The sequence below is a fragment of the Dyadobacter frigoris genome, from assembly GCF_005280585.1.
GTDB classification, from domain to species: Bacteria; Bacteroidota; Bacteroidia; order Cytophagales; family Spirosomataceae; genus Dyadobacter; species Dyadobacter frigoris.
Genome location: NZ_SZVO01000013.1, coordinates 115,344 through 173,014, shown reverse-complemented (window position 1 = coordinate 173,014; position 57,671 = coordinate 115,344). Strand labels below are relative to the sequence as shown.

55 protein-coding genes and 5 tRNA genes (1 of these 60 only partly in view) are annotated in these 57,671 nt (G+C 40.4%); 21 read left to right on the top strand and 39 right to left on the bottom strand.

All coding sequences use genetic code 11. The features are described 5' to 3' along the window. Window positions 1-46 precede the first annotated feature (46 nt). Entirely contained in the window at window positions 47-814 is a 768-nt protein-coding gene (locus tag FDK13_RS25250) for a TssN family type VI secretion system protein (protein WP_137342792.1), read from the top strand. A gap of 7 nt (window positions 815-821) precedes the next feature. Here FDK13_RS25250 and FDK13_RS25245 read toward each other — a convergent pair whose 3' ends face one another. The 22 genes from FDK13_RS25245 to FDK13_RS25140 form a co-directional block, all read right to left on the bottom strand. Next, window positions 822-1,349 (bottom strand): T6SS effector amidase Tae4 family protein, encoded by a 528-nt coding sequence (locus tag FDK13_RS25245; protein WP_137342791.1) that lies wholly within the window; start codon window positions 1,347-1,349, stop codon window positions 822-824. 111 nt (window positions 1,350-1,460) lie between these two features. Beyond that, window positions 1,461-1,877 carry a type VI secretion system tube protein TssD gene (gene tssD / locus FDK13_RS25240; RefSeq protein WP_137342790.1) on the bottom strand — a complete coding sequence of 139 codons (417 nt, stop codon included), beginning with the start codon at window positions 1,875-1,877 and terminating at the stop codon, window positions 1,461-1,463. Window positions 1,878-1,925: 48 nt separating this feature from the next. Continuing rightward, window positions 1,926-3,767: a type VI secretion system Vgr family protein gene (locus FDK13_RS25235; protein WP_137342789.1), complete on the bottom strand. Its 1,842-nt coding sequence runs from the start codon at window positions 3,765-3,767 to the stop codon at window positions 1,926-1,928. After that, a complete protein-coding gene (tssD, locus tag FDK13_RS25230) occupies window positions 3,767-4,267 on the bottom strand; it encodes a type VI secretion system tube protein TssD (protein ID WP_137342788.1) in 501 nt (166 codons plus the stop codon). The genes FDK13_RS25235 and tssD (FDK13_RS25230) overlap by 1 nt, the downstream gene beginning before the upstream one ends. Window positions 4,268-4,270: 3 nt before the next feature. After that, window positions 4,271-4,678 carry a type VI secretion system tube protein TssD gene (tssD, locus tag FDK13_RS25225; RefSeq protein ID WP_137342787.1) on the bottom strand — a complete coding sequence of 136 codons (408 nt, stop codon included), beginning with the start codon at window positions 4,676-4,678 and terminating at the stop codon, window positions 4,271-4,273. 34 nt (window positions 4,679-4,712) lie between these two features. After that, on the bottom strand, window positions 4,713-6,083 hold the full coding sequence (locus FDK13_RS25220) for a DUF5458 family protein (RefSeq protein WP_170982914.1): 1,371 nt from the start codon (window positions 6,081-6,083) through the stop codon (window positions 4,713-4,715). Between the two features lie 61 nt (window positions 6,084-6,144). Beyond that, window positions 6,145-6,594, bottom strand: a complete 450-nt coding sequence (locus tag FDK13_RS25215) for a hypothetical protein (RefSeq protein WP_137342786.1) — start codon at window positions 6,592-6,594, stop codon at window positions 6,145-6,147. Window positions 6,595-6,630: 36 nt separating this feature from the next. Next, on the bottom strand, window positions 6,631-6,933 hold the full coding sequence (locus FDK13_RS25210; RefSeq protein ID WP_137342785.1) for a PAAR domain-containing contractile injection system baseplate protein: 303 nt from the start codon (window positions 6,931-6,933) through the stop codon (window positions 6,631-6,633). 63 nt (window positions 6,934-6,996) lie between these two features. Continuing rightward, window positions 6,997-8,025: a hypothetical protein gene (locus FDK13_RS25205; protein ID WP_137342784.1), complete on the bottom strand. Its 1,029-nt coding sequence runs from the start codon at window positions 8,023-8,025 to the stop codon at window positions 6,997-6,999. Window positions 8,026-8,029: 4 nt separating this feature from the next. Then, window positions 8,030-9,319 carry an OmpA family protein gene (locus tag FDK13_RS25200; RefSeq protein ID WP_229216207.1) on the bottom strand — a complete coding sequence of 430 codons (1,290 nt, stop codon included), beginning with the start codon at window positions 9,317-9,319 and terminating at the stop codon, window positions 8,030-8,032. 22 nt (window positions 9,320-9,341) lie between these two features. After that, a complete protein-coding gene (locus tag FDK13_RS25195; protein WP_137342783.1) occupies window positions 9,342-10,457 on the bottom strand; it encodes a hypothetical protein in 1,116 nt (371 codons plus the stop codon). Between the two features lie 81 nt (window positions 10,458-10,538). Next, window positions 10,539-11,684, bottom strand: coding sequence for a hypothetical protein (locus FDK13_RS25190; protein WP_137342782.1), 1,146 nt, complete (start codon window positions 11,682-11,684; stop codon window positions 10,539-10,541). A gap of 48 nt (window positions 11,685-11,732) precedes the next feature. Continuing rightward, window positions 11,733-12,578, bottom strand: a complete 846-nt coding sequence (locus tag FDK13_RS25185; RefSeq protein WP_137342781.1) for a zinc metalloprotease — start codon at window positions 12,576-12,578, stop codon at window positions 11,733-11,735. A 57-nt stretch (window positions 12,579-12,635) separates the two neighbouring features. Further along, the gene (locus FDK13_RS25180) at window positions 12,636-13,613 is read right to left on the bottom strand and encodes a hypothetical protein (RefSeq protein WP_137342780.1); all 978 of its coding nucleotides are present in this window, start codon (window positions 13,611-13,613) and stop codon (window positions 12,636-12,638) included. Window positions 13,614-13,624: 11 nt separating this feature from the next. Further along, the gene (locus FDK13_RS25175) at window positions 13,625-16,111 is read right to left on the bottom strand and encodes an ATP-dependent Clp protease ATP-binding subunit (protein ID WP_137342779.1); all 2,487 of its coding nucleotides are present in this window, start codon (window positions 16,109-16,111) and stop codon (window positions 13,625-13,627) included. Window positions 16,112-16,145: 34 nt separating this feature from the next. Then, a complete protein-coding gene (locus tag FDK13_RS25170) occupies window positions 16,146-17,090 on the bottom strand; it encodes a hypothetical protein (protein ID WP_137342778.1) in 945 nt (314 codons plus the stop codon). Window positions 17,091-17,166: 76 nt separating this feature from the next. Continuing rightward, on the bottom strand, window positions 17,167-18,330 hold the full coding sequence (locus FDK13_RS25165; RefSeq protein WP_137342777.1) for a hypothetical protein: 1,164 nt from the start codon (window positions 18,328-18,330) through the stop codon (window positions 17,167-17,169). Window positions 18,331-18,349: 19 nt separating this feature from the next. After that, entirely contained in the window at window positions 18,350-18,565 is a 216-nt protein-coding gene (locus FDK13_RS25160; RefSeq protein WP_262711829.1) for a LuxR C-terminal-related transcriptional regulator, read from the bottom strand. A 118-nt stretch (window positions 18,566-18,683) separates the two neighbouring features. After that, window positions 18,684-19,334, bottom strand: a complete 651-nt coding sequence (locus FDK13_RS25155; RefSeq protein ID WP_137342775.1) for a response regulator transcription factor — start codon at window positions 19,332-19,334, stop codon at window positions 18,684-18,686. A 623-nt stretch (window positions 19,335-19,957) separates the two neighbouring features. Continuing rightward, entirely contained in the window at window positions 19,958-20,833 is an 876-nt protein-coding gene (locus FDK13_RS25150; protein WP_170982913.1) for an AraC family transcriptional regulator, read from the bottom strand. Window positions 20,834-20,843: 10 nt separating this feature from the next. After that, window positions 20,844-21,542 (bottom strand): ferredoxin reductase domain-containing protein, encoded by a 699-nt coding sequence (locus FDK13_RS25145; protein WP_137342773.1) that lies wholly within the window; start codon window positions 21,540-21,542, stop codon window positions 20,844-20,846. A 41-nt stretch (window positions 21,543-21,583) separates the two neighbouring features. Next, window positions 21,584-21,874, bottom strand: a complete 291-nt coding sequence (locus tag FDK13_RS25140; RefSeq protein WP_220417421.1) for a hypothetical protein — start codon at window positions 21,872-21,874, stop codon at window positions 21,584-21,586. 595 nt (window positions 21,875-22,469) lie between these two features. Between FDK13_RS25140 and FDK13_RS25135 the strand changes: the two genes are divergently transcribed. Both FDK13_RS25135 and FDK13_RS25130 read left to right on the top strand, forming a co-directional pair. Continuing rightward, window positions 22,470-23,753, top strand: coding sequence for a protease-associated domain-containing protein (locus tag FDK13_RS25135; protein WP_137342772.1), 1,284 nt, complete (start codon window positions 22,470-22,472; stop codon window positions 23,751-23,753). 47 nt (window positions 23,754-23,800) lie between these two features. Continuing rightward, a complete protein-coding gene (locus FDK13_RS25130; protein ID WP_137342771.1) occupies window positions 23,801-25,189 on the top strand; it encodes a sulfatase-like hydrolase/transferase in 1,389 nt (462 codons plus the stop codon). 18 nt (window positions 25,190-25,207) lie between these two features. Here the strand turns inward: FDK13_RS25130 and FDK13_RS25125 are convergent, their stop codons facing one another. Then, the gene (locus FDK13_RS25125) at window positions 25,208-25,576 is read right to left on the bottom strand and encodes a DoxX family protein (RefSeq protein WP_137342770.1); all 369 of its coding nucleotides are present in this window, start codon (window positions 25,574-25,576) and stop codon (window positions 25,208-25,210) included. Window positions 25,577-25,681: 105 nt separating this feature from the next. On the opposite strand from FDK13_RS25125, the gene FDK13_RS25120 reads away from it, so the two are divergent. Next, window positions 25,682-26,032 carry a winged helix-turn-helix transcriptional regulator gene (locus tag FDK13_RS25120; RefSeq protein ID WP_137342769.1) on the top strand — a complete coding sequence of 117 codons (351 nt, stop codon included), beginning with the start codon at window positions 25,682-25,684 and terminating at the stop codon, window positions 26,030-26,032. Window positions 26,033-26,071: 39 nt separating this feature from the next. Here the strand turns inward: FDK13_RS25120 and FDK13_RS25115 are convergent, their stop codons facing one another. The 5 genes from FDK13_RS25115 to FDK13_RS25095 form a co-directional block, all read right to left on the bottom strand. Further along, the gene (locus tag FDK13_RS25115; RefSeq protein WP_137342768.1) at window positions 26,072-26,989 is read right to left on the bottom strand and encodes a helix-turn-helix domain-containing protein; all 918 of its coding nucleotides are present in this window, start codon (window positions 26,987-26,989) and stop codon (window positions 26,072-26,074) included. A gap of 59 nt (window positions 26,990-27,048) precedes the next feature. After that, complete coding sequence (locus FDK13_RS25110; RefSeq protein ID WP_229216206.1) at window positions 27,049-27,843, bottom strand: SDR family NAD(P)-dependent oxidoreductase; 795 nt, start codon at window positions 27,841-27,843, stop codon at window positions 27,049-27,051. Window positions 27,844-28,148: 305 nt separating this feature from the next. Continuing rightward, window positions 28,149-28,221: transfer RNA gene (locus FDK13_RS25105), tRNA-Lys, on the bottom strand. A gap of 51 nt (window positions 28,222-28,272) precedes the next feature. Continuing rightward, window positions 28,273-28,356: transfer RNA gene (locus tag FDK13_RS25100), tRNA-Leu, on the bottom strand. Window positions 28,357-28,430: 74 nt separating this feature from the next. Continuing rightward, window positions 28,431-28,503 (bottom strand) — tRNA-Lys (locus FDK13_RS25095). Between the two features lie 74 nt (window positions 28,504-28,577). Here FDK13_RS25095 and FDK13_RS25090 point away from each other — a divergent pair. Both FDK13_RS25090 and FDK13_RS25085 read left to right on the top strand, forming a co-directional pair. Next, on the top strand, window positions 28,578-29,312 hold the full coding sequence (locus FDK13_RS25090) for an SH3 domain-containing protein (RefSeq protein WP_137342767.1): 735 nt from the start codon (window positions 28,578-28,580) through the stop codon (window positions 29,310-29,312). An 81-nt stretch (window positions 29,313-29,393) separates the two neighbouring features. Then, window positions 29,394-29,861: a CHRD domain-containing protein gene (locus FDK13_RS25085; RefSeq protein ID WP_137342766.1), complete on the top strand. Its 468-nt coding sequence runs from the start codon at window positions 29,394-29,396 to the stop codon at window positions 29,859-29,861. A gap of 76 nt (window positions 29,862-29,937) precedes the next feature. Here FDK13_RS25085 and FDK13_RS25080 read toward each other — a convergent pair whose 3' ends face one another. From FDK13_RS25080 to FDK13_RS25065, 4 genes are all read right to left on the bottom strand, one after another. Continuing rightward, on the bottom strand, window positions 29,938-31,173 hold the full coding sequence (locus FDK13_RS25080) for a DEAD/DEAH box helicase (RefSeq protein WP_137342765.1): 1,236 nt from the start codon (window positions 31,171-31,173) through the stop codon (window positions 29,938-29,940). 314 nt (window positions 31,174-31,487) lie between these two features. Beyond that, window positions 31,488-31,787, bottom strand: coding sequence for a chaperone modulator CbpM (locus FDK13_RS25075; protein WP_137342764.1), 300 nt, complete (start codon window positions 31,785-31,787; stop codon window positions 31,488-31,490). 14 nt (window positions 31,788-31,801) lie between these two features. Next, complete coding sequence (locus tag FDK13_RS25070) at window positions 31,802-32,695, bottom strand: DnaJ C-terminal domain-containing protein (protein ID WP_137342763.1); 894 nt, start codon at window positions 32,693-32,695, stop codon at window positions 31,802-31,804. Window positions 32,696-32,791: 96 nt separating this feature from the next. Continuing rightward, window positions 32,792-33,013, bottom strand: coding sequence for a VF530 family protein (locus FDK13_RS25065; RefSeq protein WP_137342762.1), 222 nt, complete (start codon window positions 33,011-33,013; stop codon window positions 32,792-32,794). A 98-nt stretch (window positions 33,014-33,111) separates the two neighbouring features. On the opposite strand from FDK13_RS25065, the gene FDK13_RS25060 reads away from it, so the two are divergent. After that, complete coding sequence (locus FDK13_RS25060) at window positions 33,112-34,107, top strand: Gfo/Idh/MocA family protein (RefSeq protein ID WP_137342761.1); 996 nt, start codon at window positions 33,112-33,114, stop codon at window positions 34,105-34,107. A gap of 290 nt (window positions 34,108-34,397) precedes the next feature. Here the strand turns inward: FDK13_RS25060 and FDK13_RS25055 are convergent, their stop codons facing one another. Then, a complete protein-coding gene (locus FDK13_RS25055) occupies window positions 34,398-35,042 on the bottom strand; it encodes a cysteine hydrolase family protein (protein ID WP_137342760.1) in 645 nt (214 codons plus the stop codon). Window positions 35,043-35,202: 160 nt separating this feature from the next. Between FDK13_RS25055 and FDK13_RS25050 the strand changes: the two genes are divergently transcribed. From FDK13_RS25050 to FDK13_RS25030, 5 genes are all read left to right on the top strand, one after another. After that, window positions 35,203-36,057 carry a methylated-DNA--[protein]-cysteine S-methyltransferase gene (locus tag FDK13_RS25050; RefSeq protein ID WP_137342759.1) on the top strand — a complete coding sequence of 285 codons (855 nt, stop codon included), beginning with the start codon at window positions 35,203-35,205 and terminating at the stop codon, window positions 36,055-36,057. Between the two features lie 69 nt (window positions 36,058-36,126). Beyond that, the gene (locus FDK13_RS25045) at window positions 36,127-37,011 is read left to right on the top strand and encodes a hypothetical protein (protein ID WP_137342758.1); all 885 of its coding nucleotides are present in this window, start codon (window positions 36,127-36,129) and stop codon (window positions 37,009-37,011) included. Window positions 37,012-37,047: 36 nt separating this feature from the next. Further along, the gene (gene miaA / locus FDK13_RS25040; protein ID WP_137342757.1) at window positions 37,048-37,992 is read left to right on the top strand and encodes a tRNA (adenosine(37)-N6)-dimethylallyltransferase MiaA; all 945 of its coding nucleotides are present in this window, start codon (window positions 37,048-37,050) and stop codon (window positions 37,990-37,992) included. Between the two features lie 36 nt (window positions 37,993-38,028). Beyond that, window positions 38,029-38,484, top strand: coding sequence for a hypothetical protein (locus FDK13_RS25035; RefSeq protein WP_137342756.1), 456 nt, complete (start codon window positions 38,029-38,031; stop codon window positions 38,482-38,484). A gap of 328 nt (window positions 38,485-38,812) precedes the next feature. Beyond that, complete coding sequence (locus tag FDK13_RS25030; RefSeq protein ID WP_137342755.1) at window positions 38,813-40,096, top strand: citrate synthase; 1,284 nt, start codon at window positions 38,813-38,815, stop codon at window positions 40,094-40,096. Between the two features lie 172 nt (window positions 40,097-40,268). Here the strand turns inward: FDK13_RS25030 and pdxH are convergent, their stop codons facing one another. After that, the gene (gene pdxH, locus FDK13_RS25025; protein WP_137342754.1) at window positions 40,269-40,907 is read right to left on the bottom strand and encodes a pyridoxamine 5'-phosphate oxidase; all 639 of its coding nucleotides are present in this window, start codon (window positions 40,905-40,907) and stop codon (window positions 40,269-40,271) included. A gap of 106 nt (window positions 40,908-41,013) precedes the next feature. On the opposite strand from pdxH, the gene FDK13_RS25020 reads away from it, so the two are divergent. The 3 genes from FDK13_RS25020 to FDK13_RS25010 all read left to right on the top strand — a co-directional run bounded on the left by FDK13_RS25020 (window position 41,014) and on the right by FDK13_RS25010 (window position 43,642). Beyond that, window positions 41,014-42,918 carry a DUF349 domain-containing protein gene (locus FDK13_RS25020; protein WP_137342753.1) on the top strand — a complete coding sequence of 635 codons (1,905 nt, stop codon included), beginning with the start codon at window positions 41,014-41,016 and terminating at the stop codon, window positions 42,916-42,918. Window positions 42,919-43,030: 112 nt separating this feature from the next. Continuing rightward, window positions 43,031-43,103: transfer RNA gene (locus FDK13_RS25015), tRNA-Thr, on the top strand. Window positions 43,104-43,569: 466 nt separating this feature from the next. Continuing rightward, window positions 43,570-43,642: transfer RNA gene (locus FDK13_RS25010), tRNA-Thr, on the top strand. A 301-nt stretch (window positions 43,643-43,943) separates the two neighbouring features. Here FDK13_RS25010 and FDK13_RS25005 read toward each other — a convergent pair. The 5 genes from FDK13_RS25005 to FDK13_RS24985 form a co-directional block, all read right to left on the bottom strand. Then, window positions 43,944-45,029 carry a hypothetical protein gene (locus tag FDK13_RS25005; RefSeq protein ID WP_137342752.1) on the bottom strand — a complete coding sequence of 362 codons (1,086 nt, stop codon included), beginning with the start codon at window positions 45,027-45,029 and terminating at the stop codon, window positions 43,944-43,946. Between the two features lie 141 nt (window positions 45,030-45,170). Then, window positions 45,171-45,692: a hypothetical protein gene (locus FDK13_RS25000; protein ID WP_137342751.1), complete on the bottom strand. Its 522-nt coding sequence runs from the start codon at window positions 45,690-45,692 to the stop codon at window positions 45,171-45,173. Between the two features lie 395 nt (window positions 45,693-46,087). Beyond that, complete coding sequence (locus FDK13_RS24995) at window positions 46,088-46,507, bottom strand: globin domain-containing protein (protein WP_137342750.1); 420 nt, start codon at window positions 46,505-46,507, stop codon at window positions 46,088-46,090. 41 nt (window positions 46,508-46,548) lie between these two features. After that, window positions 46,549-46,968 carry a globin domain-containing protein gene (locus FDK13_RS24990; RefSeq protein ID WP_137342749.1) on the bottom strand — a complete coding sequence of 140 codons (420 nt, stop codon included), beginning with the start codon at window positions 46,966-46,968 and terminating at the stop codon, window positions 46,549-46,551. A gap of 371 nt (window positions 46,969-47,339) precedes the next feature. Continuing rightward, the gene (locus FDK13_RS24985; RefSeq protein ID WP_137342748.1) at window positions 47,340-49,115 is read right to left on the bottom strand and encodes a tetratricopeptide repeat protein; all 1,776 of its coding nucleotides are present in this window, start codon (window positions 49,113-49,115) and stop codon (window positions 47,340-47,342) included. Window positions 49,116-49,314: 199 nt separating this feature from the next. On the opposite strand from FDK13_RS24985, the gene FDK13_RS24980 reads away from it, so the two are divergent. The 6 genes from FDK13_RS24980 to FDK13_RS24955 form a co-directional block, all read left to right on the top strand. Beyond that, a complete protein-coding gene (locus FDK13_RS24980) occupies window positions 49,315-49,953 on the top strand; it encodes a TetR/AcrR family transcriptional regulator (RefSeq protein ID WP_137342747.1) in 639 nt (212 codons plus the stop codon). A 234-nt stretch (window positions 49,954-50,187) separates the two neighbouring features. Continuing rightward, window positions 50,188-51,552: a TolC family protein gene (locus tag FDK13_RS24975; RefSeq protein ID WP_137342746.1), complete on the top strand. Its 1,365-nt coding sequence runs from the start codon at window positions 50,188-50,190 to the stop codon at window positions 51,550-51,552. 8 nt (window positions 51,553-51,560) lie between these two features. Further along, a complete protein-coding gene (locus tag FDK13_RS24970; protein ID WP_137342745.1) occupies window positions 51,561-52,604 on the top strand; it encodes an efflux RND transporter periplasmic adaptor subunit in 1,044 nt (347 codons plus the stop codon). Window positions 52,605-52,622: 18 nt separating this feature from the next. Beyond that, window positions 52,623-55,712 (top strand): efflux RND transporter permease subunit, encoded by a 3,090-nt coding sequence (locus tag FDK13_RS24965; protein WP_137342744.1) that lies wholly within the window; start codon window positions 52,623-52,625, stop codon window positions 55,710-55,712. Between the two features lie 664 nt (window positions 55,713-56,376). After that, window positions 56,377-57,444 carry a sterol desaturase family protein gene (locus FDK13_RS24960; protein WP_137342743.1) on the top strand — a complete coding sequence of 356 codons (1,068 nt, stop codon included), beginning with the start codon at window positions 56,377-56,379 and terminating at the stop codon, window positions 57,442-57,444. A 105-nt stretch (window positions 57,445-57,549) separates the two neighbouring features. Then, window positions 57,550-57,671, top strand: partial view of an arylsulfatase gene (locus FDK13_RS24955; protein WP_220417420.1) — the beginning only. The gene runs 1,522 nt beyond the window's last position; only the first 122 of its 1,644 coding nucleotides appear in the window; its start codon is at window positions 57,550-57,552; its stop codon lies off the right edge, out of view.

Sequence of the window (57,671 nt, the reverse complement as noted above, 5' to 3'; positions counted from 1 at the left end):
TGAAAGTCTCTCTTATTTTTGTTAAACAGATCAACCCGCGTTACTTATGAAATTGCCTTTGCCCAAAACTTCCTCGCAACGTCTTCAACTTTTGTATGCCTTTATCGCGATTTTGCTGCTGGTATGTGTAGGTTCATTTGCTTTTTGGATAACGGATTATCATGTCGCCTATCCGGGGGCTATGTTTACTTTTCTGGTATTGGGGATTCTGCATATTTACCTTTTATCTCATTGGTTCAGTACTCTTTTTTTGAACGGTTCAATCAAAGCGCTGGGTTTTACGATGCTGTTAAGTCTTATAGCCGCCCTTCTGATTGTGCTTCTTTATTATAAAATCAGTGACGCGCTTTCAGTGGGCATTGGCATGGCTACGGCCTTGGTTGGTTTTCTTTTTCCTGTTTTTGTGGCAAAGGTTTATCAGACTTACCTGATGATTCCTTTAAAAGAATATAAAAAATGGTATTATCCAATGGGGCAGCCGTTGCCTGATATGGATCTTCTGGATCTTTCGAGGGTTTTGGTTATACAATTTGAATTTACCAAAAAGGCGAACGAAACTGGCTTTACTAACTTTCGCGCCAAAGCTCCCAATGCAATGCTTTTCGGTGAACTGTTTTTTATCTTTCTAAATGATTACAACGATCGGAATCCTGCCAGTCCTGTCGAATTCCTGACATCCGAAGGTGTTCCTTATGGATGGCTTTTCTATAAAAAATCGCCCTGGTATAAAAGGCACGCTTATATGGATCCGGATCTTACTTTCCAGGCTAATGGAATTGTTGATAATGAAACCATTGTCGCCGTTAGAGAATAATTTTGGATTACTGACCAAGAGCATCGTCGAACACGCTGGACAATGATGCAATTTCCCAAAAGAAAACCCCTCTGAGTGCAGTGCTGACAGCATGCTCGCCGCTCCATAAATCAAAAAAATCGGTTTCATGCACATAATGTTTGCCGTCCCAAAGGGAGATGTGCCGGTAACCCAAGGCGAGGATTCCTTTTCTTGATCCAAGCTGTTTTACAAATCCGGCACGGCTGCCTGCGCGGTAATTTTGAGTTAACGGGTAAGTTTTGTCCAGATACGCTTTCATATCGACAACGCTATAAATATAATTATCCCCCCTTTCATCTTTCATGCTGCGAACTCTACCTCCGGCAACAATCGGAGAATAAGGCAGATCATCCGGGATATTCAAACCTGAACGGTTCATGGCGTAGCTAAGCTCAATGGTGCAGGTCTCCACCTTTGTATCAATATACTTTTCAATTTGTCCACCCATTCCTGCATATTGAATCGTATGATATGGATGATTATTGAAAAGCGTTTGGAAATCACAAAAAATCATAATTTTTCCTTTTTAAATAATCGGTAAAACGTTGATCCGTAATAAGGTAAAATTTAGGGCGCCCTGAGCAATGCTGAAGGAAACGCCCCTTCTTAAAATAAAGGATGGCTTCTACCACCGGTTGGTATGCGGTGTACCAAACAATTTGATCTCTTTTGCAGACAAAGTCAGGCTTGTCGTCATCGGCATTGAACCTGTTTCCGTAAAACTCTCACTGTATTGCACACAGTATACATCGGTGAGTTCGAGCTCCTTCTGGGTCTGTTCTTCGTCAACATTTTTAAAGGAGATCTTTGCAGAAGACTTTTTCCCGTCCGGATCCACCATCCATTCCCAAAGTCCCTTACTATCATCCGCACTGGATGAATCAACCTGAATAAATACGGTTCCTCCATACACTTTTGAGGATACACGGCCCTTGTCGTCTATGGATTGGGATAAAGAATAGTTGCATGAAATAACGGCGATTCCGTCGCCGGATGGACCACCATCCCAGGTAAAATACGCGTCAAAACTTGAAGCTGGCATAATTGATAAGTGTTTAAAAAGTGGAAAACTGATTTGATATAAATATTATTAATTAAGCATAACCGGCATTCCTTTGATCATTGCAGGGCCATTGCTCTTCACTTCGGCCATAGCGTCTGCTTCAATGCTTACCTGAGCAGCTTTGAGTTTGGCTGAGGCAGTACCTTCCAGTTTTAGTTCAGAACCTGCCTTGATTTCGGCACCGGCCGAACTTTCTGCTTTCAATTCCTGGGTTGCCTTGATCGAAATTTCATTTCCCTGCAATTCGAGTTTTTGATCGGCTTTGATGGAAATATTATTGGTGGCTTCTATTGTCAGATCTTTTGATTTAATCTCGATCAGCCCGTTTTCTACTTCCAGATGGATTTTACCATCGTCTTTAAAGCTGAAAATCACATTCGTACCTTTACTGTTCATGTTGGTAATCTGCAACTGGGCGTCACCGTCTTTATCTGAGAAAATGATCACATTGCCCGAGCGGGTTCCCATCACTTTCATGTCATTATTGTCGTTTGTATAATGCGTGTCATCGTCTGGTTTTGGGTAAAGTGTTGTTACTACAAAAGGTTTTTCTGCCAGATTTCCTTCATAACCAATCATAACCATTGCACCAACTTCCGGCACAAAATTAATTCCCTTGCCTTGTGCATTGTGCATACTTCCCACGCGCATCCAGATCGATTCCTGGTCTTGTTGCCTGGCCTGGCCCCACATAAATTTTACCCTGATGCGTCCCAATTTCTCCTTATCGTCATTGGCAATCACTTCTGCCTGCTCATTTTCTCCCAGCGGATTGTGCACATTGGGATTGTTGGGAGGATGTTGAGCCGATTCAGGAACTGCCTTAAATGAATTTTGGTAACTACCAGCTGTATTAACTTCATGACGAATATGCACGACCCGGTATTTGCCAAAATTCTCTTCATACTTTTCGCCCCGCTCATTCAGACGCTGGCCTTTGACAACCAAAACAGTACCGACGCTCATCGTTGGAAGCTCTCCGGTTCCCCGGAAATCAACCATAGAAGTGACACGTGCAGAGCGTTCCATTTTGGTCAGCTCATCTATTTCACTTTGTCCGACAATAATTTCAGGAACTTCCAGCAGCGCACTTTGAGCAAAAAGGTTATCCGACTGCTGCAATGCAAATTCACTGAGTGAGGTTAGCCCGCTTACATTTTGTGAGCTGGATTCTCCGGTGAAAGCCTCTGGTTTCGTGTAATTATAGCCTTGATAATTGAATTTGGATGGATGAAGAAGCAGCGCAACGTCAAAGTTTTGCAGACCATCAACCAGAAAATCCACCTCGCTGGAATCATTTCCACGACCTAAAACCAGTTCCTTTCCATTGTAATAAAACCACTCACAGCAGCGGTCGGCAACCCGGCTTAAAAATCTGAAATTGCTTTCATTGTATTGAATAAAAGGTACTTGCCGTCCTCCGTTTTCAGGGTTAAGCTGTTTTTTGAGCAAATTCTGTGGGTAAGGCTGCAAAATATTGTTGAAAATATCCTGCACGGTTCCCCGCAAAAAGGAACGCCGCTGCACGCTATCTTCCAAAACAATAGTCGGACTGAAACCTTTGAGCACAAAAGCGCTGCTCATATCACTAAGACTACGCAGGCGGATTTCGGTTACAATCCCCTGAAAAGTAAAATCAAGAGATTCCTGATCCAGCCTTGGACTAAAAGAAAAGGTAATTTTTTTGCCCATCACATTACGGTGCGACTGGCTGAAAAAATGTTCTCCCTGTTTTTCAAGCTGATCAAAAGGTACCAAAAGCTCAAAGCTGTGATGGTCGAACAGGTCTTGTTCAATCGTCAGTCCCAAATGACGTTTGATCTGGATTCCTCCTTCAATTTCTATGGAAGTATTAACCTGCCGTGCCATTAACTTTTGATTTCGATGTTTCCAATTTTTACAGTTGCAGGCAGCAGAACCAGCTCATAAACCAGAGATGTGCTGCTGTCACTCAGAAAATAGTCTTTTCCCCGGTGCTGGGGCAGATATCCTTTTTGATCAGGAACATGAGCAATTCTGTAACCCCGGATCGTTGATCTTTTAGGCAGAAAGGATTCACGGAATCCCACACAATAGGCGTCTTCAAATTCTATTTTACGTAAAAGCTGTGAGTCGTCATGGTATTTAAACTCAATTTGTCCGCTTAGTTTTCTGTCATTTTTAAATGCCCAGTCGTAAAGCAATGCAAAATCATCGTTTTGTTTGGGGCCGATCGTCATCCGGATCAAACGAGGTTTAGGTGCATCGGTCGGGCTTCCCCTTTCATCAGCGTTGCGATTACAGCCATAAGAAATTTTCTGTGCTGAAAACTCTTTTCCGTCAATCGTCACATGCGCCTCAACACCGATCGTTGCATCTTGTTTTGCCATCTTCTAAAAGTTTTCCAGTTTGGCTTCATCTACTTCGATGCTGGCCGCTGTGATCGTAAGACAGGTAATGAAATTTTGCAAGCGGTTTGTAAGCGCTATATCAAGATCATCGGATCCGTCATCAAACATTTCGACAAACTCGGTGCAAACCGCATCTTTGAAACTGAGCGTTTTGAACGAACCGTGCTCGCCGAATTGCTCAACAGTCAGATCATATTTTTGCGACGGTTTGCTTGCCCATTCAACCAGAAAATCATCCAGCACCATTTCCAGTTCGACATACAAATGTGCCCACTGGATGGGGGAGGTGACCGACATGGAATCGTCGACGGTTTGATGAAGCTCAAAGCGCATGTACATCACACTAAATTCATGATCGCCGTCGACGGTCAAATTGGAACTGAAAGCCATCTGGAATTGGAATCTTAATTATGAATGTCAAACGTTACTGCTGCGCATATTCAGCATTCCAGGCAGTCGCATCCAGATCGTCTCCTTTTTGTCCTGTCAGCGCGATCATGAAGTTTTTGGCCGGAAAGTAAGGAATCATATGAATGTCCAGATACACTTTGTCTTTCTGGTTTTTATCTTGTTCAAAGCGCATCACACTGAATTTTTCGATCAGTTTTCCAGGCCCTGTGACACTGTCTAAAAACTTGATGATCTGTTTTTTAAGATCGTTTTTAGTATTGTAATCAAAATTTTCAAAAGCACGTCGGTTCAAAAAATCAATCAGTACTTTTGTGATATAATCAAAAACCCGAACGACCGAATAGGTTTGTAGTCCTACATTATCTCCGTTGAAAAGCGTTTTGGCAGAAAACGCCATAACCTTGCTGTACTCGTTCACCATTGGAATTAGTCCCATTTTTTCAAGATCTGCGATCTCGGATTTTTTAAGTGGAAAACGCACACCATCGACCTCGTTTAAGGTTCCGTGTTTTTTTCCGGCAGCTACCTGCGACATCAGCGTTTTATACACATTACCCGCAAGCGCTGCGGACGGTGGAATATACAGATCGTCTTCTTCACCCAGATCCGCATGTTTGGCTCTGCCTACCAGCCAGTTACAAGTCATCATTACGTTGGACAAATGCGCTGAGCCGCCTGTCAGATTCGCTGCTTCAAAAAGCTCCATGACATCCTCCGGCGCGTCCAGATGCTCAAAGTCAGTCACCAGCATTACCTTGTTTTTATGCGCCATTTTTGCCCATTTATCAACAACCTTACCAGAGCCCAAATATCCGGGAACATTCAGGATCGAATAGTTCTCACGCAAATCCAGCCGGTCAAATTTAGCCGCCAGTTCTTCGCCGACGGCGTCAGCAAATGTGGTCACATCCAGGTCTTTAATCTGCTCAGCATCCGCATTCAGAAACGTTACGTTTTTGACTTTTTCCTGTTCTGTATTTTTGAAAAAGGTAGCGACAGAACGGTAGGATTGTTCCAATGGACGAATTAATTCAACGGCTTTCCCCAAATTTTCCTTCAAAAGCTCTGATGCCGCATCGGCCTGGTTTTGTCCTTTTTCAATCATTTCGGCGATATTTTCTGAGCTTCCCAGCAGTTCGGTCCAGAGTTCAAGCCGTTTTTTGAGCTGCTGACGCTCTTTTTTCTTGTCAGCCTCGGTCAGAAATATCTTTTTTCTGGCCTTTTTCTCAGGATTAATATTTCCCGCTCCTTCGATGATTGTCTCAACCAGATCGTAGCTTCCATATTTTGCTAAAAGCGGTAATCCTTTTTCCAAAGGCACTGCCGCATGATCGCGGTAACCGGCTGAGCCCTGCTCTTCATTTAATGTTGTTTCAGTTGGCATATGACTGGATATTTAAGCTTTTGAGTACTTTTTATTTGTTCGAAAAGTAAGACTGGCGTTTTTAATCAGCAGCTTCCAACTCGTTGATCAGCGTTTGGAATACACCAAGCAACGCAGCCTTGGCCTCGGGTTTTTCGAGTGCAGCTTTCAGGATTTTATTCACTTTCAAATGGCGGACAACCTGTTGATAAGCTTCTGCCCGCGCATCGAGATCCTGTAAAAATGCACTTTGTGCTACGATACCTTTTTTGCCAAAATCACCCAGATTACGAAAGCGGAGGGGTTCATTGATAAAGCTTCCTTCTGCTGTGATAAACTCTGCTTCTGCCTCGGGCTGGTAGTGGGCAAAAACTTCTTCTGTCGTTTTCAAATCGTAAACCATTTCAGGTCTTACTGCCGAATCACCGGTTAATTTTGTGGCGAAAAGCGTCCGGTTTTGGGGAATATCCGCGATCCCCTCGCTGGCCTGGTCAATTTTGCGTTCATTGCCGCCAATTCCGTAGTTGAACATGGTCTTATTTGTTTAAATGTAAAATTAAATCTCGTTTTAGCCTCCGATTAAGACAGTTGGACAACCTGCCACGATACTGCCTCCGTGAGCCGTCATATCACCCATTCTTGCGGCGGGTTTTCCTGAAATAAGTACACTGGTTGAGCCGATAACAATAGCATCCGGCGGGCCAACACAAACGCACATATCACCCACGCCAGCCGCTGGCATACCTCCGATCAGGACCGTTGGAGCGCCTGGCGGAATGATGGGGCCGCCCACGTGTGGGATAGGAGGTATGCCCGGCGTAACCATGGGACATACATGCATATCGCCGATTCTTGCTGCTGGTTGTGCCATTTTTTTATCGTTTTGGTAAAAATGATTGCTGTATTTCCGCCATTTAGCGGGGGTTGAGTTCTTCTATTTTTTCAACTTTTTGAAATCAAGCAAAGAACTTACTGTGACGCCAAGTCCGGCTGCCGCTGAGCCAACGGAAATGTAAATTCCAGGTTTTGCATAGCTTGTCAGGCCTTCCGGATTACTGATTTTACTTTTATAATCTTTGAAATCCTTGTTTAGCATTGCATAGGTTACGGCTCCAAAAGCAAAGGCTGCAATTCCGGCGCCCAGTTTTATAGTCGCCAGTTTTCGGGTATGGTCAAGCTGCGCCTGGTTGGCTTTACTGATTTGTTCAGAGAATTTTTCGGCAGCCTTTTTCTCTTGCGGCGTCGCTGCGACGGTTGGTTTCATATCGGTTGGCTTACTTGCCGTTGCCATTGGCTGTACTCCATTTTTCTGCGCAGACTCGTAGGTAGCAGACGGTACGGGTGTTGCGGGTGCGGCGATAGCATTTGCGGCGGAATTGAACGAAATGCCGGTCAGATATACTATCCAGCTTCCTGCAACTTTATCAGCCCGAAGCTCTGCGACTCTGGAAACGGATTGATAAGGCGTCTTGTCATTGCTGTTTTTGGCTTTAAACTGCTGGGAAAAAAACACCTTGACAAAGGCATATTTATTCATTTTAACGTCCGAGACGACGATATTGGAAAACTCAATGGTGTTGGCATCTGATTTGGTATAAAACAGATCGAAGTTGCTCAAATATTTTTCAATCGGTGTATCAAGCTCGGGAGAACTGCTGGTATGTTTTGGATCCACGTCATCTTCCACGACCACGCCATCGTTGAAAAAAATCTGGTCATTGCTGGGCATGTAGCTGTTCATCATCATGTAGCGACGCTCGTAATTACTCAGATCATCATTAGAAACCGCGTTAAGAAGATCGTTGAATGCCTTTATCTTTTCTCTGGCCAGCACTCTTATTTCATCCGCATCTTTGCGGCTCAGCGTTTGTGCCATGGAAGTTCCTGCATAAAAAGATCCCAGCGCAATCATTAAAAGGACAAGTGATTTTCGGCTTACCGAAAAGAATTTGAACCGTGCCATAATTTCAATATGTTCTATCTTGTAAATCAATGATTTGAACTTCCACCCGTCTGTTTTTTTGCCGGTTTTTTTCGGTGTCATTTGGAGCTACCGGGAATTTACTTCCCAGTCCCTGTGCTTTGATTCTGTTTTCCGCAACACCTTTATTGACCAGATATCTGGCAATAACACGAACCCTGTACTCGGAGAGGGTAAGATTTAGTGAGGCGTTGCCAACATTATCTGTGTAACCGTTTACGGCTAATGATTTATCCTTGTTTGCAGAAATCCATTCAGCCAGTGAATCCAGATAATTTCTGGAATCAGCGGGTAATTTGTAATCGCTTTGCGGAAAGTATAGCGTCCGGTTTGATACTGTAAAATTAACTTCGGTCGTTGTTCGCTTTTCTGGCTTGATACTGTCCGCAGCAGGAATACGAAAAGATTTTAAGGTTATACCTTCTTTCAGCGGAGGCATTGCATTCGATAATTCAACCTTTCGGTTTTGGCTCACCAACTCAAATTTATATAGTTTGCCTGCCGGGGCGTCTGTATAAAAATGTCCGTCATTTACTCTTTCCATTTCAATTTTCTCACCGTTTCCTTCACGAAGCTGAGCAAGCAATCCACTATGCGAATTGGCAATGTTTACCGATAAAATCGTGTGCTGCCGGTTAAGTTTCAATGTGTAGGTTCTTGTGCTGTCCTGCGCCTGATCCAGAATTAAATTTCCGTTATAAGATTGATATCCAGGCGATTTTACTTCCATCGCCACAATATCATTTTCCGGAAATGCTACTTCAATTCCGGAATCTGATTTTATCAGATCGTAACATTCCCTGGCTTGTTTGTGTGTATAGTACAGGCAAATATTTGCTGGTAGTATTTCTTCGGAAACCGCGTCTTTCACCACAATCCGCCGGACGACTTTGGACATGCTAGTCGTGCTGTCTTTCAGTACAAAATGTGTTTGTTCTGATTGCGCGTACGGCTCATCGTTCGTCTGCTTTATAACTGGTAAAAGTTTCAGTGTTATAAAATAAGTATCATTATTTTTCGTGTCGTTATAAACCGGTACTGTAAGCGCCTGATAACCTTTTGATTCTATCACAAGGCCTGAAAGCTCACAAGGGATTTCTACACGGAAAATGCCTTTTTCGCCGGTTTTTCCAATTCTGCTTTTACCTTGTTCACTCCTGGCAAAGATGCTGGCCGCAAGCGGCTTGGTTCCGCTTACGTCTGTAACCGTACCTGCCAGAAACCCGCACTGGGCATAAAGCGATGTGATGCTGAGGAAATAGATTAATATTTTCACTGCTGGCCCGTATCTTAATTTGTTAATTCGATGTTGTTTCCACGCCAATATTTCCCAGTAAAACTTCCCAACGCAGTGTATCTCTGCCGTCGACCGTTTTTTGGTAGGATTCGAGTTTTACCCGGATATTTTTCTTGGTAATATCTCCGTATGCTACCTTTCCATTGGCTGAGTAGCCCTCAAAAACCTGCTGTCCGGAAATGATTCCGTAATAGTTGCCATCGGCTTCCTGTTTCAGCTCGCTGACGTATTTGACTTCGTTCCATGTTATATTGATCTTGCTGTAAGGAAGAAGTTTCAGCCGGTTGAGATAATCCTTGACAGGATATTTCCTGACGCCGCTGGCCGAACTTACAGCAACTGTTGCCTGTGGTTCGAAAAGGCTTAATGCTTGTAAAACAGCCTTGTTTTTCTCTTCTGACTTACGACTTTTATCGCCAATGATTCTTAGATATGAATTGAATTCGTCGACTCTGCGGATACCTTTCTGACTGTATTCTTTGTATTCAGAATCTGTTAAAACAGGTTTTTCTTTTTCCTTGATCATAGCTGGCGCTTCCTTTTTTGCTGCCGCAGCTGGTTTTTCAGGTTTTACTTTTTTTAGCTCGGTTTCCTTTTTTTCTATTTCCTTATGCACAAGACCAAGCAGCGGAGCTACATCGACAACATCCCGCAAAATTTCATGGCGACCATCCTTGTAGATCACCGTTGCAACTTCCTCTTTGTTGATACTCGCCGCTTTGCCCTCCGCAGAAATGTAATTGATCACCTCGTCACTTTCATAGGAAATAGTACCGGTAAGCACCGTCAGCGGGACACTTTTGATGATAATATCCTGACTTACATTTCGGGGTGGAGATTTGTAAAATGCATCAATCTGTACCTGTGCCTTGGAAGGATTTTCGTTTAATTCAGAAATGACAATAAATTGTCCGTTTTCAGCAAAAACCACTAAAAAACGTTTTCTGTTATAAATGCGCAATACGTTGTCTGAGGCAACCCATTCCAGTTTGTTATCCAAGGCACGGCTCAATTTTGCCTGAACAGGATTTCCGTTGTCGAGCCAGATCCGGTCCTGGGCAAAGACCGAACCTGCAAACAAAACCAAAAGGGTACTATATAAACAGAGCTTTTTCATTTCGGATAAAGTTGAAAAGACAACGGAATTGTCCTTGTTTTTCCCTCGGACATAGGCCTGAGGAATAGGTTGATGTGCAAATCATTTGTTGTAAGTAAGAATTGTTACCTGCATATCGCCACCGGATGAACTGGCATTTACCCGATCCTGACCATGCGCATCAATAGACATTTTCCCATACCGGCCCTGGTTGGTGATGTAAGCGACGACGGTGCCGTTGGGTAATTTATTGGCATTGGCATCCGTGTAACTTCCGTTGATAAAGTCGGTTGTTAAAATAGCTTTGGTAACGTCACTGTATTTAACATTGTCAAAAGTAAGCTGACCCAGAACTGCGAACTTGGCTCCATTTTTAGGATAAATTCCAGCCTTGTCGTTGTACGGATACCAGGTAAGGTCTTCCGCGCCCACTTGTGAAACCAGCTCGCCCAGATCCAGGTCATACGGATTGGAGTAATACATCGTGAAAGATTTTTTCGACGTAAAAACTGTGGGTTCTCCAGGCGTAAATGTAAGCGTTTGGCTATAAGTAATTCCACCTGCGTATATGGCATATGCCCGTGCATAATAGGTTACGCCAGCCGTCAAACCCGTCATTGTAGCGGTATAATTTGCTCCCGACGTATTACTGCCGATTTCTGTTTTACTGTCTGAAATTGTAGGTGTTTTATTTGTGGAAGAATAACATACGCCAAATGAGCTAATGGTTTCCGTCCCCAGTCTATCAAAAAATGATACACCAACTGTGGCTGATGATTTTGTAACATCCGTAATTGCTCCAAGCTGGATCAAAGGCACGGTATATTTATCCGTTTTGAAACTTGCTACGACTCCGTAAGAAACTCCACCACCTTCATTTTTGGCATAAGTTCTTACGAAATAAGTAGTTACAACATTTAAACCGGTGATCTGGCCCTGAAACTGAAAAGGTGTGGTAGTCACCACATTTCCTATTTTTAGTGCGGTACCATCTTCAATCGTTGGTTTATCCCGCGTGGCGTACACAAATCCATATTCAGTGATCTGTCCACTTTTTTTATCCTGGCGGCTATTTTTACCATCTGGATCCCGGACAGTCCCACTTACCGTAGCGCCGGATGTCACAACCTGGATGACACTAACCTCGGATACCACGGGTGGCAGCGGATCCACGGGAAGGAAAAGATTGCAGGCACTCACAGCAAATACAAGCCCGGCGGCTATGGCTGAATGGATTAACTTTTGCATCTGATAATTGACGTTATTTTCTTCACAGACAAAGATATTTTTTAACAATCAGGTTGTGGCTGGTGCCGTAGTTGGTGGCTGCCAGTCATTATCCCAGTATTCAATAAGCTGCATATCGGCTACACGACCGGTAAAATGAACTTTTGTATCGTCGTGATTTTGATTGATCAGATGGGAGCGGAGACGGTTGATCCACGGCCCCGCATGGCTGGCAGTAAGAAGTCCTCCCATGCCCATTACATTTTCTCGTTGTGCCAGTGTGAGTCCGTAATTGGAATCGCTGTTACCAGTCCCATTTACATGATTTAGTCCCATCGTATGTCCAAATTCATGGCTGACAGTTGTCTGAAGGAAACTTACACTGTGCACAACGGTTCCCATTCTCGTCATTCTCGTATTCCAGGACGATTCCAGATCCAGGTGCGTGAACATACCTGAACGGTTTGGCGGATCAGCAAATGACCGGAAACTCGTCTCCCGGGGGTGAATGATACGATAAGTCTGATGTGCTTGTGCCGATGTTTCCACAAGCTGGATGGAAAGGCTGCATTGCACATTCGCCGCCGTGAGCGCGCTTCCCAACCTTGGCCGATACCAGGGTTTATTGGGGCTAAGGATGAATTTTTCATTCCAATGATTTCGAATCACGCCCACAAATTCTCTTTTATAAGTTTCCCATTCAAGGTCTGTCCAGGGTTGAAGGTGGAAGTTTGCATCCGTATCGTGCAAAATTCCGTTCCCTGTTCCGTAAGTACCTGATGCATAAAAATGGCTTGTTGGTTCAATGCGGACCAGTCTAACACGGAACTGTAAAATCAGGTCGAAAGTATTATCGTCAACAGGCAAGAGACAGGAATCCCAATTCCATGCTTTTCTGAAAAGATGAATATTCATAATGGATCAATTTTATACTGAGCTATGAATTGTATTTTAAAACTTATCGGAATTGCATCAGGCCCAGTCAGGCTCGCTGAGATCCCTTGGGCAATCCATCATCTTCAAATTTCCATTGCTTGCCGTAAGCGCCGTAGAAAATCCCATCCCGTCAGCAGAAATAATTATTGTTGAAGGGTTTATGGAAGTTTCCCTCACCGCAAACTGCTTGTTCTTATTTTGTTGAAAGTCTACCATGAAATTTCCAAACACAGAATTTGATCCCGCAGATATTCCCGGCTGCTGCGCCAAAGCAATATTTAATTCGTTAAAATCTTTTAAAGCAAGCTTAAACCGGGAAGATGTTGTAAATGGCACCCAATCGCCGGAACCAGCTATTGAAACGGGCGAGCCTGGTCCTCCTGCTGCAACTGACGTACCGGCATAAAAAAAACAGGCTGTATCGAATGTTTCCATGTTTTTTATTTTGAAAAGGTAATTATCACGGCCAAACATTTTAAATATGGATATAGAGCGTCCTCCGACCATTTTTATAGCGAATTTTTGAGTAATAAATGCGGGCAGAACAGGTTTTGGTTCTATGTTTGGAGGTGGAGGAGCACCTTTATGCGCATATATTTTTACCGACCGCCAGTATCCAAAATCATCATCCGCTGCATCCGTACTGGCATCTGATCCCCTTGCCACTTTTTTGCGGAATTCTGCCACATTAAGCTTGTTTCTACCCGTTAAAATTTCCCGCTGGACTTCAACACATCGTCGTATTGAAAGATCAGAATTATACCCCCGGTCTCCTATTTTACTCGCATAACCCACCAGATTGATCCAGTAATCAACTTGTGATCTCAGAGGCAGGAAAATGTATTTATAAATTCCCAGCTTGTGATTTTCAATTAGTTTGTCATCGCCCGTTATAAAATTGTACAGTCGTAGCGCGCAAACAGGCATCCCGTTTCCTGCAAAATACTTTTCGTCTTCCGCATCGGGATTATCAAAAATATTCTCAAAATCAAATTTGTAATCTACTTTTGTCATCTTATCTGCTATCAAACTTCTTGTGGCAGTACATTTTTTCCAATCTTCCAAAAGACCTCACCGGTATCTTCCATATCCAGGAATATTACGGACCCCTTTCCAACCTCGCCCGTTATAATCATCCGGCTGATCGGCCGTCTTAATTGATTTCTGATCACACCTTTAAGCGGACGAACGCCGTAGCGCGGCGTAAATCCCTGCATTGCAATATACTTTCTGGCTTCGTCTGTCATTTGCAGTGTTATGCCCTGTTTTTCCATCAGATCAGTAAGACCTTTCAAATGGATATCGAATATTTTTACAACGTTTTCTTCTGATATGGGAGCAAACGGAACAATCTCGGTGAGCCTGGCAAGAAACTCGGGACGGAAATATTTTGCCATTACCTCCATCAGGTCAGATGACTTTGGTAAAGTACCCTGATTGAATTGCTCGACGATTTTTTCTTGTCCTATATTCGATGTGAAAAGAATTACAGCGTTTGAAAAATCACCTTCCTTACCAAGCCGGTCATGCAATTTTCCTTCATCCAGTATTTGTAGAAACAGGTCAAATACAGACGGATGTGCTTTTTCAATCTCATCAAACAAAACCACCGAATAAGGTTTCTGACGAATTTTATTGACTAAAAGTCCGCCTTCTTCATAACCTACATAACCCGGAGGAGCTCCATAAAGAAGTGCAGCTGAATGTTCTTCCTTAAATTCAGACATATCAAAGCGGATCAAGAATGACTCGTCATTGAAAAGGAAATCAGCTAGTGCTTTGGCAATTTCTGTTTTCCCGGTACCAGTCGGGCCAAGAAGAAAGAATGATCCAATCGGCTGCCCGGCCTTAATCAGTCCTGAGCGGGATTCAAGAATGGCTTCACTTAAAGCCTTCACAGCCTGATCCTGGCCAACTACTCTTTTTTTCAATACCTCATCTATTCCCAAAAGTTTATCCCTTTCCGAACTTTGAAGTTTTCCAAGCGGAATGCCCGTTTTGTGTGCTATTACAGCAGCAATTTCCTGCTTGCCAACACTCTGGGAATGCCTGGCCGCCAATTGCTGTAAAGCGGCAAGCTTGCTGGTCAGATGCGTATAAATGCTTTCAGCAGTATCAAGTTCTTCATCCTGCTGATCAAGCTGACCGATCAGAAGCGGGCTGAGCCGATTCGGTAATTGCCTTAAAAACCAGCGTAATTCATGTACTCTCTCAGCTTCATCGACAGCCATCAAAATGTCCAGGTCCATTTGAAGAAGAGCCAATTCGTTTTCTGAGACTTCATCCATTAACCGCATCGCAGCCATAGTTCTGTCGAGCAAATCCAATGCGACATCCGGTAGCCGCCTTTCTTTAATATACCTTTTAGAAAGTTTTACAGCTTCGCTGATTGTACCTTCTTCCAGCTTTAAACCATGATGCGCTTCATAAACCGGGATAATATGCTGTATCATCCTAATGGCTGTGACTTCGTCGGGCTCCTCGACCTGCAGTATTTCAAACCTTCTGCTGAATGCCTCGTCTTTTTCAATGTATTTACGGTATTCTTCCGGCGTAGTGGCTCCTATAAGCGTTAATTCACCTCGGGCAAGTTCAGGTTTTAAAAGCTGTGCAACGCCTGCTCCGATGGAACCTTTCGGGTCAAGGAGGATATGGATTTCATCAATAAATAAAACCGCTTTATCCAAACTTTTCAGTTCGTTCAAAATACCTTTTATCCGCTCTTCTATTTCTCCTTTGTAGGAAGCTCCCGCCACCAATGCACCGGTGTCAAGTTCGAGCAAGCGTGCATTTTGAAGTAGAAGCGGTACTTTTTTCTGTGTAATTAATTGAGCAAAACCTTCTACCAAAGCTGATTTTCCGACGCCAGGCTCACCGATCAAAATCACATTTGGTTTACTTCTTCTGCCTAAAATTTCAGCCATTTGTCTAATTTCCATATCACGGCCGATTACAGAATCCAGTTTACCCTCAGCGGCTCTTTTTGTTTTGTCTGTAGTGTATTTTTCAAGGAAATTTGACGCTGATTTTACTACATTATTTTGCGTGTTTGCCGATGCTGATTGTTCACCCGGATTATCATGAATTTGACCGTTGTGCGTTTGTTGGCTGATAGCCAAAACCTCTTTCTGCGTTAAAGGAAGCGATTTGAGCTGATCTGCAGAAAAGCCCACGCCTGGTTTTAACAAAGCAGCCAGAACGCAAAGCGGATCTGTATCACGATTAAGTTGCAGCGCGATCAACTCAGCGAGTTCGAGACAGGAGGCTGCCAGATTATCCGGCTGTGGTGATTCTGGTACTTTTACAGATTTTGCACTTTCTTCCAGACGTACCTCTGCCCAATCCCGCAGGTAAGCAACATCTTTTTGAGCCATGACAAGCTCAGAGGCCAGGCCCGCATCGTTGTGCAGAACAGCCATCAAAAGGTGAGCCGCTCCAAAACGCTCTTGCCGGTATTCACGGGCAAGTGATTGAGCAATGGTTAGGGCATATTTTAGCGCTTCGGTTTGCATGGAGTTGATCTTTAAGAAATTGTAGTCTTTTTTGCTAAGGCTGGTTTTTTTGTATGCCGATCAGCCTTTCGAGTGCTTTCGATTTCATTTCTTTGTTGTTGGTAGAAAGCTGAAGTCCGTCAAAAATCTGCTTCGCCTGGTCGTAGTAAACTTTGCGGTCATTTTTACGGAGATTTCCCTGTGTCAGCAACTGGTAATAGCCTTCTGCTTCCGCGTAACGCAGCCATTCACGGTAGGTCACGCCGGTGCCTGCTTTTGCGGAAAGGCATTCGTCCAGCTGTTTTTGTATCGCGGAAGCATCCGACCCGCCGCCTCCTGATTTTGATGACCGGCAATTGTCAAGGTCTTTCTGAGCAGCAGCGAGTTTGGTTTGCAGCTCTTTGGACGGATCAGCACCTCCACCACCACCACCACCACCACCTGCGGCTCCTGCCATAAGCTGACGTTCCATTCCTTTTATTTCCAGATCTTTCATGTTAATCTGGCTTCGCAGATCATTAATAACTTGCATATCAATTCCTTTGCCGTCGAGCGTATGACGCAGTTCGCTAATGGTTTGCCGGTAGGTGACAAGGGCTTCGGTAAGTTTTGCCACCCCGCTCGAAAGTCTCCGGTTTTGCTCGCTTTTGGCGGAAGCAGCAAGCAAATTAAAATGGCTCATGATCGAATTAATCCGGCTTTCAATATCGACCAGCTGGGTTCTTGCAGTCGCTTTGGCCATCTCATCGGTTGCGCTGCTATAAATCCCGTCCTGCTGAATGAGCTTGCGTGAAATCTGGCTCAATGTGTCCGTATCAACAAGTAGGGGAGACTGTTCCAGAACAATTTCTTTGTAAAGATTCGACTCAGATTCGGCTATCGAACCGGGCACACGCAGCAATAGATAGACTGCCAGTACAGGAAAAGTAAGCGAGAGCGCATACAAACCTATGAACTTTCCAATGGCAGATTTTCGCTGATTCTTGTTTACCGGCTCCATGATATTTTAATTTTAGTGCAGCGTTATCCTTACGACAAAAAGCCGTCGGATTAAAAAAATAATCTTTAAATCAAAGTCAAAGAGGACTCCATCTGGATTTCTGTTTTTCAACTTGAACCGGAGTTTCATGCACCGGACTTTCGATAATAAAAACCTGCTGTCCTTTTCGCTTTCCAATAAATTCCAACTGACTCAGCTTTAAAAATAACGCGGTCCACATATTGTAAAAACTGTCAATTACTTTTAGGCTGGAAACAATTTCATTATGATCGTATGGAACCTGAATTACATTTAAAATCTGTTTTTCAAGTCCGCCAGGTGATTCTTCCGCCCATTCACCCAGATAACCCAGCACTTCTTCTTTTTCCCGATCGGTCAGACATTCCAGCGACGCTCTGATACTTTGAATAGACTGAATCATCAAAACGATCATTTCGAGTGGCGATTGGTACGGTACCAATCTTTGAAATATTGCATTATTTGAAACTATGACATTTATTAGCCTTTCCACGAGTATTTGGATGCTATCAGACAAAGCACTTTTTTGACTTTTTGTTTTGATTTTCTGAACAATACGGAATGCGTACGTTTCAATATCATTCAAATAAGTGCCAAACCGGTTATACCAATCCTTTAATTCCTTATGACTTTTTATGGTCCGTGAAGCGGGAATATATTCGCCTGTTACTTTTAATTCAGTATTAATGTATTCAATTTTTCCAACGATCAGTCCGCCGCCCGACCACTGCTGACTGTTGATCGTTTCAGCCGGTACCACATCTATGCTGTAAGCGGGCAAAGTGTATGGATGGCGCATTGGAATTTCATTTTCCAGCGGACTGCCAAAGAGTGCCCTTTCAAACAAATTAACAATAATGATGATATAAAATATCTGGTTTTGATTCGGTTGTAAATGATATTTGACAAAAATTTGCCCCAGAGAAGTATCAAACACCAGTTCATTTCTTTGATTAATTCCGATCAGGCTTCCGTCAGGAGTGATCGCAAAACAATTGCTTACTTTAATCCGGATCTGCTGGCTGGCATCACCCAGGATCTGTATTTGCAAAGATTCACTGCCGTCCTTTTCAACCAAAAGTCCATAATTATGCGGTGTTAGCATCGCAGCCTGCATCTGTCGAACCTGTTCGGTATGGTAATGATCTGTTTCAACAAAATGCTGCCGGGATATCTTCATTCCATCGACCCAATTCACTGCCAAATGCTGAAACTTTGCCATACTTTTAGATTATTGCCAGTTAGTTATTTAATCGCATGGCTGCTTTCACAAGCCCGATAACGGTACGTACTCCAAATTTCCTGAAAAGGCTTCGCCTGTATGTTTCAACGGTGGAAATACTGATGTCCAGCTTTTCAGCAATCTGCTTCGAGCTTAGTTCCTCCATGATGAGGTCCAAAATTTCCTGTTCGCGCTTTGTCAGTTCCATAAGTAAAACTCTTAGACAAAGTTGCAATCTTCAATGTGTTAATTCAATCGACAGATACCCTGAATTTTACTTACAAATACCCTGATATTTATTCTGATTTTTCTGCTTGTTTTAAGGGTTTTCCACGATATTGTAATGTAAAAAATTAAACTACGCCCATCCTGACGGCAATCTTAGTTAAACCGACTGAGTTTTTTACACCTAGCTTTTGGAACAAATTCCGGCGGTGACTTTCCACTGTTTTATCACTGATACACAGCTCGCTGGCAATGCGGGTTGTTGTATATTCATTTGCAACGAGTCTAAGAATTTCTACTTCTCTTTTACTTAAAAAATCCTTGGTTGTAGGAATAGGCTCGGGAATAAAAGTTTCAACAGAACTTTCTGCCAGCCTTAACATAACCTCCTGTCCGTAATAAACTCTTCCCTGCGAAACAGCTCTGAAAGCAAGTTCCCATTCATGGAGCTCTGATTCAAAAACAATGTAGCCACTCACCCCTGAACGGACAACCTCACGCACAGATTCAGACGACGGACTTGGTGCCAGCAACAGGAATTTTAACCTTGGATGAAGCTTTCTTATTTTCAGGATTTTTTCCGCGACGTTCTCAGTCTGATGAGCAAATAAAACAATGACGTCAATGTCTTTCAGATAGGGAAGCTGAATAAGATGATCAAGCGAGCTGCCTTTGCCAACCAATTCAACATAGGATATTTTACGCAGCCAGTCCGCTACCGCCTCACATTCCAGCGGATGCGGATGTACAAGAAACGTATGTGCGATGAAGTGTTCCATAGTTGCCGAGCATTAAAATTACTATTCAAAGGTAGCATTCTGCGTCTTACTATCAATGCTAAAAAGTGAACCTGTTATTATCCGGTAGTCGAATTTTGGCTAATGCGCCGGTAATTTCTACATTAAAAAATAATAATAAGTAAAACATCAGCTACAATAGAAGTTGAAAATGCTATATATCTCACTATCAGATTTATAAAAAAATATTTTAAAGAATTTATGACCAAGTAATACCCTTAATGGTAAAAACTTACTTATAAGTATATACGTCTTGAAGTTTTGGAGCAGTCAAATTAAGAAAGTGAGGGAATGAGTGAATCTTTGACGAAATCCCAAAAGTATAAGAATTCAATGAAACTGGTTTGTAATGAGTTGAAATTATTGGATAAAATGTATTCCATGAATCTTGAAATTCCCTTTTTTTTCAAAAATTCATGAGCTCTTATCCTGATTTAAAACGAAACAGGAGTTCGGGGGTGTTTTTTATAGTGAAGACTTTGTTTTTTTAATATTATGCTCACAGGAAACCTGTTAAACGGGTTCAAGGAAATTGTTTGTCGAGTTATTATTCGGCTGTTGAAATTTCAGGAAGAAGTTTAAGCTTGTGTTTATCATGATTTTTTTTAACGCCTTCCTATTTTGTTTTTGCGGAAAATTGCAGGGGAGGAGCCCGTACTTTTACCAAACAGGCGGATGAAATATTTATCATCTTCGTAGCCCAGATTATAGGCAACTTCTTTAATACTCAGTTCGGAATAATATAGTAATCGTTGTGCTTCATTGACAACTTCCTGCTGTATAAAATAAGTTAATGGAAATCCTGTTACTGCTTTAACTGTGTCGTTCAGATAACTTACCGAAAAATTCATTTTCTCAGCATATTCTGACGGCTTCTTCATGGTTTTAAAGTTTTTTTGTAATAGCTGACGAAACTTCTTAGTGATGTCAATATTCCGGGATGAGAATTCCTGAATGCGTGTATTTTCCTGTACCTGGTATAAAACAGAAGCCTGATAAATAAAAGAATCCAGCAACGATCTTGTCAGCTGCGCCTGAAACAGGGCTTTTTTGTTTGTGTTAATAACAGAATGTATGAGCTCAAAAAGTTTTTTAAACCAATCGCGTTCGTCATCATTTAACGATATGAGCGCTATTTTTGTCAGCGATTCTTCTATGATCAGCTTTGCGTTTTCATTTATCAGTTTCGCATCGAAGGCCAAAACCCAACCGTTGCAGGTTTGATGTTTTACAACTTCATGAACCTGTCCCGGATAAGAAATCAACATTGATTGTTTGTTAATTATCACAGGCTTGAAATCGATCATGAAATCCATATTTCCATTTTCAACAAAAAAACAGCAATAATGGTCGTGGCGGTGAGGTACGGAGGCTTCCGTTGCAAATTGAAAAATTTCTGCTGCTGAAAAATGGAAAAGAAAAATATCAGATCCTTTTTCAGCAAATTCGTCGAATTGATAAATCGGTATTTTTTCTGACATTCCTTTAAAATTAAGACCAGAAACCATGTGCAAATATTTTGGCCGTAAGATATGGATTCTTTTTTAAGATCTTTCTCAGTCCAGTTACCATCGGGATAAAGCCGGCAATATATACAGCAGTGTAATCTGACATTCTTTTATTTTCAGAAAATTGATTTAAGCTGTCAAGACTATTGGCACCGGGCATCATCACAAACTTAAATTCAGGGTTTTTGTTTTTAAAATAGTCAGGAAGTGTATAATCTTCATTTAGAAATATAACGGCCTCGAAAGGATACTCATTCCTGTTTGTCAATTGTTTAAGCGCAAGAAAATGTCCCAACGCGCTGCCGTCTCCAAAACATACAATTTTTCCCGGCCTTGAAGGTAATTGGGCAGCGTGTGCAGGTGCAAAAAGAATTGTATCCCCTGCCTGTAAATTTTTTGTCCAGGCACTTCCGTGTCCATTATGTTCTGTTTCAATGAGCATGGTGCAAATTCTTTTTTCAACATCCCATTTTGCCGGGGTATAATCCCGGTATTCAAATTCGGCAACCTTGCATTTTAGGCGTGGTATAGTGTTCCACTTGTTCATATCGACCTCTGGTAAATGCAGATCAATTTCGTACATCATTTCCGGTTGCCATTTCCTGATAGCCAATACAAACCCTTCCTGGGTAAAGGCTTTATCCATGAGATTAAAAACTGCTTTTTTTAGTCCGTTTGTCATTGTATTCTTAGTTAATTATTCTTTGCCCGCTTAATTTTTCTTTAATCAAGTAATTCTTCACAATCAAAGCCATGATGGTTTAAAATATCAACTGCCTGGGATGCAAAAGTTCCGTAATGTTTGATGCGAAGTACTTTGTCACAGTCTCCAAGATCGAAACTGATTTCACTGCCTGGAAAATGTGAATGGAGTATTTTCGTTAAATTTTTTCCCTGATCAGCTTCCCTTATATTTGTTTTAAAAACGTAAATAGCCGGATAAATTATTTTAGAATCGATCCGTTGCGTTACACCCCCAACAGGTGATGATCGTATTGCCTCTGCTTTTTTCATTGATGATTTGACCTTTTATTGTGACTAATAGTTCGACAAAGGTATTTTATAAAACAGGCGTTTTGTCCGACAAATGACGGGGAAGAGTGGAGAATCCGCGTTAAAAATTGGTTTAAGAATTGTAACGGACGGATTGCTGTGAAGAAAAATTGGCGGGATTTTGAGTATTTTATTCCGATTCTATATTGATTTATTTTCTCAGAACTTCCTTGCAAGTTGCCTCTAATACATCAAAAAAACACTGCCGGCAATGACGATCGTAAGCATTGTTTATGTTGGGTAATTCCTTCGCCAGCTGTATCATTTTTGGAAAATAAAGCTGGGAAATGAATCAAAATGACAAATAAACAAGCAAATTTTCAACATTCTCTTCTCCTTCTTGATAAGGATAAATTAAATAGCTTAATTTGCCTATTAGGCTAGTAGACTATATATACTTTTTGCCAGCCACCAACAAGAATATGTATTAATGGTATGCCTGTTTTCCTTTTCAAAATCTTCGAAAATCGTGGCGGATCTCTACCTTATTTTAGCGGCCATTTTTGGTCTGTCTTTGCCTATTGATCAATTTATCCGGTAAACATTTATGACAAACATGAAGCGGTTCGCGACCAACGATTTGGCTATTTTTCTTCTCCTTACTTTTTATTCCTATCATTCCCCGGCGCAGCAAGCGGGTCAGGAAATATTTCAAGGCGCTGATCTATATGCTGATGTAGTTCGGTATGTAAACTTTGGCATTCACCGCACAGGAACGGAAGGCGACAATAAAACGTCCGAATGGATCAAAGAAATTCTCGGTAAAAATGGTTTCAAAACAGAATATGTAACTTTTCCGGTAGAGCAGTTTTTTCCTGAAAAAACCCAATTGAAAATTGGGAAAAGGTCAATCGAAATTTTCCCGGTTTGGCCAGTGCTTAATGCCGGGGTAAATATTACATCGCAACTTGTAGAAGCAAATAAAGATGCCCGGGATTTTTCTGGTAAGATTGTCTGGATTAATCAGCAGTCAAAGGAAAGATCGTTCAGTTTTATGGATGAGGAAAATGCAGCGGAAATTAAGAAAATAATCGACGCTGGGGCAAAGGCCATTATACTTGTTGCCGATAATGCAGCTGGCGAAATTGCCGCCATCAATACACTGCCCGGAGTTTCTTACCCTATACCCGTCGTGCAGGTCGCTCCTAAGGATATTGCGAATCTGACAACGCATGGTTTCGCAACCTTGACAATAACAGGAAAATTGAAAAAAGTAACGGCTAGAAATATTCAGGGAACTTTCGGAAGCGGCGACAAGACGATTATTATTTCCACACCGATCAGTGGCTGGTTTACCTGTGGTGGAGAGCGGGGACCTGGTATTGCGACCTTCAATGCGCTGGCTAAATGGGTTGCTGAAAAAAAACTTCCTTACAAATTTATATTCACAGGGAACTCAGGGCATGAACTTGCTCAACATCAGGGTACACACATATTCCTTCATGAAAAAGCGCCAAAGCCAGCCGACGTGCGTTTATGGGTTCATTTGGGTGCAAGCTTTGCTACTTACTCTTATACTAAATCAGATAAAGGATTGGTTCGTCAGGCAATTGCTGATAATAAACGAATTGTTTATTTCGCGGGTAATGTTGGGAATTCCGTAAATCAAGCTTTCGGTAGTATCGCTATTCAGCAAGTAAAAGATAAGGCTTATGGTGAATTGGTTGTCGCTCAAAAGCAGGGTTACTCGCCTTTTATAGGTTTTGTAGGTACTTCTTCTTTCCCATTATTTCATACCAAACTGGACGACGCATCAACAACTTCGCCCGCTTTGCTGGAAGAAATGGCGAATGCGATCAAACAAGTTATTGAGACTGAGCTGGGTAAAGATAAAATCTGATTATGGCAATTAAATGGATTGTGAAACCGAAATTTTCAGCAAAATACATGTCTAAGTTTAGAATATTTTCAGGAATAATAATCCTTGGTTTGATCAATGGATTTATTGCAAACGCACAGAAAAAACCAGCTGAAAAGACAAAACAGCCAAACATCATTATCATCCTGACCGACGATATGGGATTTAGTGATGTAGGAACTTTTGGCGGTAATTTTGTTCCTACGCCGAACATCGACCGGATAGCAAAACAAGGTTTAAAACTTACACAATATTACAGTGCGGCACCAATTTGCTCACCATCCAGAACGGGTTTACTAACGGGCATGTATCCGGGAAGATGGAATTTTACAACGTATCTTGACAATAAAAAACATAATAAGGATGCTGAACAAATTGATTTTCTTAACACAGAAGCACCTACAGTAGCGAAGTTTTTTAAAAATGCAGGGTATGCCACAGGTCATTTTGGGAAATGGCACATGGGCGGAGGAAGAGATGTAGCGAACGTGCCGGGTTTTGAAAAATACGGATTTGATGCCCATGCCAGTACTTATGAAAGTCCTGATCCGGATCCGGCATTGACTGCAACAAACTGGATATGGTCGGATAAGGACAGCATCAAAAGATGGGATCGGACGCAGTATTTTGTCGATAAAACACTGGCTTTTATGCAGCAGCACAAAGGCCAGCCTTGTTTTGTCAATCTTTGGCCGGATGATGTTCACACGCCTTGGGTACCCGGAACCGAGACAGAATATACGGGTAAGTTTCCGATAAACCCACAAGAAGAAGAAGCATTTAAATTGGTTTTGAAGGAATACGACGTGCAGATCGGGCGATTGTTGGACGGACTGAAAGAAATAGGAGAGGATAAGAATACGATCATTATTTTCACTAGTGATAATGGTCCGTTACCCAGTTTTAAAGGAAGTAGGGCTGCCGGTTTAAGAGGATCCAAGCTTTCGCTTTATGAGGGTGGTACAAGAATGCCTTTCATTATCAGCTGGCCTGGTCATATTCCGGCAGGCAAAACGGATGATATTTCGGTATTGACCGCGCTGGATTTGTTGCCTTCCCTGGCTAAAATGTCGGGTGTGTCATTGCCACGTAGTTATAAAGGCGATGGCGCAGACAGAAGCTCCTTATTTACCGGAAAACCTTCCGTAAGGCAAAAGGATATTTTTTGGGAGTACGGAAGGAATAACATGGCTTATGCATATCCGAAAGGACAGGATAAAAGTCCAAATCTGGCTGTACGATCCGGAGATTATAAACTTTTGATGAATAGTGATGGTAGCGATGTGCAGCTTTATAATATCGTCAAAGACAAAAATGAAACGTCCAATCTTGAAACTGCTCAGCCCAAACTGACCAGTGAACTAAAAGATAAATTATTGGCCTGGTGGAAATCATTGCCAAAACTTGTCTCAGAATGATCTGAGATTGGATTAATACTATTTTTTGATTATTACTTTATGAAAAGTAACATACGATACCACCAATAGCAAGAGGAGGACAAGCGGTGTTATCTGGTTGGATACCGGGTCGCCTATCATATAATGTGAGAGGAATGCCGAAAAGAAATTAATAAAAAAACCGGCATAAGCCCATTCCTTAATGCGTGCAGGAATGATCGGTATTCCTAGCGCCAGTGCTCCGAGTAACTTTGCAATTCCAAGTTCCACCCGAAACCAATCCGGAAATCCGACATGCACATAAGCATCTTTCAGGGCGGGATTAAAGAAATAGTTATAAAATGAGAACAACATTCCCAGCACAACCAGACCGGTCGTAATCCAATAAGTAATTTTTAGCGCTTTCATAAATTTTATATTTTTATAAACAATTGCAAATATATTTCGGTTTAAGTTTATTTTTGTAACTGGTTTACCAAATGAAACCGGTTTCCTTTAAGAAACTATCAAAGTATGAATGAAAATGATAAACCCGATTCGGCAGCTTGCTCGGCACACCACATGGCTATCCGCGACACGATGGATATTTTGGCTGGAAAATGGAAGATCCCAATTATCGGCACCCTGAGTTTTGGTAAGAAGAGATTTATGGTGCTTATTGCCAGTATTAAAGGCATCGCTGCAAAAATGCTTTCAAAAGAATTACAGGAACTTGAATTAAATGGATTAGTCAGGCGGACTGTGCTGGACACAAAGCCAGTCACAGTTGAATATGAACTAACAGAATATGGTCATTCGCTTAGACCTATTATCAATGAAATGGCTTCCTGGGGCAAACAGCACAGGGAAAGGATTATGAAATGAATGGAAATGCTAACTTGTTGGATGTGAATTTATAGTCCCTTAATTAAAAGACTGCCTAAATTGCAAAGGCGAAAGTTTCGTTTTTGTTTTGAACAATTTACTGAATGATTGCGAATGTTCAAAGCCTAAATGGTATGCAACTTCATTTACAGATAAGCTGGTTGCAGACAGTTTTTCTTTCGCTTTTTCGATGAGTTTGTTGTGAATATGCTGTTGTGCATTTTGTCCGGTAAGAGAACGCAGCATATCACTCAAATAACTGGGAGAAATGTTCAAGTGGTCTGAAAGATATTGAACCGTCGGTATTCCCTGACTTAAAGCTTTTTCGCTATTGAAATATTCTTCTAAAAGATCTTCCAGCTTTAATAACAAATCGTTATTAACAGCTTTGCGTGTAATGAATTGACGCTTGTAAAAACGATTACAGCAATTCAGGAGCAGCTCAATCTGGGAAATAATAACATCCTGGCTAAAATCATCAATCCTACCACTCAATTCTTCTTCAATGAGTTTAAAAATTGAAAGAATGGTTGCCTTTTCAGTATCAGATAAATGCAAGGCTTCCCGGGCAGAATAGGAAAAGAAACCATATTGTTTGATCTTTTTTGCCAGGGGATAATTCCATAAGAAGTCCGGATGTATCAGCAAGGAATATCCGGCATTTTCTCCGTTATCTTCATAGCTTCCAATGAGTTGATTAGGGGAAGCGAACATGAGGCCGCCTTCATCAAAATCATAGTAATCCTGGCCATATTTTAATTTTCCACTAAGCTGTAATCTGTAAGATATTTTGTAAAAATTCAGAATATGGGAATGAGGCAATCGATTCAGGTTGATTTGGCTGTTAATATTATTGATCAGACTTATCATCGGATGCAGCGGCTTTGGTAAGCCAAAAGCCCGATGCACGTCGGTTAAAGAATCAAACTTATGATGGATATTTTCTTCTTTTTTCATATTGAAAAGTTATAAAATTATAACCGATAATGTTTTAAATCATCGGTTATAATTAATTTTTACCAGGGAAATAGCCCGTCTGGGCCAGAGAAAGTGCCTGTTGGGCCATTCTTATCAAGGGCTGCGCGCACAACACTACGACTGCCTTCTTCAATCGTTTCAACACCCGCAAAATTGTTGAGAGCAGTGGCTGTGAAGCCGGGACTTACTGCATTAACCTTAATGTTTGTTGATTCGAGTTCAATTGCGAAGGAAAGAGTGATTGCGTTTAGAGCAGTTTTAGAAGCAGCGTAAATGACACCGAATCCCGGGCGATATGGAAATGTCGGGTCAGAATTTAACGTTAACGAACCCACGCCGCTCGATACATTGACAATTCGCGCAGCGGGCACTTTGCGGAGGATTGGGAGCATAGCTTGCGTGACGGCGAGTACGCCAAACACGTTGGTCTCAAAAACCGCCCGCACCTCATCAAGTGAGGCAACACTTGCCTGGCTCGATTGCATCATCTCTTCAAGCGTCCTGCCCGGCGCTCCGGCATTTGAGATTGCTGCGTTATTTACGAGCAAATCAAGACGGCCAAATTCATTTCTGACCCGCTCGGCCGCGGCATTAATTGACTCTTTATCCGTAACATCAAGCTGAATGGCATAGGTATTTTTGCCGATTTTTTTTGCGGCTATTTCTCCATTTTCCAGGTTTCGCGACCCGAGCAGTACTGTGTAGCCATTTGCAACGAGCTCCTTTGCTACTTGAAAACCAATTCCCTGATTGGCACCAGTTACGAGTGCGACTGGTTGGTTCTGTGGGGTATTCGTGTTAACACCTGAAGTTTCAATTTGTAGTTCCATCATTGTTTTTTAATTTTTGATACAACAAATGTCAGCAGATGCCATTTCTAACTTGTAGCCGAATTGAGAGTTTTTGTAGGCAAAACGGGGAAGTTTATATTAGGGATTCTCAGACTTGGGAATAGATCATCAACTTATTTGATTGAAGAGGTTTCAGGAATGCTGTATTAGTCTGTATTATTGTTTCCTTTAATCCGGAACAATTTCTTAGCAGGCGGGTATACTTAGAGAAACTTTTTGAGGGTATGAAACGCAGTATTTAATCGTTATAAAAAAGGCCAAACCTGATTCAGATTTGGCCTTTTTTGTGATCCCGCTGGGATTCGAACCCAGGACCCATACATTAAAAGTGTATTGCTCTACCAGCTGAGCTACGGAATCGTTTTTTGCTGTTTCAATGATAAAAATTGCTTACGATTATTGCAATTTCCGTGTCCAAGAGGAGAGTCGAACTCCCATACCCAAACGGGCACTACCCCCTCAAAGTAGCGTGTCTACCAATTCCACCACCTGGACATTACTGAGGTTTTGTTCACTTCGATGAAATTCAAATTTTGAACTACGAACGAAATCTCTTAATATTTTACTCGTGATCCCGCTGGGATTCGAACCCAGGACCCATACATTAAAAGTGTATTGCTCTACCAGCTGAGCTACGGAATCAATTATTTTTGCAGTTGGAATAGCCGTGACGTTTTCCGTAATTGCGATGCAAAAGTAGAATTCTTAAAAGTCAAATGCAAGCCCTGATAAATAAAAACCTAATTTTCTGGATCATTTTGGGTTCAATATTACCCCAATATGAAGCGTTTTCAGCCAGTAAAAATGAATTAAAAAGAGCTGATTCTCTGTTCGCTATGGCGAAGTATTCAGAGGCAACGGTACTGTATAAAAAAAATTTCGGAAATGATGAAAAAAATAATCAAAGTCTGCTTTTGAAGCTCGCTTTTCTTGCTGAAAAGACAAATGACTACACCGACTGCCTATATTATCTTAGCAAGCTTGCATTAATTACGCCTTCCAGAAAACTGTTTGAAAAAATGGATAAACTGGCATCCGAGCAAAATTTAAAGGGCTATGAATTCGACGATTACAATTATTTTATAATATTTTACCGCCGTTATGGTGATTACATCCCAATTTTGCTCCTAACTTTGGGGGCATATATCGTTCTGATCATGGTCATGAAAGTGCGCCGGAAGGAACCGATTTTAAAAATTCACAAGATTTCAATAATTTTCTATCTTGTCGCTTTGTTGGGATTGCTTAATATTCCATCACTCTATAAAACGTGCATCATTGTCAATTCCAATACGTTTTTGAGAGATGAGCCATCTTCCGCCTCGCAAGTGGTTGAAAGGGTCGGAAAAGGGCACAAACTGACCATTGTAGGGTCCGTAGATCACTGGGACAGGGTGATTTGGAATAACAGGATCGTGTATGTCAGAAAAAGTGATTTGTGGAATATTTAATAAATCTGGCTGGTATCATTTTTGTGGAGGAGTAACTTTGTATATATTTATCGAATAATTTGTTTTAAAAAATCAAGATTCATGAAAAAGCCAATGAAACGTTTTTTACTATTAATGACTGGTGTTGCTATGTTAGGTCTGGTTTCTTCTTGTAAAGAAAAAGGCCCGCAGGAAGATGATGTAGTAAAATTCCATGCGACAATTAATAGTCAGCCGGCAATTCCTAAATCTTCATCTACGGCCCAGGGAACGGGAGTATTTGAGTACAACAAGGTGTCAAGGGAATTGAAATACAATATCTCATATCAAAATGTTACACCAACAGCGATTACGATCAATGCAGCTAATCCGTCATGGCAAATTGGAGGCGTTGTATATACTTTGCCAGTTGGCTCAGCAGCCGGACAAGTTTCAGGTTCAGTAACAAATGTTTCAATCGGAGATCAAACTTCACTGATCCTTGGTGCAATGTATGTTAACATTACGAGTAAAACATATCCTTACGGAGAAATTCGCGGACAGATCACCATTGATCAGGTAACCTATTAACAGAGCGATCTGATAACAAAAACGGCTTGCAGAAATTATTTCTGTAAGCCGTTTTTGTTAATATCTTACCGGACAATTATTTCTTTTTCTTCTTTTTCTTTTTTGATTCAAAATCTTCCACTTCCTGCATCAGTGCTTTCAAATCGTCTTTTGGCTCTGCGCTGAAATCGATCGTTTCTGAATATTCCTGGCCTGTAATTTTTAGTACTTCAATAGGTTTACCGAGGAATTCCTGAATTTCTTCAAGCATCGCTTTTTCTTCCGGACTGCAAAACGATACTGCGAATCCTTTATGGGTTCCCCGGCCGGTCCGTCCAACCCGGTGTACATAGTTTTCTGCCTGATCCGGAAGATCGTAATTTACTACGAAATCTACATTGGCAATATCAATTCCTCTTGCGCTTACATCCGTAGCAATCAGTATTTTAACCTCTCCTTTTCTGAATGAATTCATCGCTTCAAGGCGGTCGTCCTGCTCTTTGTCACCGTGAATGGTTACGCTTTTAATTCCCATTCTTTCCAGTGCCTTAAACACTCTTTCTGCCCGCACTTTGGTTCGAACAAAAACAAGAATTTTACTTTCAGCATTCTCCCCGACGATCCTTTCCAGAAAGAAACGTTTGTCGTCCATTCCAATAAATGCTACTGAATGCGTAATATTTTTGGCAACTTTATCATTGGGCGATATCTGTATACGTATAGCATTTCGAACCAGTGAATAGGCCAGTTTTTTAATTTTTTCGTTAATAGTGGCAGAGAAAAATAGAGTCTGCCGGGTATTTGGGAGAAACTTGATCAGATCCTGAATATCTTTAATAAAACCCAGATCAAGCATATGATCGGCTTCATCCAGTACAAGTATTTCTATTCGGTTCAGTTTGATGTGGCCCTGGCTTACCAGATCGAACATCCTTCCCGGTGTTGCGACAAGTATGTCAATACCTTTTTCCAGCTGTGCGATCTGCGGACCTTGTTCAACGCCTCCAAACACGCTGAATGCCTTAACTTTGGTATATTGACCAATTCGGTCAAAAACTTCTGTGATCTGAATCGCCAGTTCACGGGTAGGTACCATTACAATACATTTTATTCCCTCCGGTCTGCTGGCCGATTTTCTGCGGTGTAAAATATCAATGATCGGTATCGCAAAAGCAGCGGTTTTTCCTGTTCCGGTTTGCGCTATCGCAAGCACATCTTCACCTTTCATGATCGGTTGAATGGCCTTGAACTGTATATCGGTTGGACGCTTGAACCCGGCTTTTTCCAGACTTCGCTTTATTTCGGGAACAATGTGGTAATCTTCGAATTTCATAAATTATAATATGGTCGGGCAAGTGAATGCTCATTTACCTTCATTTAACATTTTGCAAAGATACGCCGTTATTTGTCAATCATTATTTTTTGATTTGCATCGATGTGAAAAAGCCCTGGAAGAATGTGTGAATGGTAGAATCTAACAGTGTTAATTATCCTTACCAAAATAGAATTTAATGAAATTGATAAGCGGGAGCGTTAAGAAGGAATTTTGAAAATAATTAAATGAATAAAAGCTACTGATTATCAGCATTTTAAAACGGTTGTTTTTATACGTTGACAATCAGCAGCTTTTATATACCAAAATATTGATTAGTCGAGGGATTCGTAAAGCCGCAACCGGTTTTTTAGTGAAACAATCTCGCTCTGCATGGATTCAACACGTTTCAACAGGTGATGAACAACCTCGATTCCTTCCAGGTTAACGTCCAGATCATCATGCAAACGAATCATTCTTTCCAGTTTTTGAAGCTGAGGAAGATGAATATATTGCGTTTCCTGAACAATAACAGTATCAATTAATCCAACCTCCCGGAGAGACTGGACGAAAGAATATTCAACTTTATAGTGATTACAAAATATATCAATCGAAATTAATTGGTCAGTTTCCATAGCAAAAAATAGGATTAGGATTTAGATAATTCAGTAAACAGCTCCTTTTGTTTTTCCGTAAGATCTGTCGGGATTTTTATGTTGAATGTTACATATAAATCTCCAAACTGTCCATCCTGTTTGTAAACCGGAAAACCTTTTCCTTTTAAGCGAACGATATTTCCATTTTGTGTTTCAGCTTTTACAGGAAGCTTAACTTTTCCGCTTAACGTTTCAATAATCAGTTCTCCTCCTAAAACTGCGGAATATAAATCAAGATCCGCCGTGAGGTACAAATCATTTTTCAGGCGTTTGAATTTTTCATCATTGGCTACCGAAAAGGTAATAAATAAATCGCCATTAGGGCCACCGTTGCTGCCAGGACCGCCATGGCCGGAGATTTTGATATTTTGTCCGTTTTCAATCCCTGCCGGTACCGTTATACGAATATTTTTTCCGTTGACCGTCAGCGTTTGTTTATGCGTTTCATATGCTTCTGTTAAAGTCAGATGTACTTCCGCCTGATAATCCTGGCCCCTGAATTTTGTTTGTCTGCCTCCTGAACGGCCACCGCCAAATCCTGAATTGCCACCAAACATCGATTCGAAAAAGTCAGAGAAATTTTCACCGCCACCCGATGAAAATCCACCGCCATAATTGGCAGAAGATGCACGCGACTGCCTGGCTTTTTCATATTCTTCCCCATGTTCCCAGTCTTTTCCGTACTGGTCATATTTTTTGCGTTTTTCAGGATCACTCAAAACCTCGTTTGCTTCATTAAGCTCCTGAAACTTCTTTTGTGCTTCCTGATCGTTCGGGTTTACGTCAGGATGGTATTTCCGGGCAAGCTTCCGGTAAGCCGCTTTTATATCTTTTTCGGAAGCAGTTTTTTCTATACCCAGTATTTGATAATAATCAACGAAAGCCATGTTTTTATCTGATGAAGTTATTCGGTACCAAGTTATTGAAATTCATTTTTTTATTGATTAAAACGGACAAATCAATCGTGCAGTAAAAGGCATAATTTATTTATTGTCCAGCATTTTTAAATATAAATCTTCTACTTTTTTTCTTGCCCAGGGCGTTTTTCTTAAAAATTTAAGACTGGATTTTACACTGGGTTCGTGATTAAAACTATTTATATTGATATGATATCCAAGCTGTTCCCATCCAAAATATTCAACCAGTTCATTCAATATTGCTTCTAATGTTTTTCCGTGCAACGGATTATTCAGCTGGCCTTCCATGCGTAAATTTTAGTATTGATATTAAAGGTAAAAGGAAAATTGATTAGAATAAATAATTATTATGCTTACTTAATAGTTCAATTTAATATCAGACGTTTATGGATCAGATAAAATGGGGGATTATTGGCTGCGGTAATGTTACCGAAGTAAAAAGCGGTCCGGCATTCAATAAAGTACCAAATTCCCAACTTGTTGCGGTCATGCGCAGGGATGCTGAAAAAGCGGAGGATTATGCAAAAAGACATAATGTCCCAAAATGGTACAGCAACGTGGACGACCTTATAAATGATCCGGAAGTGAATGCGGTTTATATTGCTACACCTCCCAACGTGCACGAGGAATATGCGGAAAAAGCGATGCGGGCCGGAAAACCGGTTTATGTAGAAAAACCGATGGCAATGAATGCCGGGGAATGTGACCGGATGAACGCAGTCAGTAAAGAAACCGGAATTCCGCTTTTTGTGGCGTACTACCGGCGGTCATTGCCTTATTTTGTAAAACTTAAAGAGTTGATTTACAGTAACATTATTGGGGATATTCGCTATGTGAATATTTGTCTGCAATGGCAGCCTTATGACGAAGAAGTAGGGGAGCTACGCAAACCAAAATGGAGAGTGCAGCCGGAAATATCAGGCGGCGGACATTTTCATGATCTGGCATCACACCAGTTTGACTACCTGGAATATGTTTTGGGGCCAATAAAACAGGCCAGCGGAATTGCCCGGAATCAGGCTGGTTTATATGAAGCTGATGACATAACCGTAGCAAATTTCGAATTTGAATCGGGCGTTTTGGGAACCGGAACCTGGTGTTACACTATCAATAAAGAACAGCGGGAAGACTCGGCGCAAATTGTTGGATCAAAGGGAAGAATCAAATTTTCCTTTTTTGAGAAATTTGATATTGTCGTTGAAACGGAGACAGGTTCGGAAACGTTTACTATTCCTTACCCGCCGCATGTACAGCAACCTCTTATTGAGCTGATCGTTGCGGAACTGAGAGGAGAAGGAAAAAGTCCGAGTAACGGCGTTACCGGCGGCAGGGCCAATTTAATTATGGATTGGATTACGAAAGGACAAAAACAGGTTTTGTAGTTACTGAAAATTTTTAAGTAGCTTGCAATACAAAATATGCGGTTATTTCTGTTATTTTACCATATTAAATTTAAATCTTAATAGTCATGGCAAAGGGTAAGAATCTGGATAAGGGCAGCACAAAAAAAGAGCCGGAGAAAAATCTAAAAGAAAAACGTGCTGAAAAGAAAGTAAAAAAGGATAGTAAAAAAGAATATTAAAATCGTTTTTACTTCAAATTAAAAGGGCTTCTTCACAAATCGTTAAGAAGCCCTTTTATCAACCAGCCGATTACTAAAACGTGGTTTTTCTTATTCGTATCCTTTACCTTTCATTTCCAGTTCTTTCTGATTTTCCAGAACCTCAATAAAATCGCTGTGTGTCATCGGTTGACTGAACATTGGGAAATCACTTTTTAAAGCATTGTCGTGCTCTGCCTGACTTAAAGTAGCGCAGCAATCGGTTAATGTGATTACATTATATCCTTTATCATAAGCCGTTCTCATCGTCGATTCTACGCAGCAATTCGTCAAATATCCAGCTAAAACGACATTTTTAATTCCCGTGCTGCGCAAAATATAATCCAGGTTTGTACTTGCAAATCCGCAGAAACTACGTTTTCCTTCAATGATCACGTCACCGGTTTCAGGTTTCAAAACATCGATAATTTCTGTTCCCCAGGTATTTTTTTTGAAAGCGCCGTTGTCAATAACGCCTTTCATAATGCCATAAGGTTTGGCAGTTATTTCGTGATAATCTTCTGTGAATGAAATCGGAACGAACATGACATGAACACCGGCTTCGCGCGCTGCGGCAACGGTATCAACTGTATTTTGAAGCATGTTGTTGGATTCCATCACGCCTTTTACTGCACCGTAAAATATGCCTCCTTCGGAGGTGAAATCGTTCTGAAATTCAATCAAAACAAGGGCGGTTTCTTTTGGGTTTAATTCCATGATCATTACGGATTGGATAAATAATTATTAGTCTGTGAATATAACTGCATTCATCAATATTTCCGTATTTCACATTCCGGTATTTTTGATAATAAACGCAAGTTTTGGGTTGAAGAGCAGGTTTTTTGGCGGCACCTTTGTGTAACAAATTAACAATCAAATGGATCAGAAAACTTATAATTATGAAAAGATTGCAAAAGCAATTGAGTACATATCAGAAAATGTCAAAAACCAGCCTTCATTGTTTGAAGTGGCCGAAGAAGTAAACATCAGCCAATTTCATTTTCAAAGAATGTTCACGGAATGGGCAGGAGTGAGCCCGAAGAAATTTTTACAGTACATAACGGCAGATTATCTAAAAGGAAAAATCAAGGAATCGACAAATTTGGTGGAGCTGGCAGAATCAGCTGGACTTTCAAGTCAGAGCCGGGTATATGATTTATTTACGGGTATTGAAGCAGTAACTCCCCAGGAATTCAAAACGGGCGGAAAAGGGTTGCAAATAAGCTATGGCTTTCATCAGACACCTTTTGGAGAATGTTTTATAGCGGTGACGGAGCGAGGAATTTGCGCTATGGCATTTGTAGATGAGGAAACCAGAGAACACCAACTGATTTTACTTGGGAAAAAATGGCATTTTGCAGCCATTGAACCGAATCAGGAAATCACTGAAAGTTATGTTCACCGGATTTTTTCGCCAAATCTTGATACGCTGGAAAAGCTGCCGATCATGGTGCAGGGAACAAATTTTCAGCTGAAAGTATGGGAAGCTTTACTAACAATTCCGCAAGGTTCCGTGACAACTTATCAGCAAATTGCTAATAGTATCGGAAATCCAAAAGCAGTGAGGGCTGTGGGAACAGCGGTAGGGGATAATCCGATTGCATATCTTATTCCGTGTCACCGGGTTATCAGGAAGGAGGGTATTTTGGGAGAATACCGTTGGGGCAGTTTGAGGAAAAAAGCGTTGATAGGCTGGGAGGCTGCGAAAATGGACGGTGGGCTGGTTTCCTAGTTTAATTCTTTGTTAGAAAGCAGCCAAGTCGCTAACTTGCCGCTTTTCAGTAACCGAATTGATAATACTTTGAATTCTAAATCAACTTTTACCGGCGAAGTGTTTGATTGGCTTTCGTCGATGCATTTTGATTGGGAAGCGAAGACAACTGTGAAAGATTCTTTTGAGCTGATTGAAGTCCGAAAAAATGAAAAAACGGTTTTAGTCTTAAAACTCATAGACTTGGAAACCTGGCAAAATAATGGAAATTTAAATGAATCCGAAATCGCGGATTTTATTATAAATCAAAGTGAAATCCGGTCAAAAGGAATATCCATAGTTACACTTTGGGAAGATATCTGGTATGCTAAAAGGGGAATCGTTCAATCCAGATTAAATGCTATTTTGGGAATCTCGCAAAGAATTCCGGGCAGAGTTACTCAGGCGAGAAAACTGGACAAACCCACTGCCAATGACTTTTTGGACAAAAACCATTTGCAGGGATCCGTTTCTTCCAAGATCCGTTATGGGCTATTTTTGCCAAAACGTTATTTTCGGGTTCTCAATGCTGACTTTCAAATTGATACGGGAATAGAAGAATTACTAGTTGCTGTCGCAACGTTTAGTCACCCGCGTACTTTTGAGCGGGAAGGAAAACTTTACCGTTCCTATGAATTAATCCGTTTTTCAAATCTGAGAAATACGACCGTAGTTGGTGGGTTTGATAAGCTTCTTCGTGCCTTTACGGAAGAATATAAACCAGGTGATATTATGACTTATGCTGATCTGGAGTGGTCGGATGGAACGAGTTACCGGCGACTGGGATTTGAAGAAATATCAGACAAAGACCCCGTTCATTTTTGGCTGGATCCGACACTTAACGTAAGATATAGCGAGAATAGAAAGCCTGAAAGTGACAAACTAATTGAGATTTATAATGCAGGAAGTCGTAAATTTGTCAAAACTATTCATTGAATTTCTTTGTCAACTTATTCTCTATAATCCAATCTTTTGAATCCTTTATTAATCATTTTAGGCCCAACGGCATCCGGTAAGACACATTTGGCCAATCAGGTTGCGACCCGGATAAATGGTGAAATTTTAAGTGTTGATTCCCGCCAGGTTTATCGTGGAATGAATATTGGTACCGGGAAAGATCTGGAAGAATATGTAGTCGACGGCCGACAAATACTTTATCATCTGATCGATATTCTGGATGCAGGTGATAAGTATAATGTAAATCTTTTTCAACAGGATTTTCAAACTTCGTTTTTAGATATTACAAACAGAGACAAAGTTCCGGTTGCTTGCGGAGGTACAGGTTTTTATTTTTATGCTTTATTGAAAGGACATGCCTACACCGATATTCCGGTTGACGAAAAACTTCGGGAAGAACTTGAAGAAATTTCTAATGAAGATTTGCTTTCATTATTTAATAAACTTGTGAGTTCCTATCAGAATTTGGCAGATACCTCAACCCGAAAACGGCTAATCCGTGCCATTGAGATTTCAACTTTTTTGGTACAAAACCCTGAAAAGGAAATTTTATTACAAACAGGTTCGGCTACTATTTATAATCCTATTGTTTTTGGACTGAATCCGCCTGCGGAAATCAGACGTGAAAGAATTAGTCAGAGATTGGATTACAGATTGAAAAATGGCCTGATTGAAGAGGTTGAATCACTTTTAAAATCCGGCATCAGTGCGGAAAGCCTGATTTATTATGGGCTTGAATATAAATATGTAACCCAGTACGTCACCGGATTACTAAGCTATGAAGAAATGCACAAACGGCTGGAAACCGAAATTCATCGTTTTGCCAAACGCCAAATGACATTTTTCCGAAAAATGGAAAAAGACGGAATTATAATCAACTGGCTTGATTATAATAATACCGAAGAAGAAAATATTAAACGAATTATTATGGCTTACAATTCGTTTACTCAAAACATTTAACCAAAACCAGCATTTAACAATTATCAGTTTAACATTATGAATAAGAAGCTAAGCAGTGTTCTGCTTTTATTTGTTTTAAGTGTTACCGATGCTTATTTATTAGCGCATCCCAATTTGATCGGTAAATTAGGTATATTGATTTATAAACATAGTTACATCCAAACTTTCCCTCGTGCGCTTGGAACTGTACTCTTGGTTGTAGCTTTTTCTATTTTGATTTCAGAAGCCTTATTTCGTTTTGTGGACAAGAAAAAAGCTGCTATTGGTTATATCGCATTGCTATTGATCAGCGCATTCTGGTTAGTATATGTCTACTCAATGTTCTCGTCCTTTGCTTACAGAATCACAGGGAAATCATTCATTTACGGGGCACATTTATTGCCCGTTATATTGACCGGGCTGTTCGGTAGATATTTCGTCAAATTGCAACTGAGGCCTGTATTAAATTCGAATCCGGTCGGGATTGTTGAAACTAAAAATGATGTTTCCTAAGTATTAAAGCCGTTTTAATACTTTTAGCAAGACAGATCAGAAATGTTGTCCGGTTAATCCATAGAATATTATCATTAATACTTAAAATTGTGTAAGATTATAGTCCCGATCTTGAATTTTCACAAATTAAACATTGATAATAATAGAAAATACAAGGTTTTTTAAGATATTGCGGCTTGTGTATTTACGGTTAATAAGTCAGTTTCGAGATTTAATCTAAAATTAACATACAGGCTCAGTAAATAAGAGGTAGGGTGGTTCTTTGGGCTACCAACCGTCATCAACATATATATAGTAAACTAACCTTTTAATTTTATTCTTAATTTATATGTCCGAAATAGCTGAATTAATCATTGAAGGTAAAAATTACCAGTTCCCAGTAATAGAAGGTAGTGAAAAAGAGAAGGCCATTGATATTGCTAAATTGCGTGACCAGACCGGTTACATCACCATAGATGCAGGTTACAAAAATACAGGCGCAACAAAAAGCGCTATTACTTTTTTAGATGGAGAAGAAGGAATATTAAACTACCGCGGATATTCGATTGAGGAATTGGCAGAAAAATCTTCGTTTTTAGAAGTGGCCTACCTTTTAATATATGGCGAGCTGCCAACAGAAGAACAATATTCAACTTTTCAGCATGAGATAACTACGCATACGCTTGTAAACGAAGATATGCGCAAGATTTTTGAAGGTTTTCCGGTGAATGCGCATCCAATGGGTGTTTTGTCATCGCTGGTAAGTGCCATGAGCGCATTTTATCCTGAAACGGTTGATTTGGATAGTCCTGAAACTACTGAATTGCACATCATCCGTTTGCTTTCGAAATTGCCTACCATTGCAACGTGGTCTTATAAAAAATCACAGGGGCATCCGGTGAATTACCCAAATAATGACCTGGATTATTGTTCAAATTTCCTGAACATGATGTTCTCTCTGCCCGTTGAAAAATACAAGGTTGATCCTGTTGTTTCTGCGGCTTTGAACAAACTGCTTATTTTACATGCTGATCACGAACAAAACTGCTCTACATCTACGGTAAGACTGGTAGGTTCTTCTCATGCCAATATTTATTCTTCCATTTCTTCCGGTATCAGTGCTTTGTGGGGGCCGCTTCACGGTGGTGCAAACCAGGAAGTTATTGAAATGCTTGAAGCGATCAAAAATGATGGCGGCGATGTTCAGAAATATGTGGATATGGCGAAAGATAAATCAAGCGGTTTCCGTTTGTTTGGATTTGGTCACCGTGTTTACAAAAACTTTGATCCGCGTGCACGTATCATCAAAAAAGCAGCTGACGATGTTTTGAGCAAATTGGGAATCAGTGATCCTGTTTTGGAAATTGCTCAAAAACTTGAAAAAGCAGCTTTGGAAGATGAATATTTCGTATCACGTAAATTGTATCCAAACGTAGATTTTTACTCTGGAATTATTTACCGTGCGCTTGGTATTCCTACCAATATGTTCACTGTTATGTTCGCTATTGGCCGTTTGCCAGGCTGGATTGCTCAGTGGAAAGAAATGCGTGCGAATAAAGAACCAATCGGACGTCCGCGTCAGGTTTATGTTGGTGCTCCAAAACGTGCTTATGTAGAAAGAAGCGAAAGATAGTCTTGAGCTTTTAGCGATTAGGCGTTAGTGCGGCAGTTAGATATTTTTAGCATAAATGAAAAAAGACTGACAGATTGTTCACTTAGAACTTATCTGTCAGTCTTTTTTCATTTATATAATGTTCGTGGATTATTGGTCCATTGCTAACGCATAATAGCGGGCAATAGCTAAATTATGGTGACAGTCGCTCGGTAACCCAAACACCATCTTTCAATACATAAGCCAGCCTATCATGCAACCGGCTCGGTCTCCCTTGCCAGAATTCAACGTAATCCGGAATGACGCGATAACCTCCCCAATGTGGCGGGCGCGGTACAGTGACTCCTTCAAATTCTTGCTCAAAGGATTTCTGTTTTTCTTCCAGAAATTCACGGTTTTCAATCACTTCACTTTGATGCGAAACCCATGCACCGATCTGGCTTCCTCTTGGGCGGATTGCGAAATAATCGTCTGAATCTTTTTCTGATGTTTTTTCAATTTTCCCTTCAATCCGGACCTGGCGTTCCAATTCTTTCCAAAAGAATGTAAGAGCTACCTGAGGATTGGCTTCAATTTCCTGACCTTTTTTGCTTTCGTAATTGGTATAAAAGGTAAATCCGTCCTCATCAACACCTTTTAAGAGCACGATTCTTCCAGTCGGTCGTCCATTATTTACTGTACTTAACAGCATGGCATTCGATTCTGAAAGTTCTGATTTTAAGACTTCGTCAAACCATTTGTTGAACTGTTTCAAAGGGTTAGCATTCAATTCTGATTCATGTAACCCATTCTGGCTGTAATCCGCTCGTATATTTGCTATTTTCTGGTTCATTGTTTGGTAATATATCAATGTTAGGAGCCCAAAATTAGCCAATTCATAGGAAAGATTGTTAGATTTGTATTCTATAAGAGGACGTACTTACGAAACATTAATCACGATGGCACAAGAACAACACGAAGGGGTCGAAAGCAATGCGCAGGAAGACCTGACACAAAAAACGATTGATACCCTGGAAATTGATCTTAACAATGAATTGACGGAAGAACTGGAAGAAGAAGCGCCAGATGTAGATTATAGCCAATTATCTAAGGAACAACTTGTTAATTTGTTGGAAAACGAGTTATCCTTGATTAATAGCGAAGGAGTGAAACCGACGTCTCTTAAAAAGGCAGAGGCTTTGGCTCGTGAAATCCGTCCTGTTTTAGATCATATCAAGCAATCCGACAGAGAAACTGCGCTTAAAGTTTTTGTGGCAGATTCGGGTAGCGAAGATGGATTCGAATTTAAATATGATGCGGAAACGCAAAAGATAGATTCCCTTAGCCGCGAAATAAGAGGATTGAAAAATACTTATTACCAAAGTGTTGAGAAGGAAAAGGAGAAAAATTTCAATGTAAAAACTTCCCTTTTGCAACGCCTTCGTACGCTTTTGGAAGAAGAGGGAACGCGGGAAACCGATCCTTCGGGAATGAAATCCAGCTGGGAAGAATTCAAGAAAATCCAGGAAGAATGGAAATCTGCCGGCAACATTGCGTCTCCGCATAATGGTACGCTTTGGGCAACTTACAATGCGTTGATCGACCGTTATTTCAGTAACAGGAATATTTATTTTGAACTTAAAGAACTGGATCGCCGCCGTAATGCGGAGCTGAAAAGTGAATTGTGTAAAAAGGTTGAAGATCTGGCGAAATCTCTGGAATCCCGTCCGATGACGAAAGAAATTCTGGCTGAGGCAAACCATATCTTTGAAGAATACAAACACCTTGGGCCTGCACCAAAAGAAGATCAGGAAAAACTTTGGCAGCGCTTTAAAGTGGCTTTGGATCAGTTGTATGATGCACAACGCGGACAGTTTGCTGAGCAGAAAAAATCCATGCAGGAAAATTATGATCAGAAGCTGAAAATTTACGAAGCCATTGTTCCTTTTACAACCTATAATTCGGGAAGTATAAAAGAATGGAATGCAAAAACCAAAGAGGTTATGGCATTCCAGGATCAATGGGTGGCTTTGAAAGGTATTATGCCGCGTGAAGAAGGGAAGGAGCTTAGCAAAAAATTCTGGGCTACGCTAAAAACTTTCTTCCATAACAAAGGCGAATTCTTCCGTCAGCTTGAATCGAAACGTGAGCAAAACCTGGAATTGAAAAACCAGCTTTGTACTGATGCAGAAGCGATTCTGGCAACGGGAGAAGACACGGCCGCGAATACGCAGAAGGTTATTGAGCTGCAAAAGAAATGGAAAGCGGTAGGGCAGGTTCCTGAAAAATATAAAGACACGATTTACGATCGTTTCAAGAAAGCTTGTGACTCATATTTTGATCAGAAACGATCGAAAAACAAGGAAGTGGAAGCTGAGTTTGAAGAAAACCTGCGTCGTAAAATTGATTTGATCGAACGTATTGAAATTGCTGCTGCTAACAAGGATGAATCATCTCTGGATTTGCTCAGCGCTTTCAAGAGCGAATGGACTTCAATCGGTTTCGTTCCGAAAAAGGATATGCAGACGACGCAAAAACGTTATATAGCGGCTGTAAATACCTATGTAAGTGCAATTGGTAAATTGTCAAGCAAGGAAAAAGAGCAGGCTGTATTGGAAAGCGAAGTTGAACTGGTACGTGATGGTGAAAGCAGTCGTGGATTGTTCCGTAAAGAAAACGATATCAAACGCCGGGTTTCCCAACTGGAAAACGATATTTCTTTATGGCAGAATAATATCGAATTCTTCGCGAAGTCAAAAACTTCGGATCGCTTGAAAGCAGAATTTGAAAGAAAGATCAGTAGTGCACAAGCGCAGCTTGAAGAGCTGAAACACCAACTGTCTATAATTCAGGAAGCTATCTAAAAAGGCGAAAAAAAGTTAAAAATAATTGCCTTAAAGTGTATGCAGTATTAAAATTTATTATACTTTTGCACCACGATAACGGAATAACAAACGGTGTCGCATTGTAAAAGAGGCCTCCTTAGCTCAGCTGGTAGAGCAACTGACTTGTAATCAGTAGGTCGTTGGTTCGATCCCGACAGGAGGCTCTTAAAATCAAGCACTCAACATTTATTTGTTAAGTGCTTTTTTTGTTATACAATGGTTTATTACAATTTTAGTGATTTTGTGGATCTGCAAAATTAGTAAAATCGTAATACAAAGAATTTACTTTTGAAATCTCTTGTCGAGTTTCTTAAGCTGTGAAGATCGGCCTCCGGGAATTTGGATTCTGGGTTTCCTGGTTCTGCAACGTTTAACAAGATCATTAAAATAGCGATTTACTTTAACGCGCTCTCCAATTTGTAGATGAGAAAGAGAATTCTTTAACTTGGAAGAGGTATGAAATAGGAATTGAAAAAAATATGTAAAAGGCAACTCCTTATATTTCAGTTGTTATAAGGGGAATAGAAAAAAAGATTAAAAATAAATACCCCAAAACTTGCGTTATATACTCTATTCTTCTACTTTTGCACCATGATAACGGAATAACAAACGACATCATAAAAGAAAGAGGCCTCCATAGCTCAGCTGGTAGAGCAACTGACTTGTAATCAGTAGGTCGTTGGTTCGATCCCGACTGGAGGCTCTTAAAATTCAGCACTTGTCTTATTCAGATAAGTGCTTTTTTGTTTGAAATGAAGTGTTAAAATTTTCGACAGATTTTCGGATATTGAAAGTTTCTGTGAAGTCGCTTGCTGTTGAATTTTCATTCCCAGAAAATTTGCGAATTCTCGATCTGACACAGGATAAGATCCATAGAATAATTACAAAAATCAATATGAAGAAAACTCCTTCTTCGCGGTCAATACGTAGTAATGAATCGTGCATAATTTCTTCTGTTTAAATTATTTTGAAAATCAATTTAAATGAGAATAGAATTTGGAAATTCAGTCAACTTCGAACTTCCCAAAATCATTTTGAAACCGGCCTTTTCTCAGTTCATGATCAAATTTCTCTCCTATTTCCTTCAACAGTTCTTTGTTTTCAGATTCGAGTGAGAGCGTTTGATTGGCTGAGTTGAAATAAAGTCCAAGTCTGCTCTTATTAATGGTCAGATAATTAATCGTCTGTGGACTTTGTTCCCTGGTTTCTATTTCAACAGGCGGATATTTTAATTTGACAAAATCGACTAAAGATTTTACGATATCTTTCCTGACAGGAACGAGTTGATAGTTTTGAATAATATTATCTGGCGGATAAATCGTCCATCGACCAATCCAATACGGCGATAGTTCCAACCAACGTTTTTGTAAAATCTCACTTCCATTAGCGTTGGTTATCCAATGAAAGTAAGTATTAACCCATTCGGAAGAAGCATCCCAAATGGTGGAAAAACGCGTTTCGGTCCTATCAAACGGAACGGCATATGCTTTGTTTTTCACGAAATCTATGGTTATTAAAGCGTATTGCGATAAATGGCTCACAGGATTTCTGCGTGTACCAATGAGCACAAGCTGTGATTTGTCGGGCGACATTGCCACCGCCCGTGAATCGAATGGATTATAATCATCAAGCTGTGTTACCAGTTCTGATGAATTGACATCTGTCTGATAGGATTTCAAAGTCTGAATATCCAGCACAACCTTGGTATTGATAAACAAAAATTGTCCGCCGGATAGATATCCTGGAGTGTTTGAAGCATCTGCATTATAAATTTCCCGCTGTTTTCCCGGCTGTCCGTTTTCGCTGTCCAGCCACTGGATCTTGCCAAAATTATTATCCTGCTCGTTTACCGGCACTATTTTCGATTTACCGTTTTCTTCTGTAATCAGATACATGCTTTGTGATCCTGCCAGAATTGTTGTCTTAGGCGCATCTTTCAAAAACCAGGCTTGCCAAAAATAGCTGCTGCCTTTATCGCCATTAATTGATACGGGTTTTCCATTATTTCTTATGCTGAAATAAGAAGAAGCTATTTTACCACCGGGACTTCCTCCGTTTGTGAACCATGCCCATGATAAACTTTCTTCCACCAGACAATTAATTTCAAAATTTCCCGAGGTAGTTACGAACTTTTGCTTTTCCTTCACCGGTTTTGCAGCCCAGCAGGCTATTCAATGCAGTTAATACAGACATGAGTATTAAAAGTTTAATCGAAAGTAATTTTTGGGTTTTCATGCGATTAAGAATTCCTGATTCAATTCTATGACTTTCACTTCTGAATTAGAACCGAAGTATATCTCATCACGGTGATGGAAAAGCAGCGCCCAATTCAGGCTTTGGTCCATTACAGTCAAATCACCGCAAGTACAATTGTGGAAATGATCAAAATATTTTATCAGCAGCTTCCATGGGACTATCATCGCCTCGGTTGGCTGCCACGACAGGAAAACCGGTTTTTCAAAAGGAATGCCACGCTGGAAAAGCCATAATTTTATTTCTGTTTCCCTTCCTTCCGAAATCTTTGCCTTTTCGATTGTTGTGAAGAAGTTTTTTCTAAATGGCGCATTACCATGCAGATCGGATTCAAGTGTGTAATTCCATAAAAAATGAGAACCTTTTTTACCCAGTGGTTTTAATTGTTTAAAGTGAAAATCAGGTAATTTTTCGTAGTTATCATTTGTAAAGCGGTGTTTCAACCGGAACTGGTTCATCGGAATAACGTCTTCTGTGATGTTGTTAAAGTCGATAGTCATTTTTAACGTTGCTTTTGCAGTCCGTCAGTTTTGGTTTTAAACTGACTCTGGGTTTAGAATAATTAAATAATTTGATCTCGGAATTGGTTATGCAGGAAAAAGTAACATGCAACCGTCATCCGGAATTGATGATATTTTTCATAGACTTTTTAAATGAATTTTTCATAACTAATAGTTGTCTTTTGAGTGAAATTGTTTTGCATTTTATTCATTATAGTTTGTGTTGTAGTAACACTGCAAACGTAGGCCGGAAATCAGCCGGTAACAATTTTTGACAGTATACAAAAGGTTGATTCGACAGAAAATGAGGTGTACAAAAGGTATACAAGACGGATTTTTTTATCAAAAAGTGCTTTTATTTACTTTAAACACGTTTTTTCTAAATTTTTTTGCACTCATTTCAGCTGTTCTTCATTAGAAACCCGGATCATTTCTGTTGCCCAGATATTATATAATTCTGCCCATGACTGTTTGGTTTCATCGTTCCATAACACACCGGAACTAATCGCCATCGTCTGAATCAAGGCATCCCCGACGGTTTTGTAATGTTCAGGTTTTGCTCCGTAATGTGCATGTCGGCGTGCCAGTGCATCAATTTCGGATCTTATTTCAGACATGTTTTGCAAATGCGTGACCATGAAAGTAATCATGTCCGTCAGCTTTACCATTTGCTGCTCCATATCGGATTTAAACATGTGTTTCAGGCAGGGAGCCATTTCAAAAAGCTTGTCGTAAAACACATGTCCGGGATTTTCCGGTTGCGACAAAACATAACTCCATGAAGTTTTGATAATGAGGATATTACGGTCAGTCATAGTCAAATGGATTAAGTAAATAACAGCTGGTTAAATTGAAATTATACATTATAAACTTCCGAAGTGGACTGGATCATGGCTCCTGAAAGGATCGTGTAAACTTCCAGCCACGCAGCCTTTATTTCTTCGTTCCAGTGCTTTTCTAACTTATATTCAAGCATTTGTATCAGTGCCTGGCCAACAATCTGATAGTGATCCGGACTTACTCCATACTTTGTATGGCGTTGAGCCAGACCTTCAATCTGAGGCATAATTTGATCTAAAACATTTAATTTGGAAATCACATAAGACAACATCATTACCAGTTTTTTAGACTGTTCTTCTGTGTTGGTCTTGAACATTGGTTTTAAGCTTGGATCGAGTTGGAATAATACCTGATAAAAGTATTCACCCGCGTTTTCAGTATTGTTAATGATGTGAAACCAGGAATTTTTGATGATAAGGATTTTTGAATCAGTCATATTGAATTTTGTTATGATAAAAGATTTTTAGTTTGTTGAAAAGAAAAACGCTTGGCACTAAACGCTGATAAGTAAAAGTAAGAACCGTTATGTCCCTAATTGAAATAATGCATAAGCACCTGGTTGATGAAAATTGATAATAATAGGAAAGGATAAGTTTTCATGGCTAATTTAAATTGGTAGAATTATGCTATCTGACAGAGCATTGCCGTAAGACGACACAAACATAGGGCGGGAGAGACCTCGCTTCCTATTTTAGAAGGTATACAAGAGGTGGACAGGAGAAAATGTAGGGTATACAAAAAGTAAACATCCTTTCTCCATTAAGAAAAAAGGATGTTTCTATTCAATTTGAGTGTTTTTTGGCAATTTTAAACCGTCATGAGATAATCCGTAAGATTGCTTTCTTCGGGCAAATTTAGTTTTTTACGGAGACGGTGACGGGCGGTTTTTACGCTATCCGGTGAAATATTTAAAAGCGTAGCAGCTTCTTTAAGGTTGAGGTTTAAACGGATCAGCGCGCATAGGCGAAGTTCGCCGCCACTCAATTCCGGTTTTTCTTTTTTTAGTTTGGAAAAGAAATCTTTATGGACACCTTCAAAGTACATTTTAAATTCATCCCAGTCCCGGTCAAGGTTGAAGCTGTAATCGATCAGATTAATTAATCTGCTGAATAGCGGCGTGTTTTCATCTCTTTGACCCGTTTTGAGCGCCAGCGAAACCGTTTGCCTGATCTCTTCCAGGATACTGTTTTTTTGAATCAGGTTGAGCGTGTGTGTTGTTAAAGCCTTATTTCGGAATTCCAGTTCAGCCCTTAATTGTTGTTCTTTTTCAAGACTATTATGTATTTCAGTTTCCGCCAATGCCTGTTGAATGGCATTTAATTCCCGGTTTTTGCGAACTTTTAGTCTTTGGCGATTGAAGGCAAGTCCAAGTACTAAAAGGCCGGCCAGAAGTCCGAGGGCAATCGTGTTTCGTGTTGCATACCCCAGATCTTTCTCTTTCTGGATCAATTTTATTTCACTTAATTTTTTCTCGCTTTCATAATGAAGCCTAAGATTTGTCATCTTGCTCGCATTTTCTGCATTGAATATTGAATCCTTTAATGTTGTGGAAAGTTTCTGGAAATGATAAGCATTTGGGAAATCATTTACCTGGCCATAAACCGTAGCCAAACCCTCATACGCTTGCTGCAAAGCCGGTCTTACACCCGTTGCCAGAGCCAATTCTTTCGCTTTCTGATAACTGGATATGGCTTTTGAACTTTGATTTATTTTAGTATTGACATTTCCCAAGCCGTTATAAGAGGTAACCATGAGCCGTTTGCTTTGAAATTTTTCGTTGATTGCCAACGCTTTTTCATAGTGTGAAAGTGCTTCGGCATATTGCTGTTTCTGGAAATAAATTTCTCCCAGGTTGTTATGACAAATAATCTGTCCATTGCTATCCTGAAAACCTTCAAATAATTTCAATGCCTTTTCTGCGCTTATGATCGCTTCCCCGAATTTCTTTTGTTTGGTATAAATCGAACCTATATTAATGTAGGTTCCTGCGATCGACTTTTTATCATCAAGTTTAAGCCAGATCGTCTGGGCCTGTTTATAGGATATTAATGCTTCCTCGAAATTTTTCTGGTTTTTATAAACATTCCCTATACTGTTCAAAGTAGAAGCAATTTTGCTTTGGTCACCTAATTCCTGGAAAATTGTAGATGCCTGAAGATAATTATCCAGTGCCTGACTGTAATTTCCCTGCTCACCATAGACAATTCCCATATTACAAATGGCACGGGCGATTCCGTTTTTGTCCTTAATATTTTCAAAAATCTGTTTGCTTTTAGAATAATTTGCAAGCGCTGTTACATAATCGTTTTTCTGCCAATAGTACACCCCATAGACCTGATGGCTTCTGGCTTCTCCGCGAAAATATTTAAGCTGTTTCGACAGTTCCATAGCTTTCTGAGCATATTCCATGGTTTTTTCAGGATTGGAAGACCATAAATCCGTGGCCAGGTCTACCAGAATACCAACTTTGTTGGTATCATCTTTCGATTTCTGAAGTAAGTTTTGAAGACTATCTGCCTTTTGAGACTGGGCATAAAGCTGAGCGTTAAGTACAAGAAATAACAGACAAAAACTAAGTTTCATGATTGTAGTTGTATCGATTGTTTATGAGGCAATCAAATGTAAATGAAATTCATAGCTTAATACCGACCGTTAAATTAATAGGGCTACCATTATTATTAATTTTTAGATTTTTTTTGAATCGTACCAGGACAAAGGTTTGGAGTAATCAGGTAGATTTTGATTTATTAACAGTGTTAAGTATATTTGCGAAAAAATAACTATGGCGATATCAGATAGGAAACTGCGGGAAAAAGAAGATTTGAAAAAGAGAATTCTCGAAGCGGCAAAGGTTCTTTTTCTGGAAAAAGGCTTTGAAGCAACTTCCATGAGGAATATTGCCGAAAGGGTGGAATTTAGTCCAACGACGTTGTATTTGTATTACAAAGACAAAAATGATATCGTTTATGCCTTGCATCAGGAAGGTTTCAAACTGCTTGCGCAACAGTTCCGAATCATATCAAATGTTGAACATCCCTACGAACGTCTGAAAACGATGGGGCGAATTTATCTTCAATTTGCAGAAGAAAATCCTGATTTCTACGAGTTGATGTTCGTCCGCCAGGGGCCAATTCTTCATGTGCAAAAACACAATAGAGATGACTGGGAAGAAGGTTCGCGAACTTATAATGTTCTTTATGAAACTGTGATAGAATGTCAAAATGAAGGTTATTTCAAAGATTTATTGCCACATAATGTTTCTTTGATCGTTTGGTCAACTTTGCACGGAATGTGTACTTTACATATGCATATGCGGTTGGATTGTGTAAAATTTGAAGATGACTACGAAGTTGATCCGGAGAAATCAAGACCGGAATATATTTATGAAACCTTTATGGCATTTCTGGAAAGGCTAAAATAAATTTTGGAAAAATAACACTGTAAATAAAATATTTACTGTACATTTGTTGAGTGGATAAATACTTGCTATTTATCTCTTTTTTGAATCAAATATTAACACTGTAAATAAAATTATTATTAGTTATTGATAATTATTTTATTTTTGAAGAGAACAAATGTGCGCATCCGTTTTGTATGAATTTTTATAATTTTTTTCTCGGAACTTAACACTGTACTTAAAATAATCTATATTTATATGATAACCAATCTTCAAAATTCATGGAGGTTTTTCCTGATTATTCTGCTTATTACTGGGTTGCCCAGGCCTTCCAAGGCTCAGGAAACTGTGCTGCAATCTTATATCAAACAAGGTTTGGAAAATAATCAGGGACTGAAACAACAGAAGTTCCTGTTGCAGAAGAGTATGTTTGCTTTGAAAGAGGCTAAAACATTTTTCCTTCCGGAAGTTAATTTTAGTGGTAACTATCTGGATTCCAGAGGTGGACGTAAGATCAACCTTCCTATTGGTGATTTATTGAATCCGGTTTATAATTCTCTAAACCAGCTAACAAATTCTTCGGCCTTTCCGGAAGTCAAAAACATCAGCCAAACTTTTAATCCAAATAATTATTACGACGCAAAATTCAGAACTTCCATTCCGATTTTTGATGCTGAAATAATTTATAACAGTCGGATCAGGAAGGAAGAAATCAATTATCAGCAAGCTGAGATTGACGTATACAAGCGGGAGTTGGTCAAAGATATTCAGTTAGGATACTATGCTTATCTTCAAACACTGGAATCGATCCGAATTCTGGAAAATGCAACAATTCTTGCACAGGAAAACCTTCGCTATAATCAGACGCTGGTAAAAAATGACAAAGCGATTAGAACTGCGGTAAGTCGGGCAGAGAATGAGTTGATTGGTTTGAAGGCAAAGTTAGAAGATGCCAAATATCAATCGGTTAATGCGGCTGCTTATTTTAATTTTTTACTGAATTTACCATTTAATACTAAAATAGAAGCGCCTCAAAATCAACAAATTATTACCGACACAGATGTGTCGGTATCAGGCCGGAGGGAAGAGTTGACCAAGCTGGCTACGTTACAGGATATCAATTCGCTTTCGTTGCAACTCGCCAAATCGGCACGGCTTCCAAAGCTTTCCACATTCATGGATTTGGGTTCGCAGGGTGATTTTTTAAAATTCAATAATACAACCCGTTATTATCTTTTTGGAGTGACTTTGACCTGGCAGGTATTTGCAGCTAACCGGACTTTCTACAAAGCGCAACAGGCTGAATTCCAGATCAAGTCTACCGTTGAACAAATAAATCAGGTTGAGCAGCAACTTCAATTGCAGGCAGAAACGGCAATGAATAAACTTAGTTCTGCCAGGCAAATTTACGAAGCCTCCAAAAGTCAGACTGTCTTATCCGAACAATATTATCAGGATCAACGGAAGTTATATCGTGAAGGGCAACTTTTATACCTGGAATTGCTTGACGCGCAAAACAGGCTGATCAGTGATCAGTTGCAGCAAAGTATTTCTTATTTGAACGTGCAAACCCGCGCTGTTGAACTGGAACGGGCCAAAGCAAGCTATCCACTTTCTAACTAAAAATTAACATGAAAACGATATTTAAAATAAATCCGGTCATTTTATTATTTGCTGCGGCACTTTTGGTGACCGCTTGTAAAGAGAAGACAAAAACAGAGAAAACGGACAGTACAATTCCCGTTAAAATTATAAATTCGGCTTCTTTGAATCAGGTTCAGGCAGTCGAAACTTCCGGACTATTATCTTCTGAAAACGAGGCAAGACTGTCTTTTAAAGTGGGAGGGATTATCAGGCAAATTCTTGTAAAAGAAGGAGATCATGTACGCAAAGGTCAGTTGTTGGCGACTTTAAATACCACGGAGATTTCAGCACAGATGAGCCTTGCAGAAGAGAATTACCTGAAAGCAAAGCGGGACGCTCAACGTACCCAAAATTTGTATCGGGACAGTGTCAATACCAAAGAGCAACTTCAAAACAGTCAGACAAACCTGGCTATAACTGAAAAGCAAATGGAAATTTCCCGCTTCAATCTTTCACATGCAAGTATAGTGGCACCGGCGGATGGTGTTGTTATTAAAAAACTGGTCAATGCTGGTGAACAAATCGAAGGCGGCGCTCCTGTTTTATTTATCAGCGGCGTCCATAACGATGATTGGATAATAAAATGCGGGTTAACCGACAAAGACTGGACGCGATTAAAAGGCAATGAAAAAGCCGAAATATCCTTCGATGCATTCTCCCAAACGTTTACCGGAAGTGTGAAAACACTAGCTCAGGGAAGTGATGTAGCTTCTGGTTTGTTCCAGGCTGAAATCCGGGTTGACAAGCAAAATGTAAAATTGGTAAACGGACTTTTTGCAAAGGTTAGTATTTATCCAAAAGAAAAAACTGACATGATTTCTATCCCGTTTGATGCTTTGATCGAAGGCGAAAATGACAGTGCTTTTGTCTTCGTGGCGAATGGAAATGTGGCAACAAAAAAGGCAGTTAAAGTAGCTTATCTGGAAGGCAGCAAGGCATTTATTTTATCAGGAATAGGTGCCGGTGAAAAGATTATCAGAGAGGGATCGGCTTATCTGGCAAATGGTTCGGTAATTAAAATAGTTCAATAATCTTTTAAACAGGAAATTATGAAATTACCAGAATTTGCCGTTAAAAATTACCAGTTTACGCTGGTGGTTTTCATCGCAGTTTTAGCGTTGGGTGTATATTCGCTTTTTACGATGCCGCGCAGTGAAGACCCGGACACACATTCTCCGCAGTTTACGGTTGTAGTTATCTACCCTGGCACAAGTCCAAAGGATATGGAACAGCTGGTGGTGGATCCGATGGAAAAGAAAATCAATGAAATGGATGACATCAAACATGTCATCACTGATATCAGGGACGGGCTTGCCGTAATGCAGGTTATCTACAAATATAGTACAGATCCTGATACGAAATATCAGGAACTGGTAAGGGAAGTCAATAGTTTGAAAAGCTCGCTTCCGGCTGATATAAACGAAATCCGGATCAATAAAATGGAGCCGTCGGATGTCAGCATTTATCAGTTTGCTTTAATTAGCGAAAATGCTTCTTACGCGCAGCTGAAAGCGTCTTCAAAAGCTTTTAAAGAGCGAATGGAGAAAATCAAAACATTGAAAAAGGTAGAATTTTCGGGAGTGCCGGAGCGTCAGGTTAAAGTGAGTTTGAATCTTCAAAAAATTGCCAGACAAAATCTGACGCAAAACCAGGTTATTGCTGCTTTACAAAGTGAAAATATAAATATTCCGGGTGGAAGCATAACCATGGCTTCTAAAAAACTCAATATAAAAACAAGCGGCAATTACCGAACACTGGACGAAGTGAGCAACACGGTTGTTTCTTCCATCGGCGGGAAAATTGTATATCTCAAAGATGTGGCCGATATCAAAATGGGCTACGAAGACGAAACGCATATAACCCGTTTGAACGGTTTCAGGTGCAGTTTTTTAAGTTTTAGCCAAAAAGAAGGTGAAAATATCATTGCCGTTAAAGATCAGGTAGAACCTGCGATTGCGCAGTTCAAAAAGGAATTGCCATCCAATATTGATCTGATCAAGGTTTTTGATCAGGCCAATAGTGTTGATATCCGCTTGTCTCATTTTGCCAGAGATTTCGGTATTGCCATTCTTTTGGTATTGCTGACATTGCTGCCTTTGGGAACCCGTGCGTCCCTGGTTGTTATGATTTCGATCCCGCTTTCTTTGTCTATCGGGTTGACGATCATGAACTTACTTGGTTATAATATTAACCAGTTGAGTATTGTCGGAATGATCGTAGCACTTGGAATTCTGGTGGATGACAGCATTGTAGTTGTTGAAAATATTGAACGTTATTTACGGATGGGTTATAGCCGGATTGACGCGTCTATCAAAGCTTCGACACAAATCAGTATGGCCGTGGTGGGCTGTACGATTCTTCTGATCTTTGCTTTTTTACCACTGACATTTCTTCCAGAAGGTGCCGGCGATTTTATCCGGAGTCTGCCTTTGTCGGTAATCACAACAGTTTTCGCGTCCATGCTGGTTTCGCTTACCATCGTTCCGTTTTTGTCAAGTATCATTTTGAAACCTCACGCCAGTGCAGATGGTAATTTTCTGTTGAGAGCGATGAAAAAAGGTATTCACAAAACGTATGGAAGTTTACTGGATCGCGCTTTGAAAATGCCACTTCTTACCTTGATTTTGGCAGCTTTGCTCTTCGCCGGTTCCATTGCGTTGGTGCCTTTAATAGGAAACAGTTTATTTCCAAAGTCTGAAAAACCGATGTTTTTGGTTGATATTGAGACGCCTCAGGGTACCAATTTGAAAAAGACAAATCAGGTGACCCGTTACGTTGAATCGATTTTGAAACAGGAACCATTGATTACTTCTTTTGCTACCAATGTTGGAAAAGGAAATCCACGCATCTATTATAATGTAATTCCCCGCAATGAAAGTGAAAACTTTGCCGAAATTTTTGTTCAGGTGGAAGGACTGGAAACATCTGAAAAAGTGGAAGTGATTGAGAGACTGAGGAAAAAGCTGGAACGTTATCCCGGAGCCGAAATCAAAGTAAAAGATTTTGAACAGGGCCCGCCTTTGGAAGCACCGCTTGCTTACCGGATTTATGGTGACAATCTTGATGATCTCCGCAAAACAGCTTTCAATGTTGCCGCATTATTAGCGAAAGTAGATGGTACTATTTACGTAAATAATCCGTTGTTGGTTCAGCCAACGGATTTGAAGGTGAGTGTAAATAAGGAAAAAGCGGGAACGCTTGGCGTGTTGTCATCTGATATTGACCGCACCGTGAGATTAGGCGCAGCTGGATTAAATGTGGCGACGTATCGGGAAGATGTAGGAAAAGCGGACAATTATAATGTCAATGTTTCAATCGCCAGAAATGGTGCGATCCAGGATTACAGTATGTTTGACAAATTGTATGTTACTTCGGCAACAGGAGCTAATATTCCGCTTAAAAATGTAGCAACGATTGGATTGGAAAGTTCGCCAAATCAAATTCGGCATTATGACAAAGACAGATATGTAACTGTTTCGTCTTTTGTAAAACCGGGTTATAATGTGCAGCAGCTGAATGAAAACATAACTTCCCAGCTGAATAAATTCAAGTTTGAAAAGGGGCAGACTTTCACCGTTTCAGGAGAAAAGGAAAGTCAGGATGAAAGTTTTGGAGGTCTGGGAATGATTATCATTATTACAATTTTCGGATTTTTAGGCGTCCTTATTTTGGAATTTAAAACCTTCAAAAGTATACTGATCGTATTGTCTGTAATTCCGCTTGGTATCATGGGAGGTTTGGTCATGCTTTTCCTGACGGGCGAGACATTGTCCTTTACTGCCACAATCGGATTTATTGCTCTGGTGGGGATTGAAGTGAAAAACTCTTTGCTGGTCGTGGATTTTACCAATCAGTTGAGAGCGCAGGGAAAAGGAATTCAGGAAGCTATCATTGAAGCGGGGGAGGTACGTTTTGTCCCCATTTTGCTAACTTCGTTGACGGCAATCGGTGGATTACTCCCGCTTGTTATTGAATATAGCGCTTTGTATTCGCCTCTTGCACTGGTACTTATAGGTGGTCTGATAAGCTCGACTTTGCTTTCCCGTTTGGTTACGCCGGTGATGTACAAACTTTTGCCACCGACCGTCGTTTTGGAAAAAGAAGAAGAAATGATGCAGCCAGAACTGGTAATGCATTAAGGAAACCGATTATCTTAATTTTAAAATTGAGATATGTCCCATGTCTGCAAATTATATTGCAGGTATGGGACATTTGCTTAACCGGCTTTCAAAAATTTTAAGTAAGAAATGCCCTTGAAAATTTTATCTGATTTTTTTTTCAAAAAGATTCTCCAAACACTTGCAATTTCGGAATCATTAAATTTACTTTGTCTATATATTTTGTAGACTTATGGCTGGAACCACCCTGTGCCCTAAGTAAAAACCAGAAATTATTCGTTTATGAAAGCGATTATTTTGCAAGAAACAGATTTGTCTTCCACGACAAACAGGGTGGTGTATCATCGGCCGTTCCTCCCGGAACCATGTTGTTGTAGCTGATCCGTTTGTTCCCACATTTATATTAAACGTCCAGAAATATCCCAGTCAGTAATGCTGTAAAGGAGTAAATTTTCGGTGGTTGTCAATTTTCAAATTTATAGCATACTGTCCGGGGGTATTTTTGGAATTCATCATAATCAGGTATGCTCATGACTACTGCTGACGTTGTACTTCTAATTAAAAAGATCATGATTGGGATTTTTCTTACCGTTGTTCCATTTGCGCTTATTGCCGGGGGAATCTGGTTTGCGTATAGCCTTATTAGGTAGTTTTTTTACTGTTCACTAAAATATTTTTTAACCATATGAAACTCGCAAAAGAGGATGCGCAAAAACTGACGCGGGACGGTCTGATCAGTGTGGGCTTATATCTTGCCCCAATCGTATTAATGTTTGGTGCGTTTTACTTTACCAATTACAAGCCTTGGCTGGGTAGCAGCGAGTTGCCTTTTAAAGTGCCTCATTTAGTAGAGGGAGTTTTTAAAAATCTTAGCTCATGGGGTTTATCGTTCATCGTACTGCTTATTGGAGTGGTTGAACTTGTTGCAGGACTTTATGAAAATAAATGGACTAAAAACGAACGTATTCTGGACATTGTCTGCTATGTCTTACCAAAAATTATAATCGCTCCGGTTGTAGCCTATTACAGTCTTCAACTTTTACCAAGAATTTTGCCTGACGCCAAGGGAAGTTTTTCCTGGGTTCCATTCTGGTGGGCGTTTGCTATAATCGCCGTTGCTGACGATTTGACACAGTATTGGTATCACCGTTTGCATCACCAACTTCCGTGGTTATGGCGCTTTCACCGTACACACCACAGTGCTCCGTACATGGGCATGGCTATGGCGGGCAGACAAAACATTATATACACGATTTTCTTTTCGCAAACATATCTTACCGTAGCGCTTACTTATGTCGGTCTGGGTTATGCAGCTTTGTTTGTAAAAGTGATTAAGTCGCTGATTACCACTGGCGCTCATTCAAGTATTCCTTGGGACAAGCCTTTTTATACGATCAAATGGCTTCAACCTGTTGGCTGGGTTTTGGAAAGATTTATTTCAACGCCGGCTACACATCAGGCGCATCATGCAGATACAATGGATGATGGAGTAGGGTATTACAAAGGTAATTTTGGTAATATGTTTTTCCTTTGGGATATCATTTTCGGAACCGGAATTATTACCAGAAAATATCCGACTTCCTTTGGGATCAAACATTATAAAGAAGAAGAATGGTACGCGCAGCTTATCTGGCCAATCTTGAAATCTAAAAAAGAAGGCAGTGAACTATCTGCCAATGGACCGATGGTTGGAGACGAAGTACATGAAACGATCGGTGAGCCGCTTACACTGGAAACCAGAGTAGCCGGCTGATTTTCAATAAATTAATATATCTGAGTTCGCCTAGGTTTAGATCGGGGCGAACTCAGTTTTTTCAGTAAAAACCAATTAAAAGTAAATTTCTATATTAATTATTTCATGATGACCACCCGATTGATCAAGATTTTAATTCTTGTTTTTGTAATGACATCACCCGCTTTTTCACAAAAGAAAAAGCCAAAAGTACAAGCTGCCGCTGCAAAACCCAACATCGTGCTGAT

What these genes read in the sequence shown, in the direction of transcription:
- FDK13_RS25250 (WP_137342792.1), top strand. Translation starts at nt 47, where the DNA reads ATGAAATTGCCTTTGCCCAAAACTTCCTCGCAACGTCTTCAACTTTTG.
- FDK13_RS25245 (WP_137342791.1), bottom strand. Translation starts at nt 1,349, where the DNA reads ATGATTTTTTGTGATTTCCAAACGCTTTTCAATAATCATCCATATCAT.
- tssD (WP_137342790.1), bottom strand. Translation starts at nt 1,877, where the DNA reads ATGCCAGCTTCAAGTTTTGACGCGTATTTTACCTGGGATGGTGGTCCA.
- FDK13_RS25235 (WP_137342789.1), bottom strand. Translation starts at nt 3,767, where the DNA reads ATGGCACGGCAGGTTAATACTTCCATAGAAATTGAAGGAGGAATCCAG.
- tssD (WP_137342788.1), bottom strand. Translation starts at nt 4,267, where the DNA reads ATGGCAAAACAAGATGCAACGATCGGTGTTGAGGCGCATGTGACGATT.
- tssD (WP_137342787.1), bottom strand. Translation starts at nt 4,678, where the DNA reads ATGGCTTTCAGTTCCAATTTGACCGTCGACGGCGATCATGAATTTAGT.
- FDK13_RS25220 (WP_170982914.1), bottom strand. Translation starts at nt 6,083, where the DNA reads ATGCCAACTGAAACAACATTAAATGAAGAGCAGGGCTCAGCCGGTTAC.
- FDK13_RS25215 (WP_137342786.1), bottom strand. Translation starts at nt 6,594, where the DNA reads ATGTTCAACTACGGAATTGGCGGCAATGAACGCAAAATTGACCAGGCC.
- FDK13_RS25210 (WP_137342785.1), bottom strand. Translation starts at nt 6,933, where the DNA reads ATGGCACAACCAGCAGCAAGAATCGGCGATATGCATGTATGTCCCATG.
- FDK13_RS25205 (WP_137342784.1), bottom strand. Translation starts at nt 8,025, where the DNA reads ATGGCACGGTTCAAATTCTTTTCGGTAAGCCGAAAATCACTTGTCCTT.
- FDK13_RS25195 (WP_137342783.1), bottom strand. Translation starts at nt 10,457, where the DNA reads ATGAAAAAGCTCTGTTTATATAGTACCCTTTTGGTTTTGTTTGCAGGT.
- FDK13_RS25190 (WP_137342782.1), bottom strand. Translation starts at nt 11,684, where the DNA reads ATGCAAAAGTTAATCCATTCAGCCATAGCCGCCGGGCTTGTATTTGCT.
- FDK13_RS25185 (WP_137342781.1), bottom strand. Translation starts at nt 12,578, where the DNA reads ATGAATATTCATCTTTTCAGAAAAGCATGGAATTGGGATTCCTGTCTC.
- FDK13_RS25180 (WP_137342780.1), bottom strand. Translation starts at nt 13,613, where the DNA reads ATGACAAAAGTAGATTACAAATTTGATTTTGAGAATATTTTTGATAAT.
- FDK13_RS25175 (WP_137342779.1), bottom strand. Translation starts at nt 16,111, where the DNA reads ATGCAAACCGAAGCGCTAAAATATGCCCTAACCATTGCTCAATCACTT.
- FDK13_RS25170 (WP_137342778.1), bottom strand. Translation starts at nt 17,090, where the DNA reads ATGGAGCCGGTAAACAAGAATCAGCGAAAATCTGCCATTGGAAAGTTC.
- FDK13_RS25165 (WP_137342777.1), bottom strand. Translation starts at nt 18,330, where the DNA reads ATGGCAAAGTTTCAGCATTTGGCAGTGAATTGGGTCGATGGAATGAAG.
- FDK13_RS25155 (WP_137342775.1), bottom strand. Translation starts at nt 19,334, where the DNA reads ATGGAACACTTCATCGCACATACGTTTCTTGTACATCCGCATCCGCTG.
- FDK13_RS25150 (WP_170982913.1), bottom strand. Translation starts at nt 20,833, where the DNA reads ATGTCAGAAAAAATACCGATTTATCAATTCGACGAATTTGCTGAAAAA.
- FDK13_RS25145 (WP_137342773.1), bottom strand. Translation starts at nt 21,542, where the DNA reads ATGACAAACGGACTAAAAAAAGCAGTTTTTAATCTCATGGATAAAGCC.
- FDK13_RS25140 (WP_220417421.1), bottom strand. Translation starts at nt 21,874, where the DNA reads ATGAAAAAAGCAGAGGCAATACGATCATCACCTGTTGGGGGTGTAACG.
- FDK13_RS25135 (WP_137342772.1), top strand. Translation starts at nt 22,470, where the DNA reads ATGAAGCGGTTCGCGACCAACGATTTGGCTATTTTTCTTCTCCTTACT.
- FDK13_RS25130 (WP_137342771.1), top strand. Translation starts at nt 23,801, where the DNA reads ATGTCTAAGTTTAGAATATTTTCAGGAATAATAATCCTTGGTTTGATC.
- FDK13_RS25125 (WP_137342770.1), bottom strand. Translation starts at nt 25,576, where the DNA reads ATGAAAGCGCTAAAAATTACTTATTGGATTACGACCGGTCTGGTTGTG.
- FDK13_RS25120 (WP_137342769.1), top strand. Translation starts at nt 25,682, where the DNA reads ATGAATGAAAATGATAAACCCGATTCGGCAGCTTGCTCGGCACACCAC.
- FDK13_RS25115 (WP_137342768.1), bottom strand. Translation starts at nt 26,989, where the DNA reads ATGAAAAAAGAAGAAAATATCCATCATAAGTTTGATTCTTTAACCGAC.
- FDK13_RS25110 (WP_229216206.1), bottom strand. Translation starts at nt 27,843, where the DNA reads ATGATGGAACTACAAATTGAAACTTCAGGTGTTAACACGAATACCCCA.
- FDK13_RS25090 (WP_137342767.1), top strand. Translation starts at nt 28,578, where the DNA reads ATGCAAGCCCTGATAAATAAAAACCTAATTTTCTGGATCATTTTGGGT.
- FDK13_RS25085 (WP_137342766.1), top strand. Translation starts at nt 29,394, where the DNA reads ATGAAAAAGCCAATGAAACGTTTTTTACTATTAATGACTGGTGTTGCT.
- FDK13_RS25080 (WP_137342765.1), bottom strand. Translation starts at nt 31,173, where the DNA reads ATGAAATTCGAAGATTACCACATTGTTCCCGAAATAAAGCGAAGTCTG.
- FDK13_RS25075 (WP_137342764.1), bottom strand. Translation starts at nt 31,787, where the DNA reads ATGGAAACTGACCAATTAATTTCGATTGATATATTTTGTAATCACTAT.
- FDK13_RS25070 (WP_137342763.1), bottom strand. Translation starts at nt 32,695, where the DNA reads ATGGCTTTCGTTGATTATTATCAAATACTGGGTATAGAAAAAACTGCT.
- FDK13_RS25065 (WP_137342762.1), bottom strand. Translation starts at nt 33,013, where the DNA reads ATGGAAGGCCAGCTGAATAATCCGTTGCACGGAAAAACATTAGAAGCA.
- FDK13_RS25060 (WP_137342761.1), top strand. Translation starts at nt 33,112, where the DNA reads ATGGATCAGATAAAATGGGGGATTATTGGCTGCGGTAATGTTACCGAA.
- FDK13_RS25055 (WP_137342760.1), bottom strand. Translation starts at nt 35,042, where the DNA reads ATGGAATTAAACCCAAAAGAAACCGCCCTTGTTTTGATTGAATTTCAG.
- FDK13_RS25050 (WP_137342759.1), top strand. Translation starts at nt 35,203, where the DNA reads ATGGATCAGAAAACTTATAATTATGAAAAGATTGCAAAAGCAATTGAG.
- FDK13_RS25035 (WP_137342756.1), top strand. Translation starts at nt 38,029, where the DNA reads ATGAATAAGAAGCTAAGCAGTGTTCTGCTTTTATTTGTTTTAAGTGTT.
- FDK13_RS25030 (WP_137342755.1), top strand. Translation starts at nt 38,813, where the DNA reads ATGTCCGAAATAGCTGAATTAATCATTGAAGGTAAAAATTACCAGTTC.
- pdxH (WP_137342754.1), bottom strand. Translation starts at nt 40,907, where the DNA reads ATGAACCAGAAAATAGCAAATATACGAGCGGATTACAGCCAGAATGGG.
- FDK13_RS25020 (WP_137342753.1), top strand. Translation starts at nt 41,014, where the DNA reads ATGGCACAAGAACAACACGAAGGGGTCGAAAGCAATGCGCAGGAAGAC.
- FDK13_RS25000 (WP_137342751.1), bottom strand. Translation starts at nt 45,692, where the DNA reads ATGACTATCGACTTTAACAACATCACAGAAGACGTTATTCCGATGAAC.
- FDK13_RS24995 (WP_137342750.1), bottom strand. Translation starts at nt 46,507, where the DNA reads ATGACTGACCGTAATATCCTCATTATCAAAACTTCATGGAGTTATGTT.
- FDK13_RS24990 (WP_137342749.1), bottom strand. Translation starts at nt 46,968, where the DNA reads ATGACTGATTCAAAAATCCTTATCATCAAAAATTCCTGGTTTCACATC.
- FDK13_RS24985 (WP_137342748.1), bottom strand. Translation starts at nt 49,115, where the DNA reads ATGAAACTTAGTTTTTGTCTGTTATTTCTTGTACTTAACGCTCAGCTT.
- FDK13_RS24980 (WP_137342747.1), top strand. Translation starts at nt 49,315, where the DNA reads ATGGCGATATCAGATAGGAAACTGCGGGAAAAAGAAGATTTGAAAAAG.
- FDK13_RS24975 (WP_137342746.1), top strand. Translation starts at nt 50,188, where the DNA reads ATGATAACCAATCTTCAAAATTCATGGAGGTTTTTCCTGATTATTCTG.
- FDK13_RS24970 (WP_137342745.1), top strand. Translation starts at nt 51,561, where the DNA reads ATGAAAACGATATTTAAAATAAATCCGGTCATTTTATTATTTGCTGCG.
- FDK13_RS24965 (WP_137342744.1), top strand. Translation starts at nt 52,623, where the DNA reads ATGAAATTACCAGAATTTGCCGTTAAAAATTACCAGTTTACGCTGGTG.
- FDK13_RS24960 (WP_137342743.1), top strand. Translation starts at nt 56,377, where the DNA reads ATGAAACTCGCAAAAGAGGATGCGCAAAAACTGACGCGGGACGGTCTG.